Consider the following 40,669-nt stretch of genomic DNA (forward strand, 5'->3'; position numbering starts at 1 on the left):
GGACCTAAAAAAGGGATTGTGTCACGACTGATTGATTTAGTATCAAGTATTTTTATTCCAGTTTTAGTGGTACTGGTTGCTGGCGGTATTTTAAAAGGGATTGTGTCTCTATTACAAGTATGTGACATTGTTCAGGAAAAAACGCCAACATTTACTTTTTTAAACGCTATTGCTGATGCGCCATTTTATTATTTACCGATCATTTTAGGTTTTTCAGCGGTTAAAAAATTTGGTGGTAATCCTTATGTTGGAATGGCGATCGGTGGCGCGTTAGTCTATCCGGATATTACCGAGATGCTAGGAAAAGCAATTGAATTACAAACCGAATTTTTCAATATCCCTATTAAATTAATTCCTTATAAATCTTCAGTCTTCCCGGTAATTTTAGCGGCATGGTTTTATTCATTGCTTGAACGTAACTTCAACAAAATCATGCATGACTCATTTAAAAAATTCATTTCGCCCCTACTCGGTATTACCATTACTGTGCCATTAACGTTTGCGCTTATTGGTCCAGTCGTTGCATTTTTATGTAACATTGTTGCTAGTGGCATTATTTATGTTTATGAACTTAATTCTGTTATTGCCAGTATGATTTTAGCAGGACTTTGGCAAATAATGGTTGTGTTTGGTATCCATTGGGGCTTGGTACCCTTTGCGATAAATAATATTACCGTATATCATCAAGACTTTATGTTGCCAATCTTATTCCCAGCGGTATTTGCCCAAGTCGGTGCGGTATTGGCGGTGATGATGCGCAGTAAAGATCCGCAAGTTAAAGCGTTGGCAAGTTCGTCAGCACTCTCAGGTGTATTTGGGGTAACAGAACCAGCAATTTATGGCGTTAACTTACCATTAAAACGCCCATTTGTGATCGGTTGTCTCTCAGCCATGGTTGGCGGTGCGATTATTGGTTATTTCAAATCGGTTATCTTCTCATTTAGCTTCACCAGTATCTTTGCATTTTTACAAATGATTCCAAGTGATGGTTTGGATGATAAATTCTTTGCTGCCATAATCGGTTCGATAGTCTCATTTATAATTGCATTGGTGGTAACTTATCTATTTGGTATTCCTAAAGATAAAAAAGCGGATAATGCAGAACAATCGCCAATAAACAGTCAAACGCAGATCGATACTATCTCAAGTCCAATGACCGGCAAACTCATTAATTTAAATCAAGTCAATGATCCAACTTTTGCCAGCGGATTGATGGGTAAAGGTGCCGCAATTATTCCAACCATTGGCGAAACTGTCGCGCCTGAAGATGGTGAAGTTGTTTCGCTATTTAGAACTAAACACGCTATCGGATTTCAAACTCAATCAGGGGCAGAAATCCTTATTCACATCGGTATCGATACGGTTAAATTAGATGGGCAACATTTTGAAGCGCATGTTGAAGCCGGCCAAAAGGTGAAAAAAGGTGATAGACTTGTTAGCTTTGATATCGAAGCGATTAAACAAGCCGGCTTTGAAGTCACCACACCAATTATTATTACCAATAGTGATGACTATATCGATGTGCAATGCATATTCAAACAAGATGACGTTCAACAAGGTGACGCGCTATTAGCGTTAAGTGCAAAAAAGGAGTAAAACATGGCAAATACATTTCCTAGTGATTTTTTATGGGGTGGCGCTATTGCTGCCAATCAAGTTGAAGGTGCATATCGTGAAGATGGCAAAGGGCTATCAACATCTGACTGCACGCCTAATGGTCTATTTGGTGATATTGTCGATCGCAATAAAGTCGATATTACCAGTATTAAAGATCGGGCAATCGACTTTTATCATCGCTATCCAGAAGATGTTGCCCTGTTTGCTGAGATGGGATTCACCTGTTTAAGAACATCTATCGCTTGGACCCGAATCTTTCCAAATGGTGATGAAGAGCAACCAAATGAAAAAGGCCTGGCGTTTTATGACAAACTATTTGACGAAATGTTAAAACACAACATTACGCCACTTGTCACCTTATCGCATTATGAAATGCCCTACTACCTTGTCACACAATATGGTGGATGGGGAAATCGTAAAGTCATCGAATTTTTTACTCGTTATGCCAAAACAGTATTTGAACGCTATAAAAATAAAGTGAAATATTGGTTAACTTTCAATGAAATCAATATGTCACTCCACGAACCTTTTACTGGCGTTGGTTTAGATCGTAACAGTACTAAAGCCGAAATCTATCAAGCGATTCATCATCAATTAGTTGCCAGTGGCCGTGTGGTAAAATTGTGTCATCAAATCATTCCTGATGCCAAAATCGGTAATATGTTACTTGGCGCTATCGCCTACCCGCTTACGCCAAAACCAGAAGATGTATGGGCGACACATGTAGAAAATCATGGTTGGTTATTCTTTGGGGATGTTCAGGCTCGTGGTTACTACCCAACGTATATGAATCGTTACTTTAAAGAGAACAATATTGAGCTAACCATTACCGATCAAGATCGTGAAGATTTAAAAGAAACCATCGACTTTATCTCATTTAGTTACTATATGAGTTGTTGTGGCACAGCGGACGATTCACTCCGTCAAAAAGGTAATATTCTTGATATGGTCCCAAATCCTCACCTTAAAGCATCTGAATGGGGCTGGCAGATTGATCCGGTTGGTATTCGTTACTTATTAAACCTACTTTATGAGCGTTTTCAAAAACCACTGTTTATTGTTGAAAATGGTTTAGGCGCCAAAGACAAACTTGAAGCAGATGGCACGGTTAATGATGATTATCGTATAAACTATATGAATGATCACTTAGTGCAAATTCGCGAAGCTATTAACGACGGCGTTGAAGTAATGGGATACACCAGTTGGGGACCAATTGACCTCATTAGTGCATCAAAAGCAGAAGTCACCAAACGTTATGGTTTTATCTATGTTGATCTAAACCAAGATGGCTCAGGCTCATTAAAACGCTTTAAAAAGAAAAGCTTTTATTGGTATCAGTCTGTGATTTCATCCAAAGGTGCAACTTTAAAATAATGATCATGCTGGTAATGTCTGCTTGGCATTACCTGCAAATGTACTGAGCAGATTACGAGGATAAAGATGATAAATAAAATAATTAAAATCACCACCAGTTTACTGTTGTTGACCGCACTCTCGACTGGATGTAGTAATCAACCAAGCAGTAGGTTTAATGCTAATCGTGATGATGTGGTTACCATCTATTTTGCAAGGCATGGTAAAACGTTATTCAATACCTATGATCTAGTACAAGGCTGGGCCGATTCACCCTTAACCAACAAAGGAATAGAAACGGCGCGTTATTTAGGTGAAGGCTTTAAAAAGAAATACATCAGATTTGATGCTTATTACACCAGCGATTCAGGTCGTCAACGCGAAACCATGCAAGTGTTGTTAGCTCAAAAAGGGGTAAAACATTACAAAATACAAGAGTTAAAAGGTCTACGCGAAGTTTTTTACGGCGGATTTGAAGGCGGTACTAATGCGAAAATGGTATCCGCAGCTATGAAATCACTGGGTTACAAGTCGGTTGATGCCTTTTATAAAAGTTATGTACAAGGGCAGATCCCAGTAACAACGTTAACCGAAGCGATTGCCAAAAGTGATCCTAAGCATGAAGCGGAAAACTTTACCCAAGTTAAAGAGCGCACTCAAAACGCACTCCACACTATTGTAGAGACCGCACTGGCTAAGCATCAAAAAAATATATTGGTGATCTCATCAGGCATGTCGATTCAAGCAATGATTTATGACTTAACTAATAATCCTATTAAAAACAGACCATTAGCGAATGCAACTGTCGTCAAAATTGTTTACCAAAATGGTAAATATAAGGTAGTTGAAATTGGCAGTATGGACTATGTTAATGAGGGTAAATCATCATTAAATATCGGTGAAAATCGTCAAAATTAGAAACAATTAGTAAAATTTAGTCGAATAGGATTGTTACTGCTTTTGCAGGCAAAACCTAAATATGACTCAAGCTTGATAGCTTGGGTTGTGTTTAGGTTTTTTTTTGGAAAAAAATTTATAAAAATAGGAAATAATAATGAAAATAAAGTACGTCTCCTTAGCATTACTTAACATCATGTGTTTTTCAGCTATTGCCGCTGATTCAAATTCAATCAATAGTGAAAATGGCTTTTTGAATAATGCCTTTTTCAAAGATACTAAATTTGAATTTTCAACACGTAACCATTGGAAGTATTTAAAAGAAAACGCATCCCAACCTAAAGAAGTCCATAGTGCATGGGGTCAAGCATTTACGCTCAATTATAAATCGGGTTATTTATTCGATACCCTAGGTTTTGATTTCACCTATGATAACGTTATAAAACTTGGTGCTAGTGACTACTTTGCAACTCGTAACCTACTCTATAACTCAGGCAAAAAACCAAACAAACACAATGCGCATGGTTTTAACAAATTTACTCAACGTTATGCCAAAGTCAAACTCGGTGATAAAAATATCAACTTTAATGGTAAAGTCGGATGGCATAGCTTAAAAGATACGGGGGTAATGAGTTCATCACAACATTTAACTCGTTATAGTTATTTGGGATACAGTGGCGTATTAAAATACTCAAACTTAGCGCTACAACTTGCTTACATCGACAGCGCCTTCCCGCGTGAATCATCGAAAAAAGTGCATTTTTATAGCTTAGATAGAAAACACGTCATTGATAATATCAAAACGGCCGGTATTGCGTATAATGACAAAATAGTAAAACTTGATTACTCCTATGGCGTTGCTAAAGACTACATCAAACGTCATGCAATCGAGTTCTCTTATAAACCGATGGATAAACTTATTCTTGGTTCACAAATTTACGGTAGTACCGCACTTAAAAACCATGACAAAATGAAAGCTAATGTCCGTGATTTTGATGATTCAGCATGGCATTACGCAACTGACATTGAATGGAAAGAAGCCGACTGGAGTGCTAAATTCGGTATCGCCTATACTGACGCTAACCGCAAAGGTGCTATCGGTTACTATGGCCGTCATATTGGTAAAAACAATCGTGGACGTTTTAACGGTATGGCAGCAGCTGCAGCCGACTATATGCGTGATGGTGAACTGGTATTTTCAAGCATATTGACTTACGACTTCTTTAAAGACAATACCACAGGTTTATATCTCAACTACGGTGAATTTAACTACAAACATGAAACCTTAAAAAATGGTGAAATCAACGTGTTTAACATCTTTAAACCAACAAGTGGCACATTTAAAAATCTATCTATTTTGTCAAAATTTGGTTATGGTTGGTCTTATAAAACCTTAAGCAGTAAAGACATTACGCCAAAATTAAGAGACGGCAAAGCTCAACGTTCACCAACACTGTCAGCCGAAACCGTTATTGATTATCGATTCAACTTATTATAGAAAAGGACGAAACTATGAAAAAACTCATTAAACTTATTGGATTAACCGCTATCCTTACCGCATCAATTGCACAATCATTTGCTGCCGAAGTGAATATCTATTTTACCCGTCATGGTAAAACCATGTTCAACAACGTCCATCGTGCTCAAGGATGGTCAGACACGCCACTAACAAAACCGGGAATTGAAGTGGCACAGCAACTTGGTCGTGGCTTAAAAGGTATCGACTTTATTTCGGTCTATTCAAGCGATTCAGGCCGAGCAAGACAAACTGCGCGCATTGTTCTTGAATCTAAAGGTGATACAAAATTAAGCATTAACGAAATGGAAGGATTACGAGAAACGTGTTTTGGTGATTTTGAAGGTGATCTTGATCCCAACATGTGGAATCCCGCAGCACAGCACCTAGGTTATGAGTCTGACAAAGCATTAATGGCTGATTTAGCTAAAGGTAAAGTCACCCTTAAAAAAATGATGGATGCGATTAAAGCCGTTGAAAAATCAGGCGAAGCAGAAGACTACAATGCCGTTAAAACACGTATGCAAGCATCATTAAGAGCAATTGCAAAATCAGCCCAAGAACAAGGTGGCGGTAATGTTCTTGTTGTTTCTCACGGCATGGCAATTATGGCTATGGTTGAAGAAATGTTAGATAAACCAATCACAAGTGGACTAGGTAACGCGAGCGTCACTAAAATTCGTTACACTGATGATGGCAAATTCATTGTTGAATCATTAGGTGACATGAGCTATGTCGAAAAAGGCAAAGCAGTAAAATAACCGATAAAAAAGGCTCACCGAAGTGAGCCTTTTAACTTTTTACTCAGAAAAATCACTATTTAATGTCTCTTTAATCAACCATGTTGCGATGATACTAATGATTGACGCCACCGCCACATAATAGCCTACCCACGTCAAACTACCATGTGCCACTAAATAATTAGCAATAATTGGCGCAATTGATGCCCCTAAAATCCCACCAATACTATACGCTGCTGACGACCCGGTATAACGAATATTGGTTGGAAAAATCTCGGGTAAAAATGCCCCCATAGGCGCAAAAATAATCCCCATCAAAAATAGTGATAAGCATAAATAGGTCATCACCAATAATTCACTACCACTAGCCATAAATTGAGTCATCAACAGTCCTGATAGCGCAACAAGCATTAAGCCAACAATTAACACCGGCTTACGCCCGTATTTATCGCTAAGTCGAGCAGAAATCGGGGTAGCGATCGCCATAAATACAATCGCTACACACAAAAATCCTAAAAAATGACCTTTTTCGATGCCCAAGTATTTAGTGCCATATTGCAATAAAAAGGCTGTGGTTATATAAAAAAGCGTATAACAACCTACCATCGAAAAGGAGCCTAACGTCAACGCTTTCCAATGGTGAACAAACATATTCATTACTGGCATTTTAACTTGTTTTTTATTGGCTAAAGCTTGAGTGAAAATGGGGCTTTCAACTAATTTTAACCGGACATACAAACCAATAACCACAAGAACCGCACTAAGAACAAAAGGAATACGCCAACCCCAATCTAAAAACTGCTCGTTACTCAGCGAAAGCGTAACACATAAAAATACCCCATTAGATAATAAAAACCCAATCGAAGGGCCTAACTGAGGAAACATCCCAAACAGAGCGCGTTTATTTTTTGGCGCGTTTTCCGTTGCCAATAATGCTGCTCCACCCCACTCACCACCAAGACCTAAGCCTTGTGCTAATCGTAAAATACACAACAAAAATGGCGCCCAAAAGCCAATCACACTATACCCAGGTAACAAACCAATTAACGCCGTTGCAACGCCCATCAAAATAAGCGATACAACTAGGGTGGACTTTCGACCAATGCGATCACCAAAATGACCAAACAAAATCGCCCCAATAGGCCTTGCAACAAAAGCTATACCGAACGTTGCAAATGATTGCAGCGCTTGAGCCGATGGCGAACTATCAGGAAAAAATACCGGCCCAATCACTAGCGCAGCAGCGGTGGCATAAATATAAAAATCATAAAATTCAATTGCAGTGCCGATAAAACTAGCTAACGCTACGTTCGACATTGAATTGGCTGGTTTAGTATTCATCATTCATTCCAAAATTATTTTATTTTTAAATAAGTGCAAATATTATAGTTGTTAACAATCCATTTACCATCATAAATAAAAAAAGTAATATCCCTATTCTCAATATAAGAACTCGCTATAATAATATAACCGACTAAAAAGGATTTTATATGTATTACATCAGTCATTATTCATCACCACTGGGGCAAATCACCCTAGCAAGTCAGCACAATAAATTAGTGGGTGTTTGGATTGAAGGACAAAAATATTTTGGCCAAATGCTAAGCGCCCAAAAAGAAGAGGCGCCAAATTTAGCCATATTTAATCAAACCAAAAAATGGTTGGATGACTACTTTGCCGGCAAAAAACCGACTATCACAAAATTGGCTCTAGCACCACAAGGTAGCGAATTTAGACATAAAGTGTGGGATATATTGGTACAAATCCCTTATGGTAAAGTGATTACCTATGGTGATATTGCTAAACAAATCAGCGCCAACATGTCCAGCCAAGCAGTCGGCGGTGCCGTTGGCCACAACCCCCTTTCCATCATTATTCCTTGTCACCGCGTAGTAGGCACAAATGGCAACTTAACAGGTTATGCAGGCGGAATTGATAAAAAGGTGTGGTTGCTAGAACATGAACAAGTCGATATAAAAGATTTTTTTGTCCCCAAAAAAGGAACCGCTATTTAAAGATAAATATTTTTTAGCCAAAAAAATCAAAAAAAACCGCTCGTCAACTTTTTTTCTAAGATAAAACACCTCAAAAATAAACCCGCCAAGGCGGGTAACTCAAACATCGCTAAGCCACAAAATCGCTTTTTTTATGGCTAAACGACGTTGACTCTTAGCTTACTTTTAATCACCTAATACTATTTTTTATCACCCCCACTCCCGACCTAAGGATTAAGGACGAAGAAATAAGAACTAAGGATAGGCACAAAGCCCAGGGAGGGAGTCGTTGTTGGGGTTCCAAGGCACAGTACCGTGTATGCCCACGACAAAATGGTCACTACCATACGGATCGCTAGTCCAGTACCAATAGGTGCTGAAGCCAACGCCATAGTAACGGTCCATACGACCCCACTCAGTGAAAAAGCCTGAACCTATATGACGCATATAATGATTATCCCGTGAGGAAGGGGTGGCTCCAGAGATAGCAGGAGAGTTTGTACGAACTGCGTTGGTTAAATCCCTTACGCTAGGTAGACGATAACCAAAACTATTACACCAAGATAAAACATTAGAATAATTCCCAGTACTATAAATACCACGGTTGACGAACCACTGCTTTAAAATAAAACCATATTTGACAACAGGAGTACCATTAGTATCACGACCGACCAACTCAAAGGTCTGAGGTAAAGTAGGTTTAGAAATAGGACTAGGACTGGATGAATTAATCTGGTATTCGGTAGCGTAAGGACCAGTTAAAGTAACGCGTACGCTTATAGCAGTAGAATTAGACATAGTAGCAGTGATACCTCCATGAGAGACAGGAGACCAAGACAATGCCCGACTAACACCACTAATGAGTAAATCAAAGTACAGTTTGTTAGCACCAGTTGTAGGAAAGTTTTGACCGTAAGATGATGGACCGGTTGACTGAGGGATAAAACCCTTAGCAGGGTCCCACATCGAAGCTGGGCCAGCAAAATCACCTATACCATCAATCAAATTAGGTCTGGCAAAACAAACCACCGGCGAAGCCTTAGGATTGACGTAATAAGTCTCACTACGAGCACTGAAAGTACTACGATTAGGAAAACCATAACGAGTAGATAATGTACCGTCAGTACTGGATAACGTGACCTTATAAGGTGCAGAATCAGTGCATGTCGTTAACACTGTATCACGTGACACTGGTTGATTGTTTTTATCAACGATAGATAAACTTAAAGAACCTGTAGCACTAGCGCCAGAATCACCATCATCATCCCCCCAATAATTATTAGGAGGACCGATAAGAGTACTTAAATCGACTGAATTAGTATTAGTAGGAACGAACATACCTATATCAGCAAAACTCTGACCCGCAACCGGCAAGACGATTGGGGTTGTAGATGATGAATTGGTAGAAGGCGTGTACCTAGTTCCGTCAGATAGAGTAATCCCAAGCAGACCGTTAGTATCAACTGCACGAGTACGACCACCGTCGAAAGTCAAATACGGTGCACTACCCTGTATCGCATTCCTAGTTGTCTGTGATGTCAATGCGTGACCCGAAAAAGGAAGAAAAAGAACCACGAAAAAAACAATCTGCCGGGATAATTTGGAAAAGCCGAAGGATCGAAAACAGGATCTGAAAGAGGATCGCGGAAGCGATCGCGCGAAAATTCGCAGAATTTCTGTTGATTGAGTGGAAAAATAAGCGTTAGCGAAAAATTTAAGATGGAATTTGGACTTAAACGAATTTAAAAGATAGGTTTGGCAGGTTGGCTGTTGGCTGTTGGCTGTTGAAAATTATAATGCATTTTAGACTGTCCTGTCAAGTAATTTTTTGATTTATTTACAATTTTATAGTTTTCTGTCAAATTTTAGCCTATTAGCTAAAACCGTGTAAAAAGTATAGTGATTGGAAAAACACGATGCAACACTTTTTTTCGCTCAATTACGTTAGTTTTTGTAAATAGGATCTAAAAAGGATCTAAATTATAATTGGTTACCTGATGTTTTAATTGAATATATTGCAATTACAAATCTTTAAAATTAAGGCGGTTGATCCTCAAAAATTTTATTTTAATATTTAAAATCGTAATTTTGATCATTTAAAAGTTTTTAAGTGAAATTTAAAAACCTCAAAAACCCCACTCCTCAACTTTTAAGAAACAGGATATTATCTGCATTGAATAAACTGACTTGTGTTGATTGATTCGAAAATTATATTTTCTAAACTGCCTACACGGCATAAACCTAGAACAAGACATACTATAATCGTTGTTTGCAAAAAGGCAAAGGGCATTTGGAGTTTTAAAAAACCTTTTTTAATATCTTTTTAACGTTATGATTTTTAATTATTTTATTTTTTGATTAAAAAAAGGGTTATAAAAATACTATTTTTTAGGGCTTAGAAAACCCCGCTCCTCAACTTTTTTACTCTAATATCAACTCTTAACCATAATTAAACAAGGTCATAAAAATCGGCATGATTAAGGTTAATAGAAAGCCTTGGACGATTGCGGGTGGTACGATGCTGATTCCCGCGCCTTTTTGTAGCATAGGTAGCGTAAAGTCCATCGATGTAGAACCACATAAACCTAACGCTGTGAATTTGTATCGTTTGATTAGGGTTGGGATTAGGATAATGGCGCATAATTCGCGTAGGATGTCATTTAGGAAAGCGGCACTGCCTATAATTGGGCCATGAGCTTCGGTCATGAGTATTCCTGATAGTGAATACCAGCCAAAGCCTGATGACATTGCCAGCCCTACTCGTACAGGTTGTGACAATATGAGTGCTGCAATAATCCCGCCTAAGAAGGTACTTAGTACCACAATAATAGTGGTAACTATACCGACTTTGTTGAGTAGGATCTGTTTTAGTGAGATGTTGTTACTTCGTAATTGTATACCAATAAGTAGCAGTAAAAAGACGAGTACCACTTTGGTGATGTCTTCACTATATTGCCAAATAAAGAGTGGAAAGAGTCCGGCAATAAAGCCGGCGATTAGCGCAATGCACACTCGCAGTGATTCTAAGATCATTTTGAATCGTGATTCATAATTTTGTTTACTATGGGTGGTGCGCCACGGTAAAAATAGGTCAATTAGCGCTAAAAAGATGAAATTGCCACCAAAGGTACAAACAAAAATGATCGCGGTGTAAAATAGGATAACTTTTATGTTAGAAGCTAGATTATCTAAATGAGCCAACTCGGTTCCCATGATAAATAAAATAAAATAGACCATCCAACTTAAGATTAGGTTTATTTTGGTGATCCATTTTTGCTCTTTGAATTTAATCAAATAACCTAGACATAACGGCACTAAAGCAATAAGAATACCAAAATACATGTTTTATTCCTTTATTTTCATTTTTAAAAGTAAAATTTTTTTATATCGCTTGCTTATTTGAACAAGCGATTTTTTTTGATGAGTTGGTTAATCTATACCATTATTTTAATGCTGCTAATTGAGTTTCAATTTTATTTTGCAGTTCATCTAATAATGCATAACGATTGCGATACTCAGAACGTTTTTTACTGGCAATATCTTCAATGGCTTTTCGGTTGATTTGGGTGGGTAAAATAAATAACGATCTTTCGTCTTGTTTACCGTCAATAGTTAACCAAAAATCATCATAATCAGATAAGATTCTTTCTTGTCGGCTGTTGTAGCGCCAGTTGTTGTAAACATGGGTTTTATTACCCACAGCAATAATTTGTTCAAGCTGGAAATAACGAGCAATAATTAATGCGGCTTCCACCACCACACGTTTAGGAAATAATCCATAACACTGTTTTGTTGCTTGCTGAACTCTGGTGCGAGCGTCTTGATGCCCTGTTCCTTGTAATCCTGCTATAAACAGTGTTGGTTTTTGTTGGTATTGGTTAATGGTGAAGGTTAACGTGGCTAAATCAATGCCATCATTGTCATAAAAATATAAGCTTAGCTCACCTTCACGAGCAAACTTGTTACGTGCTTGGATGGCGATTTTTATGTTAGCTTCGTTCTTAGCCATAACACTTGCTAGTTCAAATGATGAATTTGGATTGTAAAAAGCTTTAGTCATGCTATCAGGATGATTTGCTAAAAAGTCATAATGATAGGCTAAGGCTTCATAGCGCTCTTGTTGACTTAAGCAAGATGCTAAATAAGGTCGTTGTAATTTACAGGGTAAATTGGTTTGGCATGATAGATAGTATCCAAGTAATGGGTATTGTCTTAATTTATCTAATAATTTAAGCGTTATTGGGCTTAAAAATAGGGTCCTGAAAAAAAATTTATAACGATAAGTCGGTTTAAGCCATAGTTCATTAAGCGGTAGTTTACCTGTACAAAGCCAGTTAAAAAGTTGCCATTTACTTTTAGGCTGGGACATATTCGTAATATTATTCATAAGCAGAAAAATGTGTTCGTAAGTTTGTAAGAAAATTATATGTGGCTAAATTATTAAATATCAATTTAATATTAACGTAAATTTAAATGTTTTAAGTAAGCTGATAAGAGTACAACACAACCTTAGTCAACGCAACCCTAGCGGTGTGATGAATAAAAAAACGGTGAACTGTGTCACCGTTTTTAAGATCGTTTAAAAAAACGAATTATTGCCCTTTAACTTCTTTTAAACCGTTGAATGGTGCTTTTGAACCAAGCGCTTCTTCAATACGGATTAATTGGTTGTATTTAGCAACACGGTCAGAACGGCTCATAGAACCAGTTTTGATTTGACCAGCAGCTAAACCAACAGCTAAATCAGCAATTGTTGAATCTTCAGTTTCACCACTACGGTGTGAAATTACTGCTGTATAACCAGCATCTTTCGCCATTTTAACTGCTGCGATAGATTCAGTTAATGTACCGATTTGGTTAACTTTAACTAGGATTGAGTTAGCGATACCTTTTTCAATACCTTGTTTGAAGATTTTGGTGTTAGTTACAAATAGATCGTCACCAACTAATTGGATTTTGTGACCTAATGCTTTAGTTTGGTATGCCCAACCTTCCCAATCGCTTTCATCTAAACCATCTTCGATTGATACGATTGGATACTCATTAGTTAAACCTTCTAAATAGTGAGTAAATTCTTCAGCAGTGAATTCTTTGTTTCCTTCACCTTTTAATACGTATTTACCAGTTTCTTTGTTGTAGAATTCAGATGCAGCACAGTCCATCGCTAAAGTAATGTCTTTACCTAGTACATAACCTGCTTTTTCTACAGCTTCTTTGATACATGCTAATGCTTCAGCGTTTGAACCTAAGTTAGGTGCAAAACCACCTTCGTCACCAACAGCAGTATTCATGCCTTTAGCGTGAAGTACTTTTGCTAAGTTGTGGAATACTTCAGAACCCATACGGATTGCTTCACGAACTGTTTTAGCACCAACTGGTTGAATCATGAATTCTTGAAGGTCGATGTTGTTATCAGCGTGTTCACCACCGTTGATGATGTTCATCATTGGTAATGGCATAGAGTATTGACCTGGAGTACCATTTAGGTCAGCGATGTGTTGATAAAGTGGTACACCTTTCGCTGCAGCTGCTGCTTTAGCTGTTGCTAAAGATACTGCTAGGATTGAGTTAGCACCTAAGTTAGATTTGAAATCAGTACCGTCTAAATCAAGCATGATTTGGTCGATTGCAGCTTGATCTAACGCATCTTTACCAATAACTGCTTTAGCGATTGGTCCATTTACGTTTTCAACAGCTTTAAGTACGCCTTTACCTAAAAAGCGAGATTTGTCACCATCGCGAAGTTCTAACGCTTCACGTGAACCTGTTGATGCACCAGATGGAACGATTGCAAGACCAACGAAACCACCTTCTAAATGAACTTCAGCTTCAACAGTTGGGTTACCACGAGAGTCGATGACTTCACGACCATGTACTTTAACGATTTTTGCCATGTTATTTTCCTCTATATGACAGATATATACCTAATGTAAACATAAATTATTTTTGCTGCTGATCTTGATAATCTTTGGCAGCTTTAACAAAACTACTAAATAATGGATGTCCATCACGTGGAGTTGATGTAAATTCTGGATGGAACTGACATGCAACAAACCAAGGATGGTCTGGAATTTCAATAATTTCCACTAATTTCTTATCAGTTGATAACCCTGTCACTTTTAAGCCAGCCTTGACAACTTCTGGTAATAAGTTGTTATTGACTTCGTAACGGTGACGGTGACGTTCGGTTATCGACTCTTTTTTATACATTTGAGCGACTAATGAATTTGGCTCTAAATGACAGATTTGCGAACCTAAACGCATGGTGCCACCTAAGTCGCTATTTTCATTACGTTGAACCACATTACCAGACTCATCACTCCATTCAGTGATTAATCCAATAACAGGGCTTGCACAATCTTTTACAAACTCTGTAGAGTTGGCATCTTTAATACCCGCTACATTACGTGCATACTCTATCATAGCAACTTGCATTCCGAGGCAAATTCCTAAATAAGGTATTTTGTTTTCACGTGCATAGCGCGCAGCAATAATTTTACCTTCAACGCCACGATAACCAAATCCACCCGGTATTAAAATCGCATCTAAGCCTGCAAGTAAATCGGTACCGCGTGATTCGAGGTCTTCTGAATCAATATAACGAATATGAACAGTTAAACGGTTTTTTAATCCACCGTGTTTTAACGCTTCATTTACTGATTTATATGCATCAGGTAATTCGATGTATTTACCTACCATGCCAATTGTGACTTCACCTACTGGATTAGCTTCTTCATAGATGACTTGTTCCCATTCAGAAAGATCGGCTTCCTTACATTCGAGATGGAAACGATTGCACACGTAGGTATCTAAATTTTGTGATTTCAATAATGCTGGAATTTTATAAATCGAATCAACATCTTTAAGTGAAATCACCGCTCGTTCAGGCACATTACAAAATAGTGCAATTTTAGCTCTTTCGTTAGCCGGAATTGCGCGATCTGAACGGCAAATTAGTATGTCAGGTTGAATACCAATTGATAATAACTCTTTAACTGAGTGTTGGGTCGGTTTGGTTTTAACTTCACCTGATGATGCAAGATAAGGCACTAATGTTAAGTGCATAAATAAGGTATGTTCACGACCAACATCAACCGCTAATTGGCGAATTGCTTCTAAGAATGGTAGTGATTCGATATCACCCACTGTGCCACCCACTTCAACGATAGCGACATCGTAACCTTTGGCACCATCAATAACACGATCTTTAATCGCATTGGTAATATGAGGGATAACTTGGACTGTCGCGCCTAAATAGTCTCCACGACGCTCTTTTCGTAAAACGTCAGAATAAATACGTCCAGTTGTAAAATTGTTTTTTCGGCTCATTTTGGTGCGAATAAAACGCTCATAATGACCCAAATCGAGATCGGTTTCGGCACCGTCTTCAGTCACAAAAACTTCACCATGTTGAATTGGGCTCATTGTTCCCGGATCGACGTTGATGTAGGGATCGAGTTTTAGCATGGTGACTTTTAAATTGCGGGCTTCTAAAATTGCAGCTAATGAGGCTGCGGCAATGCCTTTACCTAAAGAAGAAACGACACCGCCTGTAACAAAAATATAATTCGTGACCATTAATACCAGACCATTATTAATTTAATTGAACAATATCACATTAGTTTAAATGATAAAACCCATGCAATATATGATGAATCAGACGGGAAATTAGTATAACAGAATATGGTTTCTCTCACAATTGAATAATTGAGTTTAATTACTTAGTTTGTTTACTAACTTGGTGTCTATTATTTAATTACTGCTATTAACCCAGAACAGTTAATCGTTATATTCAAGAATTTTATCTTGATAATGACTAATAATTTTTTCGAGCCTAAATTGGTTGGCGGCTTTTTTCCATATATAAATAATAGTATTAATTAAGGCGATGAAGATAACAAACAGAAAGACAAAATTGTTGATCAAAATTGGCGATAAAAATAACTGATTTTTATCGATATCATTTCCATAATCAGTTGAAAGTGTTAGTTTCGAAATTTCTCCATTATGATAGTTTTCTTGGCTAACTTGATCCGTAATTTTGCTACTATTACCTGATGAAATACCCTTTATTTTATCACATTGAAGGTGTTCAGATTTGATATCTTGCGTATTTTGAATATCACATAAAATACGAGATAGATCCAAATTAACTCGATCCAAAGAGTGGATGGTGGATTGCTTTAAATTTACTTTATCATCAATATTCCACGTAGTGTCTGGTGCGGTTAATTGCTGATACCTAAAATCAAATTTTTCACCCGCATGAGTAAAAAAGAAAATTAAGATAGCCAATATTAATCCCGTAATGGCTAATATAATATTATGATGAACAAGTTTAGGTGCACCATAATTTTTTACTTCTTCGCTAATCGATAAATATTCACCGCAACTAAGCAATTGTTTAGTTTTAAGTTCGACCTGCATATCAATCGGTATATCGGTGTTATTTGGGAGAAACATTTTCCAATATGCAGGATAGTAAACATCAATGTTCGAATCGATAAACAATCGGCAATAGCTAGGCTTGTTAAGCCTTATTTCAGCTTTGATATGATTAACATATTCGGTCGGCAATTCTCGTTTTATACGCGATGCTATTAGGGAAAAAATAAAACAGATGATTGAAAAAATAACCAAGGCTATCGACTGAAAATGTTCTAAAGCTAATAAAAATATTACGCCTAAAACAAAAAAAAATGTCATTAATTTGCCAGAATTGCTTCGGTCTTGAAGCGCGGTTTCAAATTGATTTTTTTCTCGTTTGCTAAGAATTTCAAAAGGCGGTTTTTTTTCAGATGTCTCTGTTACTAGTTGTGTTAAGGTCTCATTAGATCTTTCTATACTATTCATACGAATAGGTTTAATTTTTCCCGTCTGCCAAAAATCATTGAGTTGTTCCTGTTTACGAGATGGCAGTTTTAAACTAGCTTGCAATAAATCATAACTGTTTATTTTAACAACGATTGCATAACTATTAGTAAAGACAATTTCAACCGTATTGAGAATTTTAGTCTTGGTGATAAATTCCCCTTGATATCGAGCTTCAAAGCCCATAATACCGATATCCATATTATAAGGAAAAAATAACTGAATATTGCCTATCTTGTAATAATATTCATAACTGATTGCATCAGTAAATTCTTTTTCAATATACCCTTTAATTGTCGTAACATCAGAATTAATTAGTGAGCTTTCCCATTGATAAGGCGGCGTAATTTTTTCTTTATCATCAAGATAAGGCTGAAGAAAAGTAGCTTCTTCTTCAGTTAGTTGTCGAGTTGCATTTTCACGGATAAAGGTTTCTTTTTTAGTGGGCCTTTTTTTATTTAAATCTTTCTTTACTTGTCGTATCAAGATGATTGAACAAACCATCACGAATACGAAAAAAATAGTGGCTAAAGTGGCTAAAATAGTTAACATAATTTTAAGATCTTTTTATTTAAACTTTATATTAAAACGGTTTATTCAAGATTAATGATAGTACCTAATCTATTTTCATATTATTTTTTAATTTCTTTAATTCGACGTTGATTAACTTTTTTTATTAACTCTTTTAACACCGTTAATCATCGTGGTTAATGACATGACAATATCAATAAAAACATTGCTAATAGCAAATGGTAAATAATTTCTAAATTTGCTTCGAATTGTGGCTTCCAATGGTGTTTATTCTCGTTGGTAGAGTTTTTTATTAATTAAATCGTCTGAATTTACCTCATCGAGGTTTTTCAAATCATTTTTTTGATCAATTTGCGTGTAATCGCGCTCACCATCATAAATAGTGAGTGACTCAATATCAAAAGCATCTATATTATCGTTGCGTTTTTCATAAAATTTGTCAGCATGCTCTTTTAAATGCCCAAAATCTTTAAATTCATATTCCTCGTTTGGATCATAGTTTTCTTGTGCTGTCTTAATATCGTGATTATTAATGTTAACGACAATCCCATACCGTTTGGTAAATACAACTTCTATGATATTAAATTGATCAATATGCTTATCCATATTATATGGAAAGAACAGCTCTATATCGTCTATTTCATAATAATAGTCAATTTCATCAGTATTTTTGTTAAGACTATGACGACAACAAATCCCTTGAAGTTGTGATACTTTGTTATCAACTAGTGAGGATTGAAATTTATAGGGATAAACCGCCATTTTACTGGTTAAAAACGGTTGTAATAGGTCTAGCTCTTCATCCGTTAGATCTCTTATTGGTTCACGTAGGCTTAAGTGGTCGTCTAAATTATCCTTATTTATACTGCGCTCGCCTTTAAAAAGAATAAAGCTAACCATTCCAAAAATTAAAATGCCAATTTTTACAAGCGTAAACCAATCCATAGTCATTCCTTAATCCAATAATTCTTTTATTAAAAAACTGCGTTTTTAAAAAACGAGTTTATTTTTAATCTATTCCTACTCTATTTAGCGAATTTTCCTCTGAATTCGATAAAATCTTTTAAATTATCAATATCCTTAATTTCCAATTTACCAGCAACTTTATGAATAATATCTAAATGAATTAATTCATTAACGGCCCGACGATAGACACGATCGGTAGTGCCAAAACGTTCTGCTTCTAAGTAGTTTTTTTGAAAATTATTAACGGGATGAATATTTAGATGATGCTGATATATATCATAAGCAATGTTATAACAGATTGAATATAAGGTTCTTTTTAAGAAGATATCTAATGTTTCTTGATAATCAAAAGCAATAGCACTAGCAAAAAACAGTGCTAATTTAGGATATTTGAGTAATGATTGATATAATTTATCAATGCTCACGATAGCGACAGTTAGGGCTTCTTCGGCAATGATATCAAATTGACATAAATAGTCGGTAAAAAACTCCATTTCACCAAATATATGCTCATCACAATCTACTGTACCAAGATGGAATCGACGACCATTATTGGCCTGATAGCGTATCGAAATCGTACCATTATAAACAACAACTAAATTATCGACTTTACATCCTTGATGAAAAAGCGTGGTTTTTTCATCGACAATTTTCTTTTCTACAATGCATTGTTCTATAATTGATTCGAGTAATTTATTGTTTTCCTGCCAATAACGGCTAAATCGACCTTTATTTAAAGATTTTAGTTGCATATCACCGAAGTTTTTAACCACAAAATATATACCCCATCAGAATCGATAACATATTGATAGTTAATTATCTATCGCGTTATCTCATTCTGAAGAGGCATCATTATAGTCAACCATTGTAATAAAAGCGATATCCTAAGTTAATTTCATTGATTACTTTTTTAGAGCTCTTTTCTTTAAGAACATTGATATAGCCAACATAACGATAATAACAGCATAATATATTGGTATGGTATTCATAATAACTTGAATGTCTAAATAGTTATGCAGTATTGAGCTAATAGCTGGGCTAAACATCGCCCCTGCACTGCCACTGATTAAAATAAATGAAACATTTTTGCTTGATGCATTTTTTACAAAGGTTACACCATAAGCGACAAAGGCATTATATAAAGCAGAGCAGACGAATCCATATCCATAAGTTAAGTAGCCAATGCGATCAAGGCTATCGTTATCACTGTATTCGGTGTTGACGATCATCAATGTCATAATAAAAGCTAATAAAATAATTGAGATAAAAAAGTGTTCAATTTTAACTCGCGTCACGATCACCGTTGAAACTAATGCCCCAATTAAAGCTGCTGCCCAATATTGGGTAATAATATTGCCAGCCAATTCAAACGATATAGAAAATTTTTGGCTAACAAATAACGGGGCCCACGTTAAGAAGGTATATAATGCTAACATTGCCAAAAATAATCCAATACCAGCAGATAGTATCCCAAAATTCCACTCAGATGGCTGAGACTGTTTGACTGTTGGATGACTAATTAAATCGAAATTAGTCAATATAATGATGAATAACATTAAGACTGTTACCAGCCCAACCATTAAATAGCTACTTGCCCAAGATAAGTCATGCGTTAAAGCGTAGGTAGTAATCAGTGGGAAGATGACACCAGCAATGTTAAATGTCGCATCTTGTACAACTAACATTGTACTTTGTATCTTATCTTGCCAAGTTGATACCACAATCGTCCCCGCAATGCAGAGCCCTATTCCACCACACAAACCAATCAAAGTCATACAAACTTGAAGTATCAAAAGCGAGTTTGTGATATATAAAATGAGCGAACAGGCAATTATAATCGAATAACTAAGCAAGGTGATGCGTTTAATCCCAATAATATCGATTAAAAAGAATGCCAAAATAGTGCCTATTAACGCCCCACCATTTAATAAAGAAAAAATGAATGCGACACTGTTTACATCTGCATTAAAACTCTGTGCTATGGGTTCTATTAGCATACCAAACTGACTGGCAAAGCCAGCCATAATAAAATTAGCTAAAAAACTAATAAGAGTGAGCGATAATTTATTTTTCATATTTCCATCCGAGAAACGCAATAAATTAAGAGTTAACAGCCACGTTTAAAGCAAGTTTGATCATATTATTAAATGTCATTTGCCTCTCTTCCGCGGTTGTTTCTTCACCAGTTAAGCAGTGGTCTGAAACGGTTAAAATCGCTAACGATTCGACATTGAATTGTTGAGCAATTCCATATAGACCAGCCACTTCCATATCGATACCTAACACCCCTGATTTTTCGAGTGTACTTATTAATGTTTCGTCAGGATCATAATAAAGATCACCACTAAATACGTTCCCTACTTTAACCGGTAAATTCATGTTATTAGCCATTTCATAAGCTCGATGTAATAAGGAAAATGTCGCTGATGTAGCAATGTTATAACCATTTGCTCTTTTTTGATTTGTCATCGAATCGGTTCCTGCTGCTACAGCTAAAATCACATCACGCATTTTAACGCTTTGCTGTGTGGCACCTAAAGAACCTACTCGAATAATCCGTTTAACATTAAAGTCATTAATTAGTTCATGTGCATAAAGGGTTATTGATGGAATTCCCATTCCGTGCCCCATTACTGACACGGCTTTTCCTTGATATAAACCAGTATATCCAAGCATATTGCGTACATTACAAATCTCTTTGGCGTCGGTTAAGTAATTTTCTGCAATAAATTTCGCCCGTAAAGGGTCACCTGGCATGATAACGGTTTGTGCAAAGTCGTTGGGATTAGCATTGATATGTGCGGTCATAATATTTCCTGAATAATTAGTAATTTGAATTAATTATAATAAGGAAATTTTTCAGTTAACTAGGACATAAGTCCGAAGCCAATGTTCTATGCCACATTTTTAGAAATTAATTTGGAAATAAATGACTATTGATAAAAAAAGCGCTTAATGCGCCGTTAGATTTAAATTTTCTCGTCTTTAATCTGCCAATTTTTTTTAAAAAAAATCTCAATAATGGTAAAAATCAACTTAAAGTAGATGATAAGTATAGATATTTTTAATTTTAAAGTTACGAATTCGATTCACAATGGGTTTCAATGACAACATAATACCGTTAAAAATGGTGGCTGAAGCGAAAAGCAAAAATAACAGCAGGTTTACACAAATTGGTAATAGATTTTCGCTTATATCTTTTTGGTATAACTCTTGCGTATTTATGGTTAATGTTGAAATGGTATGATTAGCGTCATAATCAACATTCGAAACGAATCCCGACACCGTGACATGATCTGCATGAACGATAGATTGTGGATCTTCACTCTCACCTGATTGAGAAGTTGTATTTTCTTTTAAACCATGTAGAAGAAAATAGCTTGAGGAACTGGCTAAATGAAAAGAGGTATCGGCACTTTGAATTAATGCTTCAATACATCTATCGGCTTTATTTTTAACAGGTACTTCACATGACACATCTAAAAAATTTAATTTCACTACATCACCCGACTTGATGTCGCTAGTAACTAATTTTGATGGATTATCAAAAAACCAACTTTTAGAATCGTGATTGTATTGATGATAAGCAAATAAGAAATTGTCACTCACCTTTGCTTGATTATTGATAGCATAAAGGTAGAACATGCCAGCTAAAAAAAGCCATAGATTACGTCCCCAAAATTTTGGTGTCCCAAATTGTTCAACCTCTTTATTAACCGACATATCGTAGCCATAACGGACAATTTTTTTACTCTCAACATCAACATCTAAATCAACATCAAAAGCGCTATTTTCAGGGATAAATGATTGCCAATTTTTGGGATACTTTAATTTCAAACCATGGCCAATTATAATCTCATTAGATTTAACAATTTTTTTATCTATTTTTCCTTTTATTTGATTAATAAATCGTACTTTAGCTTTATTTTTTGGTTTACGAAAATAAAAGTAAATAGCAACCAGCAAATTCACTGCAAACCAAAACAGATCGTTTAATTCTTTTGTGTCCCAAAAACGATTAAAATAGCTTACGACAAAAGAACAAAAAAATACCGTGAGTATTCCTTTATTTAATTTGTTACGGGAAGCTGATTCTTGAGATGTTTCTTTTCGAACTGATAAAATTTCGTAACCCAATTTTTTACTGAGTTTAACGTTTGGCCTTACTGTATGAATAGCATTTTCATCGAAGTTTTCGTCTTTGAAGTATTTTGAAACGCCGCTCTGCCAATATGCCGAACTCTGTTTATCATTTTTTTCATCAGCCAAATAGGTCGCATATAATGCTGAACCTATTTGGTGATCATTGACCTTAACAGCAATAGCGAAATTTTGCGTAAGCGCAATTTCAACTTCGTTATAATCAGTAAGGTAACGATCCATATTGAAAGGAAATACAACATCAATATTTTGGATTTTATAGGAACAAGTGTTTTCGGTATGCGAAAATTTAGTTTGTTTGATACAACTACCGGATATTAACATCACTTCTCGAGAAACTAATGATGACTTTTTTTTCCCAGAAGATTGGTTCATCGATAAATAGGTTTCTAAACCATCTCTTTCCTGTTTAGTTAACATTCTAAAAGGTTTGAGGTCAGTAAAACTACCGGCTATTAGCTTATTTTTATATTTATTTATTCTAAATTTTTTTATTGGATAAGAAATAATAGAATAAATAAATGAAATAATTAATTGAATTATCGTCAAAAAAACAATAAATGGCATTAAAACTTATTCCTTATAAGTCTTATTTTATAATAAAGTAAAAATTTAACTTTTAATTATAAAATTAATGATTGACTGTTTTTTCACTCCGGGATAGACCGATAATTCCAGAACGCACAATTTCAACAATATTACACGTTTCACGGATTGAGGCTAAAAACGAGTCTAACTTTTCGCTCGTTCCTGATAACTGTACAATATAATGAGTAGCAGTTACATCGACTATCGAGCCTCGAAAAATATCAGCACAGCGTTTTACTTCATCACGCGCATCAGAACCTTTCGCCGCCACTTTAACCAGCATGATTTCACGCTCAACGTGAGGACCTTCGGTTAAATCATTCACCCGATAAACATTGACCAGCTTATGCAGTTGTTTTTGGATCTGCTCAATTACATGCTCATCCCCCGTTGTTTGAATCGTCATACGACTCATGGTTGGATCTTCGGTTTGTGCAGTAGTAATCGATTCAATGTTGAATCCACGTTGTGAAAATAAACCAATGATTCGTGACAAAGCACCCGGTTCGTTTTCTGTTAAAATTGATAGTATATAACGCATTAGGTTCTCTCCGTTTTACTTAGCCACATTTCATTCATTGCTCCACCACGAATTTGCATTGGATAAACATGTTCCGTAGCATCCGTCATGACATCAATAAAGACTAAACGATTTTTTATCGAAAGCGCTTCTTTCAGTTTCGGTTCCAGATCTTCACGTTTATCAATCCTCATACCTACATGACCATAAGCTTCGGCAATTTTTGCAAAATCGGGGAGTGACTCCATATAAGATGAAGAGTGACGACCTGCATAAATCATATCTTGCCACTGTTTAACCATCCCTAAAAAGCGATTGTTAAGATTTAATACAATCACTGGCAAACCATATTGCAATGCGGTTGAAAGCTCTTGAATATTCATCTGAATACTTCCATCACCAGTCACACAAACTACATGCTTTTTAGGAAACGCAAGTTTAACACCTAATGCCGCTGGCAAACCAAATCCCATAGTACCCAGTCCACCAGAAGTAATAAAGTGACGCGGTTTGTCAAATGGGTAATAAAGCGCCGTAAACATTTGATGTTGACCTACATCGGTAGCAATATATGCGTCACCTTTGGTTAATTTATATAAAACTTCAATGGCTTCTTGTGGTTTAATGCTTTTACCTTTGTGGCTGTATGCTAAACATTTGCGCGCACGCCAATGATCAATTTGCTTCCACCAATCGATTAGCGCATCTAAATCACGATCAACATTAATTTCATTGAGTTGAGTTAACATTGTCTCAAGTACTTTTTTAGCATCGCCAACTACCGGAATTGCAGCGGATACTGTTTTAGATATTGACGTTGGATCAATATCAATATGAATAATTTTTGCTTTGGGACAATATTTTTCAACATTATTAGTCGTTCTATCATCAAAGCGAGCACCGACAGCAAAAATCACATCGGCGTTATGCATGGCCATATTCGCTTCATAGACACCATGCATACCAATCATACCTAAATATTTTTTATCAGTTCCTGGAAAAGCACTAATTCCCATTAATGTTGAGGCAACAGGAAGATTTAATTTATCAGCTAAAGATTTAACCGCGTCGCTAGCATTGGCACTAATTACACCGCCACCAATATATAGAACAGGTTTTTTAGCTGATAATAATGTAGTTAATGCTTTTTTGATTTGTCCTTTATGCCCTTGAATGGTTGGATTGTAAGAGCGCATTGAGACTGATTGTGGATAGCTATAGTTATATTTATTTGCCGGATTAACAATATCTTTTGGCAAATCAATCACAACTGGACCTGGTCGGCCTGTTGAGGCAATATAAAATGCTTTTTTTATCGTTTCTGGAATATCTTTGCTATCTTTTATTAAAAAGCTATGTTTAACAATCGGGCGAGAGATCCCAACCATATCACACTCTTGGAAAGCATCATTACCAATTAAATTACTGGCGACTTGACCTGATAAGATAACTAAAGGCACAGAATCCATATAAGCAGTAGCAATACCGGTAATGGTATTCGTTGCGCCAGGACCAGAGGTAACCAAAACGACACCGACATCACCAGTTGATCTGGCATAACCATCAGCCATATGGACAGCAGCTTGTTCATGACGGACTAAAATATGCTCAATTCCACCTAGGGTATGAATGGCATCATAAATATCTAGAACACTGCCTCCTGGGTAACCAAAAATTTGCTTAACTCCCTGATCAATCAAGGATTGAATGACCATTTCTGCGCCTGACAGTTTTGCCATGGTTGTTGCCTCCATTTATAACTAATTTGTCATTTTTCCCCATTTTGCATGAACTAATACAGAAAATCAATAAAGTCAACAATATAAGTTAACTTATTCTCAATTTTGGGTACTAGTACTCATTTTTGAAAGAAATAACTTGTAAAAGTTTATTTTATCTATTTTAATGCAATAATAGTGAGAAATTAATCGATCGACTAATTGATTAATTTTGAATTATTAAAGGCGTTTTCGCTTTTGTTTACGCTCTTTTATATATCTATATTAGGGCTCATTATAATTAAAAGGTGTTTTTAATGGCCAATTCTTATTACAAACAAACCTCCCTATCTGATTGGCAATTAGTCAAAGTATCAGGTATGGATAACCGTACATTTTTACAGGGACAAGTAACAGCTGACCTTAGTCGTATTAACGAAAACTCAGCATCATTCGCAGCACATTGTGACGCAAAAGGACGTATGTGGAGTAATTTTATATTATTCCAACGAGGTGAAGATATATTCTATATCTTACGTAAAAGTGTTGCCGAAAGACAAATTAGTGAATTGAAAAAAACGGCAGTTTTTTCTAAAGTAACTATAGAGCCCGTTCTAGATTTAAATCTAGTCGGATTGGAAGATGATGCAATAGATCCTTCTGTGATTTCAGCATTGGGCGATCACAATTGTATTACTATTGGTGGTGTGACTTATATTAAACTCACATCGCCTAAATTGCGAGTGATAAAAGTATCGTCTGAACCATTACCTACTGATTTACAGCCATCTGATCACTGGTTACAACTTGAATTAGAAGCTGGTCACGCTATTATCGATGCTCCTAATATTGAAAGTCTGCTTCCTCAAGCTTGTAATTTACAACATTTTAAAGCAATAAGCTTTGATAAAGGTTGTTATTGTGGGCAAGAAATGGTAGCTAGAGCGCAATTCCGAGGTGCAAATAATCGCGGGCTTTATCTATTAAAAGGTCATAGTAAAGCATTACCGGAAATCGGTGATAAACTTGAATATGAACTTGAAGGAAACTGGCGTGAAGGTGGTCAGATCTTAGCGGCATTAAAAGTTGGGCAAAATGATGAAGTTTATGCTCAAATAGTGTTAGCAAATGGTTTTGATAGTGAAACAAAATTCAGAGTCAAAGGCCAACCTGATAGTGAATTAAAGTTATAATTTAATATCGATCAAGCAGGAATAGTTTTATAATTATTCCTGCTTTTCAATGTATTAATTTCCTAACTCTTGATGAACAATTTCAACAAAATATTCTGCACCAGTTGTTAAGATCTCATCATTAAAATTATACGACGGGTTATGAAGATTCGCGCCATCTCCCGCACCAATTTTGATATAAACGCCCGGCACTTTTTGCAACATAAAAGCAAAATCTTCTGACCCCATTGTTGGTGGTGAATCAATCACAATCTTATCGTTACCCACAAGTTTTTGGGCAACTTTAATTGCTATATCCGCCTGTTTAGCATGATTGATAGTTGCTGGGTAACGGCGTTGATAATCAACTTCGGCTTTTGTACAAAACGTTAAAGCGGTTCCAGTTGAAATATGTTTGATTCTTTCTTCTGCTAAATCTTGATCTTCAGCACTCAATGCCCTAACTGTTCCACGAATCACCGCATGTTGTGGAAGCACATTCCAAGTATCGCCACTATGAATCTGTGTCACACTAATAACCAACGAATCAGTTGGATTTAAATTACGGCTGACAATTGTTTGCAAGCTATTGACAATATTGGTAGCGGTTAAAATGGTATCTCTACCTAAATGTGGTGCAGCAGCATGTGAACCAACACCAGTAATTTTAATTTCAAAAACATCATAAGATGCCATGACTGGACCATGATTAATTAAAAAATGGTTCAACGCAAAATTAGGTTGATTATGCATACCATAAACAGCTTCGATAGGAAATTTTTCAAATAGACCATTTTCCACCATCACTCGACCACCGCCTTCGTTTTCTTCAGCGGGTTGGAAGACCACCACCACCGTACCAGAAAAATCACGATTAGCACTTAAATATTTTGCTGCGCCTAACAATGTTGCAGTATGACCATCATGCCCACAAGCATGCATTTTACCGGGGATTTTTGAACAGTAGCCAATTTTGTTTTCTTCAACGATATCCAACGCATCAATATCTGCACGTAAAGCAATAGTACGACCTTTATTCTTACCATGAATAACCCCTACTACACCAGTTGGCGCAAAATCGGTATACAGTTCGGTAATTCCAAACGATTTTAGCTTTTCGATAATAAACTGGGTTGTTTGCTTCTCTTCGAATGCAGTTTCAGGGTGAGAATGAATATGATGACGCCATTCAATCATCTCATCTTTTAATGCAGCAATGCTTTTCGCGGTAGTACTAGTCATTGATTATTCCTTACATTTAGCTATAAATCTGAAAAGACTTTAATCGCACTATAATCTTAATTTGAATAAAGTAAAAATAACTAATTCTTTTATCGTTATCTTTTTTAGTTATAAGCCAAGGAGTACAAGAATTTATGTGAATACCCAAAGAGATGTAATTAAAAAAACAATCAAGATCACAAACTGAAAATGATTAAATAACCAGATAACAACAGAAAAGGACCAAAGGCGATCATGTCATGCATTGTTTGCTTATATTTTGCCAAAATAAAAAAAAGTATGCCTGACATTGATGCCATAATTAACAATAATGGAATTAATTGATAAGGTAGCCAAGCACCCAAAGCCGCGGCGAGTTTAATATCCCCACCCCCTAAACCGGCTCGTTTTGTTAGGCAAAAATAACAGACAGCAGGTAATTTAAGCATTAAATAACCACAAAAAACCCCCGTTAAGGCGTCACTGATGGTTAACGAATTTAGATCAAAATAAGCCATCATCAATCCAGCCCACATCAACGGTTGTGTAAAAAAATCAGGCAGTAAAAAATAGCGAAAATCAATCAGTGCTAAAAGCAAAAAATAACTCGCAAGTAGCATTAATAACATACTTTGAAAATTGAGATCTTTGTTCAAATATATTAGTAAAAATAATCCCGCTATAGCCAACTCAAAACATGAATAGCAAAAAGCGATCTTTTGCTGACAAAAATAACATCGCCTTTTTAATATTAACCATGATAGCATTGGAATTAACTGCCAAGCAGAAAGTGGGTGTTGACAATGTGGGCACGAAGAACGAGGAAACGTGATAGCGACCAAATAATCAAACAAAGATTGTGAAGGCGAATATCGCCAATAAGCAACTTGCAGAAAACTACCGACCGCAAGCCCAACACAAAAAACTACGACAGCCATTAATGAATCACATCTCCCATTTGAAATACGGGTAAATACATCGAAATTACTAATCCTCCAATTATCAATGCTAAAAATAGCATCAAAATCGGCTCAAATGCTTTGACTAAATTATCGGTTAAGGTTTGATTTTGTTGTTGATAATAGAGGGACAAGTTATTAAGCATAACATCTAATGATCCTGACTCTTCACCAGCATGAACTAGCTGTACACAAAGTTTAGGAAAATAGGACGATAGCATTTGACTAAAAGCATTACCTTGTTCAATACCGTTAATTATTTTATTGATAATGTCACGATAATAACTATTTCCTGTAGTATTTGCCGAAGCAATAAGTCCTGTTAGTAATGGAATACCTGCTTGCTGAGTGAGCGCTAATGTGTGGAAAATCTGCATTAAGCACTGTGATTGAATCACTTGCCCCAATAACGGCAATGCTAATTTTTGCCGATCAATAGTTAGTTGATAGCGGACTTTAAAAAAACGCTGGAATAAAAAGTAACCCAGCGACGGCACTAATAATATGAGTATACCATTTTGCTGAACCTTATTAGCAATATCAATCACTAGCTGGGTAAAATAAGGTAATTGAGCATCAAAACTTTGATAAATATCGGCGAATTTTGGTAATACAATAAACATCATCACGATAATAACCACTACTGACACTGACAATAAAAAAAGCGGATAACGCATTGCCTTTCTAATCTGTCTATGTAATTGCAATGATTTTTCAAGATGCGCGGTTAGTTGTTCAAAACTGTGATCGAGTTGTCCGGTTAATTCACCAATAGCAATAATTTCACAATAAAGCGCAGGAAATACCGAATGATATTGTTTTAAAACAGAGGACAGTGATTCACCTTTGGCGATTTGCTGACTAATGTCTGATAACAAATACTGCCATTGAGGTTTAGGCTGATCATCAAGAAGTAATCTCAAACTATCAACAATCGATAATCCAGCCTTTAACATAGTGGCTAACTGTTTTGTGATAATTAGCAGATCGCTAGGATTAAAACTTTTTTTAGTAATAATATTTCCGGCACGAATTTTAATCGCGATTTGACCTTGCAATAAAAGCTGTCTTTTCACATCTTGCTTTGATGTGGCAATAATCTTATTTTGATGAAAATTAATGTCATACCAAAAATAGATCCGCTTCATACACTATCACCCAATGACTACTTCACCTAAAACCCGATTTAATTCAGCCAAAGTAGTGATACCTTGTTGTACTAATTTAAAGCCAGTTTGTAGTAATGTGACTCTATTATGGGGTGAGATTGGTTGATTAGTTATAATCTGTTGTTGCACTTCTGGGGTCACCATTAACAGTTCATATACACCTACTCGGCCTAAATAACCACCTACACACTTGTCACACCCCATGGCGATAAAGTGTGGTGAAGGTTGATTATCAATTAGGGTTAGTTCACTAGCAACGACTTTGCAATGTTGGCAAAGCTTTCTCACCAAGCGTTGAGCGATAACCAATTTCAAACTGGACGATAAAAGATAATTTTTGATGCCCATTTGATTTAACCGAACTATTGCTTCAACACTCGAATTAGTATGCAAAGTGGATAATACTAAATGGCCTGTTTGAGCTGCTTGAATGGCAATTTCGGCAGTTTCATGGTCACGAATTTCGCCAATCATCATCACATCTGGATCTTGGCGCAATAAAGCGCGTAATATCACCGAAAAAGTTAGACCGGCTTTATGATTAATCGCAGTTTGATTAATACCTTCTAAAGGTATTTCGATCGGATCTTCAACACAACAAATATTACATTCAGCTTTATTTAGATGCTTTAACGCACTATATAAAGTCATAGTTTTACCACTGCCGGTTGGGCCAGTAACCAAAATCAACCCTTGCGGATAATCTAAAATCTGTTTAAGTGTGAGAAGATCTTGTTCGGTTAATCCTAAATCATTAATGGTTAGCTCAGATTCATGATTATCCATAACCCGCAATACAATCTTTTCACCATTGATCACCGGCAAGGTAGCAATTCGCATTGCATAGTTATTAATTACCAATTGACCATCTTGCGGTAAGCGGTGTTCAGCAATATTTAAATTAGCCATAATTTTTAATCGGGCGGTGATCTGCTTAGCAAGGCTAAGTGGTGGTATTAGCCTATTTTGCAAAACGCCATCAATTCTCATGCGTATTCGATAGTAATTTTGATAAGGCTCGAAATGAATATCAGATGCTCGCTTATCCAGTGCTGATAATAATAGCTTATCGAGACTTTCAACCAATTGATCTTCTTGCATCATAATTTATTAAAATTTAAAAATATCTTCACAAGCAGCTTTTAAACTATCATCAACAGGATTGGTGACACAGGCACGTGACCAATCTAAATTGCCTAACGATGAGTTCAACTTAGGTGTTAAAGTTGTGGTTAAGTTAGATAACGCGCTCTTACCGACAATAGTAATCACGCCTTTAGTAACATTGATCGAAGTAACATAGTTAGTCGATCTTGTCGTGGGCACACCATTTGCTCCAGCATTACATTTATTTAATGCGCCCTGCTCAATAGCACAAATTTCAATCGCTGTTTTATAGGCTGTCATTGATTGAAGCATATCGGTTAAAGCGGCCTTTTTGACATAACTTTGATAGGCTGGCAAACCGATAGCTGTTAAAATGGCGACTACCACAATGGCGATCATTAACTCAAATAAGGTAAATCCAGACTGCTTGTACATAAATTCCTCTAAAGATTAATCAAATGATAGATAGAGTGACTTTATAGCAAACTGAAAAAATGAAATAATAACCAGATAAAAGATTTGGAAGTTAAAATACAAATTGATTACCACAATCAACATTGTATTAATCAAAGTTGTGAACAAGATCGCAATACACACTATTGGAGCCATAATGACCTTGAAAGTGTTAAAAATAGTTGATGGTTGGATAAGCAATATCAAACAGGTCAAATCGCCGTATTATAATGATCGCACTGACCCCATCACATTATTAGTTATTCATAATATTAGCCTGCCACCCAACCAATATGGCGGTCCTTATGTTGAACAACTTTTTACCGGTAAGCTCGATCCGAATCAGCACCCTTATTTTGCCGATATCTATAAATTACAAGTATCAAGTCACCTATTTATAAGACGCGATGGCGAAATTATTCAATTTGTGCCATTTAATAAACGTGCTTGGCACGCAGGTAAATCAGTATTTGAAGGTAAAGAAAACTGCAACGACTTCTCAATTGGCATAGAAATGGAAGGATGTGATACCGACAACTTTACCGAGGCACAATACCAGCAACTTGCCAACGTTACCATACTATTACAACAAACCTACCCAATCGAAAATATAACTGGACATAGTGACATCGCCCCAGATCGCAAAACCGATCCTGGTCCTTATTTTGATTGGAATTATTATCAAACACTGATTAATATGAAAACAATTTCAATACAACTGAACTTAATTAAAGATGAACTGCAAAACCTTAACTTATGGCAACCCTCACCCCCTAAGGCAGAAGCTTTTTTAAGTGAGCAGCCATTTGCACTCGACACCATGCAACCGCATGAATGGTTACAGTGGATCTTTATTCCGCGCATACAGGCGTTAATCGATGCTAAAAGCGAAATACCTAAATTTGCTCTTCACCCATATTTTGAAGAGGCATTCAAACAGCAAGAAATAGAGGTAGATGATTTATTAGCGCTAATTAAACAACTTGATGAATTAACCACCACTCGGTCAACAGACGAATAATCGAAAAGAGAGACAGCCACAACCGTGGCTGTAAAATTGAAAAATTAATTGTTCATTCTGCGGTATTCATTAACCGCTTGTTGATGATTACTATAATTGCTACTAAATGTATGGCCACCAGTACCATTAGCAACAAAGAATAGATAATTCGTTTTAGCTGGATGTGCGGCTGCTTCAAGTGATGCTAAACTTGGCATAGCAATTGGTGTTGGTGGTAGCCCCTCAATCACATAAGTATTATAAGGATTATTGGTATCAGTCAAATCAACACGCCTAATCGTACCCGTATAATTATCCCCTAACCCATAAATAATGGTGGGATCGGTTTGCAACTTCATATTTGCTTTTAAACGATTAACAAAAACCGAAGCAACATTAGCACGTTCAGAGCTTATGCCTGTTTCTTTCTCAATAATCGAGGCAATAATCAGCAACTCATAAGGTGTTTTATAAGGCAGATCTTTATCGCGATTATCCCACACTTTTTGTAGATTGTTTTTCATAGTCAAATGGGCGCGCTTAAGAATATTAATATCTAAACTATCTGCGGTATATTGATATGTATCTGGTGATAACCAACCTTCCAATTTTCCATCATCAATGCCCAATATTTTCGCAATCTCATCATGTGACTTACCGGTCAATGTTTGCTTGATATAAGGCGTATTACTAAGCACATTTAACCAATCCTTAGCACGCTTACCTTCAACAAATTGCACAAAAAAACTGCTCTCTTTACCCGACACCAACAACTTTAAAAACTCATCAACAGTCATATGAGGATGTAATTGATAAGTTCCAGCTTTAATCGAACTTAAAGAGGGATTGAGTTTATACAAATAAGGCAACAAATACGCTTGTTGCATTAAATCACTCTCCTTAACTTGCTCAACTAATTGATGCAAAGAGGTGCCTTTTTTCAACACAAACATCTGATTATCAGCCGTGACATTCATATGTTGCTTAGAAAATTGTTGTAAATAATAATAACCAATAGCTAATGAGCCACCGACGAGTAAAACTACCGTCAGTAACGTATACAAAATAAATTTTTTAATCATAACCTAGTCTTTATAACGAATTTTTGCGCGTGAAGTTAAGCGCGTTAATAACTCATAAGCACTCATTCCCGTGTGCTTAGCGATTTGTTCAACCGGCAACTCCTTGCCCCAAAAAATGACTTCGTCGCCGGGTTTATCCTGGCAGTGTTGTCCTAAATTGACCACAATCATATCCATAGAAACACGACCAACAATCGGTACCAAGCGACCATTAATACTCACGGGTGTATTTTCTGGAATATCGCGCGGATAACCATCACCATATCCCATCGCCACAACCCCTAGTACAGTGTCACTTTCACTTGTCCAAGTTTGACCATAACCAACTGATTGTCCTTTTTCGTGCTTACGTACTGCGATTAATTCAGATTTGAGCGTCATAGCGGGTTGTAAATCAGCGACTGCATCAGAAAATGGCGAAACCCCATATAACGCAATACCAACTCGAATCATATCAAGATGAGAATCAGGCCAAGCAAGCAAACCACCTGATGCTGCAATCGATTGTTGACAGCCATTAACCGAACGAGCAAATTCATTAAAACGTGCTATTTGGGTATTGGTTTGTGAAGAACCTAACTCATCTGCACTACTAAAATGGCTAATAATATTGATCGGCTGGCGAACAGCTTTACAGCTAGCTAAACGATTAAACTCGTTTATTGCTTCATCAAAATGAAAACCTAAACGGTGCATACCAGTGTCAATCTTAAACCAAACTGTGATCTCATTTGCAAAAGGGATCGTATTTAAAACATCGATTTGCCAACTTGAATGGATAACTGGTTGCAAATTAAAATCAAGCAAATCGTTAATGTCATCATGCGGAAAAAAACCTTCCAAAAGCACGATAGGACCACGAATACCAACTTGACGCAAAGCTATTGCTTCTGAAACTCGTGCAACACCAAAACAATCAACTTTACCATCCAACAACTGAGCAACCCCTTCCATGCCATGGCCATAAGCATTCGCTTTAACCACTGCCATTAAAGTACAGTTTGGAGATTTTTGTTTAAAAAATTCAACATTGTGTAAAATTGATTTACGATTAACTTCTACAACAGCAATAGACATTTTGCATAACCTAACTTATATATTGAGTGGTTATTGTAAAATTTGTTATCGATAATCACAAATAAAAAATCGGCAATTTGCGTGATTTTGTTATTAAAAATGTGACAAAGTTAAAAAATCCACACTGATCCTCAAAGTTAATACAATTCGAATTAATTTAATTATTTACATCTATAATAATAATGATTATCATTTGCGTTTTATATCAATACAACGTTATACAAAAGAGACAAAGAGAAGTTTTATGACCCCAAAATTACATTATATTGCAATATTAACTATCTGTTTTTGTGCTGATAGTTATGCAGAAGAAAAAAAAGGCAATCCACAAGATACCATTATCGTTACCGCTGATCGGAATGAAAAGACAGTATGGGATAGCTCAGTATCTGTCAATGCAGTCAACCGTGACGAGATTGAAAAACTCAATGGCGATTCTGTGGTTGAAGCACTGCGTGATATTCCAGGCGTTGAAATTACCGATAACGCACTAGCAGGACGCAAACAAATCATGATTCGTGGTGAAGCCCCTTCGCGTATTTTAATGTTAATTGATGGTCAAGAAGTGACTTATCACCGTTCCGGACACGGTTCAAGTGCTGGTGTATTAATCGACATGGAATCAGTTGAACGCATCGAAGTGATTAAAGGGCCTCACTCAGTATTATATGGCTCGCAAGCGATTGGTGGTGTCGTTAACTTTATAACCCGTAAAGGAAGTAAAGATGGAAAACCACTAACAGGAGATGCCAAATTAATCTATAACCAATCGACCAATGGCTTTACCGAAATGGGCACGGTAAACGGCACGATTGATGAAATATTTGATTACCGAATCAGTGGAACCTACTCTGAAAACAATGATCGTAAAGCCTATCAAGGCAAACTGCATGATACCGACTTTGATAATAACAGCATAAGCTCATGGTTTGGACTCAACTTTGATAAACACAAATTTGGTATATCATTAGATCGTTATAAACTGAATACTAAAACCTACACCGATGATAACTCACCAGAAATAAAAGAATTTTGGGTAAACATTCCACTACTAAAACGTGAAAAAGTGGGATTCTTTTATGATTATGACGTCGATGCAGGTTTCTTAAAAAAACTGCATTATGATGCTTACGCCCAAAAACTAAATCGTCAATTTAGAAACCATGTCGTAGTATCACCTATACCGATAAGGAAAGTAACGACCAACACGGCCACCAATGACGAACAAAAAACCTATGGCATGACATTCCAATCAGACATGCAACCACATAAAGATATGACATTAATTGCTGGTGTACAGTATCAACAAGATAATGTTGACCAAGACTCACATAATGTCGTGATATCAAAAATGCCTGCACCACCAGCTAGTTATACCCAACATAAATACCTTACTAACAAATGGCAACAATCGAGTATCGCACTATTTGGGCAAAATGATTGGGCAATAACCGATGATATCTCTTGGAATCTTGGTGCTCGTAAATATTGGGTCGAATCAAAACTAAAAAACGGCAATACCACCATAAATAAAATCCCTGTTATGGGTTCGGCAACAACCAGCCACAGTATCGATCGAAAAAAGAAAACTCATGATAACAACTTTGTTGTATCGTCAGGATTAACCTACTCAGGTTTTAAAAACACCCAACTAAGAGCCTCGTTTGCACAAGGTTATGTTTATCCAACCCTTGCACACCTTTATGCCGTCACCTCGGCTGCTTCGCAAACGATTTATGGAAACTCGCATCTAAAAGCTGAAAAATCCAACAACTACGAAATTGGTTTACGTTATAACAATAACAAATTATTAGTTGATGGTGCTATCTACTTCTCGGATGCAAAAGACTATATCACCCAAATGAACTGTAATGGCTCATCGATTTGTAGTGGCGCATCCGGACGTTCTATTACCTATTATGGCAATGCCAACAAAGCCAAAACCCATGGCTTAGAATTAAGTGTTGAATACCTAGACCTTCCGGTGAATCCTTATCTAAAAGGGAATTACCTAAGCCGTAAAATCGAGACAGATACCTACAGCACTCGTGACACCGGCAACCCACGCTTTACAGGGAGTGCAGGGATAAAACATACTGCTTATTTTGATAAATTTGATATTGATTCAGACCTATTTATGCGATTTGCCACCAACGCAACAAAACGCGGTGATTCATCTGTTTATCACTACAGCGGATGGTCAACATTAAACTTATCAACCACAACCTCATTTGGCGCTAATCGCCAGTACCATATTGGGTTAGACCTCAATAATATCTTAAACAGAAACTACACCACAGCTTACGAATCGATACCAGCAGCTAAATTCCACGCTATCATTAGCGCCAGTATGAAATTCTAGCGATATAGCAAGGCAAAAGAATCTCTACGCCTAAAAAAATCCGCCCTAGTTGGGGCGGATGGTTTAGGAGTTAGACACTATAAAATTGCTTGTTATCGCTCGACTACGTTGAATTTTCGATTCTTTAGTGAATATAATTATTTTTTCACCCAAGTAATGATGCTAAGGTAAAGTACAAAGCCCTTCCGAAATGCTTTCATAGCCAGTATAAGCCCAATGTATCTTACCCTCCGCAGGGTAAACAACAAACCGATTATCGTTGCCAGGAGCTATAACATTGGTCCAGAACCTGTTAGTACCAAAGCCGGCTTTTTCATATTTGTTTAGATTACCCCACTCTGCAATAAAGCTGGCACCAATTCTACGCTGATAATGATCATCAGGTGAAGAAGGTGTAGCACCAGTCACTTCATGACGTGTTGCATTAGTTAAATCTTTAACCGTAGGCATACGGTAACCAATTTTATTACACCAAGACTCCATATTAGAATAGGTATAATAACCTTGACCTCGGTTGACAAACCATTGTTTTATCTGAAATCCATACTTGACAGCCCTCTCACCATTATGGGCATAATGACCAATTAACTCAAAAGTCTGAGGGAAAGTAGGCTTAGCAATAAGACCAGGATTGTTAGAATTCCATTGGGATGCCTTCGCAACTGGACCGGTTAAAGTAACCCGTACGCTTGTCGGTGTGGGATTGCTCATAGTAGCGGTGATACCTCCCTGAGTGACAGAAGACCAAGCCAATTTCTGACTATTACCAGCAATTTCTAAATCAAAGTACATGTTATTAGCACCCGTAGTCGGAAAGTTTTCACCATAATAATTTGGCCTAGTATCCTGGGTGAAAAAACCCTTATAATGGTTCCAAATAGAAGATGGACCAGGGTGCTTATCTAGCTCATCTGCAATCAAAACGGGTTTGGCAAAACAAACCTCTGGTTCAGTCTTAGGGTTAGGAGTAACATAATAAGTCACACTACTTGCATTGAAAGTACTACTACGAGGAACCCCATAACGTGTGAATAGTGTACCATCCGTACTGGTTAATTTAAGACTATAAGGGGCACCACAATGCCCTAATACTGTATGACGTGGTACAGCTCGGCTGTATTTATCGGTGACAGATAAACTTAAAGTACCTGTAGCTGTAACATCTGTATCGCCATCATTATCCCCCCAATATTTATAAGTATCAATAAGCCTACTTAATGCGACTGAATCTGTATTAACTGGAACAAACATGTTAACGCGAGCAAGACTTTGACCAGCAACAGGTAAGACGATTGGTGCTAAAGAAGATGAAGTATTAGTTGAAGGCGTGTATTGCACACCATTTGATAAAGTAATACTGAGCAGACCATCAGTATCAACCGCACGTGTAAGTCCACCGTCATAAGTTAAATAAGGCGCACTACCCTGAATATGATTTCTTGTTGTCTGTGAAGTTAATGCATGGCTGGAATAAAAAGGTATGAGTAAAAGGCCTAGCGGTAAAAAGATCTCTCGAAATAATTTAGATCGACAAAATGATCCAAATGACGATCGGAACGACGATCGACTGCGTGATCTTAAATTTTTGTCAATTAATAAACTGGAGTGTAAAAAAAGAGGCTGAGAGTTTAAATTTGGCGAATTTAAATTAGAGGTTGACCATGTTGCCTGTTGCCTGTTGCCTGTTGAAAATTGTAATCCATATTCGACTATCCTGTCAAGTAATTTTTTGATTTATTTACTATTTTTTGTTTGTTGATTAAACTTTAGCTATTCAGCTAAAGTGATCTAGAAGTATAGTGATTGGAAGAATATGACGCAATAATTTTTTCACTTTAGAACGTTAACTTTTGTAAATAAGAGCATAAGAAGATCTAAAAAATTACTAGTTAGATTATGTCTTAATTGGCAAATATTAACTTTATAAATCTTTAGAATTATAGTTTTTAATCACGTGAGAATTTAATTTTATTCAAATTTTGTTCATTTATTGATTTGTAGGTGGGGTTTTAAATGCCAAAAACCCCGCTCCTCAACTTTTCTGATATAAAAATAATTAAAATACATCATCATTTAAAGCCAAATTATTCATATGGCAACATTGCAAGGTGGAATTTTAAACGCTGAAACTACTACTGCTCAAAAAATCCCCCCCCGGTTGAGGGATGATGATGAACGGGGGGGGCTAAACTATAAAATTGCTTTTTATTTGACAACTATTTTGATTCTTAAAGTCAACTACTCCTTGATAATTTAACGCTACCTTTATCCCCTCAAGCTTTAAAGCCTAAGGAAGAAGGAATAAATACTAAGGATAAGTGCAAAGCCCGTAGGTATAGTCGTTGTTGTACCAATCCACACCACCGTTGGTAATGTTCACGATAAACGGACCATTACCATCCGAGTCACTAGTCCAAATCCAATGGTTGATAGGGGTGAAGCCAATGTCTGAAATATTGTTCACACGCCCCCACTCCGAGGAAAAACCAGCACCAATATAACGCATGTAAAGAAAAAAATCTGAGGTAGGCGTGGCGCCAGGTATGATTACATCTGAACGAACTACATGTTTTGCATTTGTTATATCCTTTATCTTAACAAGGCGATAGCCTGTACGATTACACCAGGATAATGTATTAGGATAATTGTCCCACTTAGTACCACGGTTGACGAACCACTGCTTCAATGTGAAACCATATTTAATAACAGGATTACCTTGACCATCACGACCGACCAACTCAAAGGTCTGAGGCAAAATAGGTTTGGAAATAAGACCTGGATTGTCTGAATTATGCTGGGATTCGGTAGCGAAAGGACCTGTTAAAGTAACACGTACGCTTGCAGCAGTTGAATTAGACATTGTAACTGTGATTCCCCCCTGAGATAATGAAGACCAAGACAAAGGTTGACTAATACCTCTAATATCTAAGTCAAAGTACAATCCATTAAGACCAGTAGTAGGAAAGTTTAAACCATAACGAGATGGGTCAGTTGACTGAGTAAGAAAACCATAACGAGAGTCAAACATCGAAGGCCACTCAGTCGAATAGTAATTCAGATTAGGCTTAGCAAAACAAACCTCAGCCGCCTTAGGATTAACATAATAAGTCACACGACCTGCACTAAAGACACTACGATTAGGAATTCCGTAACGAGTATATAACATAACTTCAGTATTAGATAAGGTAACAAGATAAGGTGCCTTACAAATCTCTGGCACGGTACTACGTGAAACAGATTGACGGCTGTTATCGACGATAGATAAACTTAAACGACCAGTAGCGGTAACACCAGAATCACCATCATCATCTCTCCAATAATTATAAGGAGGACCGATAAGAGAACTTAAAGCGACTGAATCAGTATTAGTAGGAACAAACATACCTATATCAGCAAAACTCTGACCCGCAACCGGCAAGACGATTGGCGTTGTTGATGAAATATTGGTTGAAGGCGTGTACTTAGTTCCGTCAGAAAGTGTAATACCAAGCAGACCGTTAACATCTACCACACGAGTACGACCACCATCGAAAGTCAAATAAGGTGCACTACCCTGAATCACATTCGAGGTTTTAGAGGTTAATGCATGGCTGAA

The 40,669-nt window shown here is 36.6% G+C and carries 32 protein-coding genes and 1 pseudogene (1 of these 33 running past the window's edge); 10 read left to right on the top strand and 23 right to left on the bottom strand.

Annotation, left to right across the window (positions count from 1 at the left end; genetic code table 11):
- From J3T98_RS10810 to J3T98_RS10830, 5 genes are all read left to right on the top strand, one after another.
- Positions 1-1,596: the 3' portion of a beta-glucoside-specific PTS transporter subunit IIABC gene (locus tag J3T98_RS10810; RefSeq protein ID WP_267358105.1), read on the top strand. It extends 273 nt beyond the left edge of the window; 1,596 of the gene's 1,869 nt are visible here — the last part of the coding sequence; its start codon lies beyond the left edge, outside the window; it ends in the stop codon at positions 1,594-1,596.
- Between the two features lie 3 nt (positions 1,597-1,599).
- On the top strand, positions 1,600-2,991 hold the full coding sequence (locus J3T98_RS10815) for a glycoside hydrolase family 1 protein (RefSeq protein WP_267358103.1): 1,392 nt from the start codon (positions 1,600-1,602) through the stop codon (positions 2,989-2,991).
- Between the two features lie 66 nt (positions 2,992-3,057).
- A complete protein-coding gene (locus J3T98_RS10820) occupies positions 3,058-3,888 on the top strand; it encodes a histidine phosphatase family protein (protein ID WP_267353949.1) in 831 nt (276 codons plus the stop codon).
- A gap of 136 nt (positions 3,889-4,024) precedes the next feature.
- Positions 4,025-5,365 carry an OprD family outer membrane porin gene (locus J3T98_RS10825; RefSeq protein WP_065562678.1) on the top strand — a complete coding sequence of 447 codons (1,341 nt, stop codon included), beginning with the start codon at positions 4,025-4,027 and terminating at the stop codon, positions 5,363-5,365.
- A 14-nt stretch (positions 5,366-5,379) separates the two neighbouring features.
- Positions 5,380-6,144: a histidine phosphatase family protein gene (locus J3T98_RS10830; protein ID WP_065562679.1), complete on the top strand. Its 765-nt coding sequence runs from the start codon at positions 5,380-5,382 to the stop codon at positions 6,142-6,144.
- A 39-nt stretch (positions 6,145-6,183) separates the two neighbouring features.
- Here J3T98_RS10830 and J3T98_RS10835 read toward each other — a convergent pair whose 3' ends face one another.
- Positions 6,184-7,464 (bottom strand): MFS transporter, encoded by a 1,281-nt coding sequence (locus tag J3T98_RS10835; protein WP_218058411.1) that lies wholly within the window; start codon positions 7,462-7,464, stop codon positions 6,184-6,186.
- Positions 7,465-7,613: 149 nt separating this feature from the next.
- On the opposite strand from J3T98_RS10835, the gene J3T98_RS10840 reads away from it, so the two are divergent.
- Positions 7,614-8,138, top strand: a complete 525-nt coding sequence (locus tag J3T98_RS10840; protein ID WP_267353955.1) for a methylated-DNA--[protein]-cysteine S-methyltransferase — start codon at positions 7,614-7,616, stop codon at positions 8,136-8,138.
- A 234-nt stretch (positions 8,139-8,372) separates the two neighbouring features.
- Here the strand turns inward: J3T98_RS10840 and J3T98_RS10845 are convergent, their stop codons facing one another.
- From J3T98_RS10845 to ilvI, 13 genes are all read right to left on the bottom strand, one after another.
- The gene (locus J3T98_RS10845) at positions 8,373-9,692 is read right to left on the bottom strand and encodes a hypothetical protein (RefSeq protein WP_267362845.1); all 1,320 of its coding nucleotides are present in this window, start codon (positions 9,690-9,692) and stop codon (positions 8,373-8,375) included.
- 864 nt (positions 9,693-10,556) lie between these two features.
- The gene (locus J3T98_RS10850; RefSeq protein WP_267362848.1) at positions 10,557-11,459 is read right to left on the bottom strand and encodes a lysine exporter LysO family protein; all 903 of its coding nucleotides are present in this window, start codon (positions 11,457-11,459) and stop codon (positions 10,557-10,559) included.
- A 100-nt stretch (positions 11,460-11,559) separates the two neighbouring features.
- On the bottom strand, positions 11,560-12,486 hold the full coding sequence (locus J3T98_RS10855) for a VirK/YbjX family protein (protein WP_267358096.1): 927 nt from the start codon (positions 12,484-12,486) through the stop codon (positions 11,560-11,562).
- Positions 12,487-12,709: 223 nt separating this feature from the next.
- Positions 12,710-14,011: a phosphopyruvate hydratase gene (gene eno / locus J3T98_RS10860; protein WP_065563300.1), complete on the bottom strand. Its 1,302-nt coding sequence runs from the start codon at positions 14,009-14,011 to the stop codon at positions 12,710-12,712.
- Between the two features lie 46 nt (positions 14,012-14,057).
- Positions 14,058-15,695, bottom strand: a complete 1,638-nt coding sequence (gene pyrG, locus J3T98_RS10865; protein WP_065563301.1) for a glutamine hydrolyzing CTP synthase — start codon at positions 15,693-15,695, stop codon at positions 14,058-14,060.
- A 201-nt stretch (positions 15,696-15,896) separates the two neighbouring features.
- The gene (locus J3T98_RS10870; RefSeq protein ID WP_267362851.1) at positions 15,897-17,540 is read right to left on the bottom strand and encodes an IgaA/UmoB family intracellular growth attenuator; all 1,644 of its coding nucleotides are present in this window, start codon (positions 17,538-17,540) and stop codon (positions 15,897-15,899) included.
- Positions 17,541-17,786: 246 nt separating this feature from the next.
- Positions 17,787-18,464 (bottom strand): IgaA/UmoB family intracellular growth attenuator, encoded by a 678-nt coding sequence (locus J3T98_RS10875; protein ID WP_267358092.1) that lies wholly within the window; start codon positions 18,462-18,464, stop codon positions 17,787-17,789.
- 80 nt (positions 18,465-18,544) lie between these two features.
- Positions 18,545-19,237 carry a Crp/Fnr family transcriptional regulator gene (locus J3T98_RS10880; protein WP_065734165.1) on the bottom strand — a complete coding sequence of 231 codons (693 nt, stop codon included), beginning with the start codon at positions 19,235-19,237 and terminating at the stop codon, positions 18,545-18,547.
- Positions 19,238-19,387: 150 nt separating this feature from the next.
- Entirely contained in the window at positions 19,388-20,560 is a 1,173-nt protein-coding gene (gene tsgA / locus J3T98_RS10885; RefSeq protein WP_267330694.1) for an MFS transporter TsgA, read from the bottom strand.
- Between the two features lie 25 nt (positions 20,561-20,585).
- Positions 20,586-21,293, bottom strand: a complete 708-nt coding sequence (gene deoD / locus J3T98_RS10890) for a purine-nucleoside phosphorylase (protein WP_267330693.1) — start codon at positions 21,291-21,293, stop codon at positions 20,586-20,588.
- A 228-nt stretch (positions 21,294-21,521) separates the two neighbouring features.
- Positions 21,522-23,213, bottom strand: a complete 1,692-nt coding sequence (locus J3T98_RS10895; protein WP_267362852.1) for an IgaA/UmoB family intracellular growth attenuator — start codon at positions 23,211-23,213, stop codon at positions 21,522-21,524.
- Between the two features lie 64 nt (positions 23,214-23,277).
- Positions 23,278-23,775 (bottom strand): acetolactate synthase small subunit, encoded by a 498-nt coding sequence (ilvN, locus tag J3T98_RS10900; RefSeq protein ID WP_065563307.1) that lies wholly within the window; start codon positions 23,773-23,775, stop codon positions 23,278-23,280.
- On the bottom strand, positions 23,775-25,493 hold the full coding sequence (gene ilvI, locus J3T98_RS10905; protein WP_220225906.1) for an acetolactate synthase 3 large subunit: 1,719 nt from the start codon (positions 25,491-25,493) through the stop codon (positions 23,775-23,777). Before ilvI ends, ilvN begins: the two co-directional genes overlap by 1 nt.
- A 296-nt stretch (positions 25,494-25,789) precedes the next feature.
- Between ilvI and ygfZ the strand changes: the two genes are divergently transcribed.
- The gene (gene ygfZ, locus J3T98_RS10910; protein WP_267331619.1) at positions 25,790-26,665 is read left to right on the top strand and encodes a tRNA-modifying protein YgfZ; all 876 of its coding nucleotides are present in this window, start codon (positions 25,790-25,792) and stop codon (positions 26,663-26,665) included.
- Positions 26,666-26,719: 54 nt separating this feature from the next.
- Here the strand turns inward: ygfZ and J3T98_RS10915 are convergent, their stop codons facing one another.
- From J3T98_RS10915 to ppdD, 5 genes are all read right to left on the bottom strand, one after another.
- Positions 26,720-27,886: a M20 aminoacylase family protein gene (locus J3T98_RS10915; protein WP_267362854.1), complete on the bottom strand. Its 1,167-nt coding sequence runs from the start codon at positions 27,884-27,886 to the stop codon at positions 26,720-26,722.
- A 176-nt stretch (positions 27,887-28,062) separates the two neighbouring features.
- Complete coding sequence (locus tag J3T98_RS10920) at positions 28,063-28,803, bottom strand: prepilin peptidase (RefSeq protein WP_267362857.1); 741 nt, start codon at positions 28,801-28,803, stop codon at positions 28,063-28,065.
- Positions 28,803-29,972, bottom strand: a complete 1,170-nt coding sequence (hofC, locus tag J3T98_RS10925; RefSeq protein ID WP_267362858.1) for a protein transport protein HofC — start codon at positions 29,970-29,972, stop codon at positions 28,803-28,805. The genes J3T98_RS10920 and hofC overlap by 1 nt, the downstream gene beginning before the upstream one ends.
- A 6-nt stretch (positions 29,973-29,978) precedes the next feature.
- Entirely contained in the window at positions 29,979-31,097 is a 1,119-nt protein-coding gene (locus J3T98_RS10930; protein ID WP_267362860.1) for an ATPase, T2SS/T4P/T4SS family, read from the bottom strand.
- Between the two features lie 6 nt (positions 31,098-31,103).
- Positions 31,104-31,535, bottom strand: a complete 432-nt coding sequence (gene ppdD, locus J3T98_RS10935) for a prepilin peptidase-dependent pilin (protein ID WP_267362863.1) — start codon at positions 31,533-31,535, stop codon at positions 31,104-31,106.
- Between the two features lie 175 nt (positions 31,536-31,710).
- On the opposite strand from ppdD, the pseudogene ampD reads away from it, so the two are divergent.
- Positions 31,711-32,247: pseudogene (gene ampD, locus J3T98_RS11240) on the top strand (1,6-anhydro-N-acetylmuramyl-L-alanine amidase AmpD); the annotation flags it as partial.
- Positions 32,248-32,250: 3 nt separating this feature from the next.
- On the top strand, positions 32,251-32,574 hold the full coding sequence (locus J3T98_RS11245) for a YqcC family protein (protein ID WP_416380659.1): 324 nt from the start codon (positions 32,251-32,253) through the stop codon (positions 32,572-32,574).
- A 44-nt stretch (positions 32,575-32,618) separates the two neighbouring features.
- Here J3T98_RS11245 and mltG read toward each other — a convergent pair whose 3' ends face one another.
- Entirely contained in the window at positions 32,619-33,632 is a 1,014-nt protein-coding gene (gene mltG / locus J3T98_RS10945) for an endolytic transglycosylase MltG (protein ID WP_416379945.1), read from the bottom strand.
- A 6-nt stretch (positions 33,633-33,638) separates the two neighbouring features.
- A complete protein-coding gene (gene alr, locus J3T98_RS10950; protein WP_267353984.1) occupies positions 33,639-34,712 on the bottom strand; it encodes an alanine racemase in 1,074 nt (357 codons plus the stop codon).
- 244 nt (positions 34,713-34,956) lie between these two features.
- On the opposite strand from alr, the gene J3T98_RS10955 reads away from it, so the two are divergent.
- The gene (locus J3T98_RS10955; protein WP_267362868.1) at positions 34,957-37,074 is read left to right on the top strand and encodes a TonB-dependent receptor plug domain-containing protein; all 2,118 of its coding nucleotides are present in this window, start codon (positions 34,957-34,959) and stop codon (positions 37,072-37,074) included.
- Positions 37,075-37,236: 162 nt separating this feature from the next.
- Here the strand turns inward: J3T98_RS10955 and J3T98_RS10960 are convergent, their stop codons facing one another.
- Together J3T98_RS10960 and J3T98_RS10965 are read right to left on the bottom strand one after the other, a co-directional pair.
- A complete protein-coding gene (locus J3T98_RS10960; RefSeq protein WP_267362871.1) occupies positions 37,237-38,412 on the bottom strand; it encodes a hypothetical protein in 1,176 nt (391 codons plus the stop codon).
- A gap of 970 nt (positions 38,413-39,382) precedes the next feature.
- Positions 39,383-40,669: hypothetical protein (locus J3T98_RS10965; protein WP_267362873.1), on the bottom strand; the 1,287-nt coding region annotated here is incomplete at its 5' end.

Origin of the sequence: Gilliamella sp. B2772 (genome assembly GCF_026536985.1) — a bacterium.
GTDB lineage: Bacteria > Pseudomonadota > Gammaproteobacteria > Enterobacterales > Orbaceae > Gilliamella > Gilliamella apicola_E.

Coding starts and splice junctions, on each gene's coding strand:
- ilvI (WP_220225906.1), bottom strand. CDS start 25,493: ATGGCAAAACTGTCAGGCGCAGAAATGGTCATTCAATCCTTGATTGAT.
- ppdD (WP_267362863.1), bottom strand. CDS start 31,535: ATGTACAAGCAGTCTGGATTTACCTTATTTGAGTTAATGATCGCCATT.
- J3T98_RS10820 (WP_267353949.1), top strand. CDS start 3,058: ATGATAAATAAAATAATTAAAATCACCACCAGTTTACTGTTGTTGACC.
- J3T98_RS10880 (WP_065734165.1), bottom strand. CDS start 19,237: ATGCAACTAAAATCTTTAAATAAAGGTCGATTTAGCCGTTATTGGCAG.
- J3T98_RS10915 (WP_267362854.1), bottom strand. CDS start 27,886: ATGACTAGTACTACCGCGAAAAGCATTGCTGCATTAAAAGATGAGATG.
- J3T98_RS10930 (WP_267362860.1), bottom strand. CDS start 31,097: ATGATGCAAGAAGATCAATTGGTTGAAAGTCTCGATAAGCTATTATTA.
- J3T98_RS10825 (WP_065562678.1), top strand. CDS start 4,025: ATGAAAATAAAGTACGTCTCCTTAGCATTACTTAACATCATGTGTTTT.
- ygfZ (WP_267331619.1), top strand. CDS start 25,790: ATGGCCAATTCTTATTACAAACAAACCTCCCTATCTGATTGGCAATTA.
- ilvN (WP_065563307.1), bottom strand. CDS start 23,775: ATGCGTTATATACTATCAATTTTAACAGAAAACGAACCGGGTGCTTTG.
- J3T98_RS10830 (WP_065562679.1), top strand. CDS start 5,380: ATGAAAAAACTCATTAAACTTATTGGATTAACCGCTATCCTTACCGCA.
- J3T98_RS10855 (WP_267358096.1), bottom strand. CDS start 12,486: ATGTCCCAGCCTAAAAGTAAATGGCAACTTTTTAACTGGCTTTGTACA.
- deoD (WP_267330693.1), bottom strand. CDS start 21,293: ATGACCGCACATATCAATGCTAATCCCAACGACTTTGCACAAACCGTT.
- J3T98_RS10840 (WP_267353955.1), top strand. CDS start 7,614: ATGTATTACATCAGTCATTATTCATCACCACTGGGGCAAATCACCCTA.
- alr (WP_267353984.1), bottom strand. CDS start 34,712: ATGTCTATTGCTGTTGTAGAAGTTAATCGTAAATCAATTTTACACAAT.
- J3T98_RS10870 (WP_267362851.1), bottom strand. CDS start 17,540: ATGTTAACTATTTTAGCCACTTTAGCCACTATTTTTTTCGTATTCGTG.
- J3T98_RS10920 (WP_267362857.1), bottom strand. CDS start 28,803: ATGGCTGTCGTAGTTTTTTGTGTTGGGCTTGCGGTCGGTAGTTTTCTG.
- J3T98_RS11245 (WP_416380659.1), top strand. CDS start 32,251: ATGAAAACAATTTCAATACAACTGAACTTAATTAAAGATGAACTGCAA.
- J3T98_RS10850 (WP_267362848.1), bottom strand. CDS start 11,459: ATGTATTTTGGTATTCTTATTGCTTTAGTGCCGTTATGTCTAGGTTAT.
- tsgA (WP_267330694.1), bottom strand. CDS start 20,560: ATGAAAAATAAATTATCGCTCACTCTTATTAGTTTTTTAGCTAATTTT.
- J3T98_RS10835 (WP_218058411.1), bottom strand. CDS start 7,464: ATGAATACTAAACCAGCCAATTCAATGTCGAACGTAGCGTTAGCTAGT.
- pyrG (WP_065563301.1), bottom strand. CDS start 15,695: ATGGTCACGAATTATATTTTTGTTACAGGCGGTGTCGTTTCTTCTTTA.
- J3T98_RS10815 (WP_267358103.1), top strand. CDS start 1,600: ATGGCAAATACATTTCCTAGTGATTTTTTATGGGGTGGCGCTATTGCT.
- J3T98_RS10955 (WP_267362868.1), top strand. CDS start 34,957: ATGACCCCAAAATTACATTATATTGCAATATTAACTATCTGTTTTTGT.
- J3T98_RS10895 (WP_267362852.1), bottom strand. CDS start 23,213: ATGCCATTTATTGTTTTTTTGACGATAATTCAATTAATTATTTCATTT.
- J3T98_RS10875 (WP_267358092.1), bottom strand. CDS start 18,464: ATGGATTGGTTTACGCTTGTAAAAATTGGCATTTTAATTTTTGGAATG.
- hofC (WP_267362858.1), bottom strand. CDS start 29,972: ATGAAGCGGATCTATTTTTGGTATGACATTAATTTTCATCAAAATAAG.
- eno (WP_065563300.1), bottom strand. CDS start 14,011: ATGGCAAAAATCGTTAAAGTACATGGTCGTGAAGTCATCGACTCTCGT.